Source organism: Halorubrum distributum JCM 10118, assembly GCF_000337335.1.
Classification (GTDB): Archaea; Halobacteriota; Halobacteria; order Halobacteriales; family Haloferacaceae; genus Halorubrum; species Halorubrum distributum.
Window position 1 is genome coordinate 56,099 of the sequence record NZ_AOJN01000055.1, and the last position, 54,593, is coordinate 110,691.

At 70.2% G+C, this 54,593-nt stretch carries 60 protein-coding genes (2 of these 60 running past the window's edge); 28 read left to right on the forward strand and 32 right to left on the reverse strand.

Features of this window, described 5'->3' with window-relative positions:
• Positions 1–195: the 3' portion of a short-chain fatty acid transporter gene (locus tag C466_RS12420; RefSeq protein WP_080505955.1), read on the forward strand. 1,275 nt of this gene lie to the left of the window's left edge; 195 of the gene's 1,470 nt are visible here — the last part of the coding sequence; its start codon lies beyond the left edge, outside the window; its stop codon occupies positions 193–195.
• Between the two features lie 24 nt (positions 196–219).
• On the opposite strand, the gene C466_RS12425 is transcribed toward C466_RS12420, so the two are convergent.
• Entirely contained in the window at positions 220–579 is a 360-nt protein-coding gene (locus tag C466_RS12425) for a 2Fe-2S iron-sulfur cluster-binding protein (RefSeq protein WP_004595632.1), read from the reverse strand.
• Between the two features lie 133 nt (positions 580–712).
• Between C466_RS12425 and C466_RS12430 the strand changes: the two genes are divergently transcribed.
• From C466_RS12430 to mvaD, 3 genes are all read left to right on the forward strand, one after another.
• Positions 713–955 (forward strand): antitoxin VapB family protein, encoded by a 243-nt coding sequence (locus C466_RS12430; RefSeq protein WP_004595631.1) that lies wholly within the window; start codon positions 713–715, stop codon positions 953–955.
• Positions 952–1,344: a PIN domain-containing protein gene (locus C466_RS12435; protein WP_004595630.1), complete on the forward strand. Its 393-nt coding sequence runs from the start codon at positions 952–954 to the stop codon at positions 1,342–1,344. The genes C466_RS12430 and C466_RS12435 overlap by 4 nt, the downstream gene beginning before the upstream one ends.
• A 73-nt stretch (positions 1,345–1,417) precedes the next feature.
• Positions 1,418–2,416: a phosphomevalonate decarboxylase MvaD gene (gene mvaD, locus C466_RS12440; RefSeq protein WP_004595629.1), complete on the forward strand. Its 999-nt coding sequence runs from the start codon at positions 1,418–1,420 to the stop codon at positions 2,414–2,416.
• 377 nt (positions 2,417–2,793) lie between these two features.
• Here mvaD and C466_RS12445 read toward each other — a convergent pair whose 3' ends face one another.
• From C466_RS12445 to C466_RS12475, 7 genes are all read right to left on the reverse strand, one after another.
• Positions 2,794–4,350, reverse strand: a complete 1,557-nt coding sequence (locus tag C466_RS12445) for a cryptochrome/photolyase family protein (protein ID WP_004595628.1) — start codon at positions 4,348–4,350, stop codon at positions 2,794–2,796.
• Between the two features lie 69 nt (positions 4,351–4,419).
• Positions 4,420–4,866, reverse strand: coding sequence for a phosphate-starvation-inducible PsiE family protein (locus C466_RS12450; RefSeq protein ID WP_004595627.1), 447 nt, complete (start codon positions 4,864–4,866; stop codon positions 4,420–4,422).
• A 48-nt stretch (positions 4,867–4,914) separates the two neighbouring features.
• Entirely contained in the window at positions 4,915–7,374 is a 2,460-nt protein-coding gene (locus C466_RS12455; protein ID WP_004595626.1) for a DEAD/DEAH box helicase, read from the reverse strand.
• 87 nt (positions 7,375–7,461) lie between these two features.
• Complete coding sequence (locus C466_RS12460; RefSeq protein ID WP_004595625.1) at positions 7,462–8,127, reverse strand: GNAT family N-acetyltransferase; 666 nt, start codon at positions 8,125–8,127, stop codon at positions 7,462–7,464.
• A 104-nt stretch (positions 8,128–8,231) separates the two neighbouring features.
• Complete coding sequence (locus C466_RS12465) at positions 8,232–9,020, reverse strand: mechanosensitive ion channel domain-containing protein (protein ID WP_004595624.1); 789 nt, start codon at positions 9,018–9,020, stop codon at positions 8,232–8,234.
• A 3-nt stretch (positions 9,021–9,023) separates the two neighbouring features.
• On the reverse strand, positions 9,024–9,833 hold the full coding sequence (gene dacZ / locus C466_RS12470; protein WP_004595623.1) for a diadenylate cyclase DacZ: 810 nt from the start codon (positions 9,831–9,833) through the stop codon (positions 9,024–9,026).
• A 169-nt stretch (positions 9,834–10,002) separates the two neighbouring features.
• A complete protein-coding gene (locus C466_RS12475; RefSeq protein ID WP_080505954.1) occupies positions 10,003–11,628 on the reverse strand; it encodes a GMC family oxidoreductase in 1,626 nt (541 codons plus the stop codon).
• A 131-nt stretch (positions 11,629–11,759) separates the two neighbouring features.
• On the opposite strand from C466_RS12475, the gene C466_RS12480 reads away from it, so the two are divergent.
• The 4 genes from C466_RS12480 to C466_RS12495 all read left to right on the forward strand — a co-directional run bounded on the left by C466_RS12480 (position 11,760) and on the right by C466_RS12495 (position 15,678).
• Complete coding sequence (locus tag C466_RS12480) at positions 11,760–12,380, forward strand: class I SAM-dependent methyltransferase (protein WP_004595621.1); 621 nt, start codon at positions 11,760–11,762, stop codon at positions 12,378–12,380.
• A gap of 85 nt (positions 12,381–12,465) precedes the next feature.
• Complete coding sequence (locus C466_RS12485) at positions 12,466–13,578, forward strand: aldo/keto reductase (RefSeq protein WP_004595620.1); 1,113 nt, start codon at positions 12,466–12,468, stop codon at positions 13,576–13,578.
• A 91-nt stretch (positions 13,579–13,669) separates the two neighbouring features.
• A complete protein-coding gene (locus tag C466_RS12490; RefSeq protein ID WP_004595619.1) occupies positions 13,670–14,326 on the forward strand; it encodes a hypothetical protein in 657 nt (218 codons plus the stop codon).
• Positions 14,326–15,678, forward strand: a complete 1,353-nt coding sequence (locus tag C466_RS12495) for a hypothetical protein (protein ID WP_004595618.1) — start codon at positions 14,326–14,328, stop codon at positions 15,676–15,678. Before C466_RS12490 ends, C466_RS12495 begins: the two co-directional genes overlap by 1 nt.
• A gap of 71 nt (positions 15,679–15,749) precedes the next feature.
• Here the strand turns inward: C466_RS12495 and C466_RS17020 are convergent, their stop codons facing one another.
• Positions 15,750–15,920 carry an HVO_0758 family zinc finger protein gene (locus tag C466_RS17020; protein ID WP_004595617.1) on the reverse strand — a complete coding sequence of 57 codons (171 nt, stop codon included), beginning with the start codon at positions 15,918–15,920 and terminating at the stop codon, positions 15,750–15,752.
• A gap of 173 nt (positions 15,921–16,093) precedes the next feature.
• Between C466_RS17020 and C466_RS12500 the strand changes: the two genes are divergently transcribed.
• From C466_RS12500 to C466_RS12510, 3 genes are all read left to right on the forward strand, one after another.
• Positions 16,094–17,278: an MFS transporter gene (locus C466_RS12500; RefSeq protein WP_049908334.1), complete on the forward strand. Its 1,185-nt coding sequence runs from the start codon at positions 16,094–16,096 to the stop codon at positions 17,276–17,278.
• Between the two features lie 121 nt (positions 17,279–17,399).
• The gene (locus tag C466_RS12505; protein WP_004595615.1) at positions 17,400–18,584 is read left to right on the forward strand and encodes a glycosyltransferase family protein; all 1,185 of its coding nucleotides are present in this window, start codon (positions 17,400–17,402) and stop codon (positions 18,582–18,584) included.
• A gap of 1 nt (position 18,585) precedes the next feature.
• Positions 18,586–19,140, forward strand: a complete 555-nt coding sequence (locus tag C466_RS12510; protein ID WP_004595614.1) for a DUF7109 family protein — start codon at positions 18,586–18,588, stop codon at positions 19,138–19,140.
• 18 nt (positions 19,141–19,158) lie between these two features.
• Here the strand turns inward: C466_RS12510 and C466_RS12515 are convergent, their stop codons facing one another.
• The 3 genes from C466_RS12515 to C466_RS12525 all read right to left on the reverse strand — a co-directional run bounded on the left by C466_RS12515 (position 19,159) and on the right by C466_RS12525 (position 21,669).
• The gene (locus C466_RS12515; protein ID WP_004599824.1) at positions 19,159–19,611 is read right to left on the reverse strand and encodes a DUF5804 family protein; all 453 of its coding nucleotides are present in this window, start codon (positions 19,609–19,611) and stop codon (positions 19,159–19,161) included.
• A gap of 45 nt (positions 19,612–19,656) precedes the next feature.
• On the reverse strand, positions 19,657–20,385 hold the full coding sequence (locus tag C466_RS12520) for an SDR family NAD(P)-dependent oxidoreductase (RefSeq protein ID WP_004595612.1): 729 nt from the start codon (positions 20,383–20,385) through the stop codon (positions 19,657–19,659).
• Positions 20,386–20,466: 81 nt separating this feature from the next.
• Entirely contained in the window at positions 20,467–21,669 is a 1,203-nt protein-coding gene (locus tag C466_RS12525; RefSeq protein WP_004595611.1) for a methionine adenosyltransferase, read from the reverse strand.
• Between the two features lie 178 nt (positions 21,670–21,847).
• On the opposite strand from C466_RS12525, the gene C466_RS12530 reads away from it, so the two are divergent.
• A complete protein-coding gene (locus C466_RS12530; protein ID WP_004595610.1) occupies positions 21,848–22,864 on the forward strand; it encodes a hypothetical protein in 1,017 nt (338 codons plus the stop codon).
• 24 nt (positions 22,865–22,888) lie between these two features.
• Here C466_RS12530 and C466_RS12535 read toward each other — a convergent pair whose 3' ends face one another.
• From C466_RS12535 to C466_RS12550, 4 genes are all read right to left on the reverse strand, one after another.
• Positions 22,889–24,010 carry a pyridoxal phosphate-dependent aminotransferase gene (locus tag C466_RS12535; protein WP_004595609.1) on the reverse strand — a complete coding sequence of 374 codons (1,122 nt, stop codon included), beginning with the start codon at positions 24,008–24,010 and terminating at the stop codon, positions 22,889–22,891.
• A 35-nt stretch (positions 24,011–24,045) separates the two neighbouring features.
• On the reverse strand, positions 24,046–25,062 hold the full coding sequence (locus C466_RS12540) for a transcriptional regulator TbsP domain-containing protein (RefSeq protein WP_004595608.1): 1,017 nt from the start codon (positions 25,060–25,062) through the stop codon (positions 24,046–24,048).
• Between the two features lie 83 nt (positions 25,063–25,145).
• Positions 25,146–25,886: a tRNA (adenine-N1)-methyltransferase gene (locus C466_RS12545; protein ID WP_004595607.1), complete on the reverse strand. Its 741-nt coding sequence runs from the start codon at positions 25,884–25,886 to the stop codon at positions 25,146–25,148.
• The gene (locus tag C466_RS12550) at positions 25,883–26,299 is read right to left on the reverse strand and encodes a nascent polypeptide-associated complex protein (RefSeq protein WP_004595606.1); all 417 of its coding nucleotides are present in this window, start codon (positions 26,297–26,299) and stop codon (positions 25,883–25,885) included. Before C466_RS12550 ends, C466_RS12545 begins: the two co-directional genes overlap by 4 nt.
• A 166-nt stretch (positions 26,300–26,465) precedes the next feature.
• Here C466_RS12550 and C466_RS12555 point away from each other — a divergent pair, with 166 nt between their 5' ends.
• Entirely contained in the window at positions 26,466–27,251 is a 786-nt protein-coding gene (locus C466_RS12555) for a creatininase family protein (protein ID WP_004595605.1), read from the forward strand.
• Here C466_RS12555 and C466_RS12560 read toward each other — a convergent pair.
• The 3 genes from C466_RS12560 to C466_RS12570 all read right to left on the reverse strand — a co-directional run bounded on the left by C466_RS12560 (position 27,248) and on the right by C466_RS12570 (position 30,273).
• Positions 27,248–27,958, reverse strand: coding sequence for a 6-hydroxymethylpterin diphosphokinase MptE-like protein (locus C466_RS12560; RefSeq protein ID WP_004595604.1), 711 nt, complete (start codon positions 27,956–27,958; stop codon positions 27,248–27,250). The two genes, C466_RS12555 and C466_RS12560, sit on opposite strands and share 4 nt — an antisense overlap.
• A gap of 162 nt (positions 27,959–28,120) precedes the next feature.
• Complete coding sequence (folP, locus tag C466_RS12565; protein ID WP_004595603.1) at positions 28,121–29,368, reverse strand: dihydropteroate synthase; 1,248 nt, start codon at positions 29,366–29,368, stop codon at positions 28,121–28,123.
• 380 nt (positions 29,369–29,748) lie between these two features.
• The gene (locus tag C466_RS12570) at positions 29,749–30,273 is read right to left on the reverse strand and encodes a DUF192 domain-containing protein (protein WP_004595602.1); all 525 of its coding nucleotides are present in this window, start codon (positions 30,271–30,273) and stop codon (positions 29,749–29,751) included.
• A 113-nt stretch (positions 30,274–30,386) separates the two neighbouring features.
• Between C466_RS12570 and C466_RS12575 the strand changes: the two genes are divergently transcribed.
• Genes C466_RS12575 through C466_RS12590 form a run of 4 tightly spaced genes read left to right on the forward strand, consistent with a single transcriptional unit; the run spans position 30,387 to position 32,917 of the window.
• Positions 30,387–30,977, forward strand: coding sequence for a hypothetical protein (locus tag C466_RS12575; RefSeq protein ID WP_004595601.1), 591 nt, complete (start codon positions 30,387–30,389; stop codon positions 30,975–30,977).
• Complete coding sequence (locus C466_RS12580) at positions 30,974–31,819, forward strand: RNA methyltransferase (RefSeq protein WP_004595600.1); 846 nt, start codon at positions 30,974–30,976, stop codon at positions 31,817–31,819. The genes C466_RS12575 and C466_RS12580 overlap by 4 nt, the downstream gene beginning before the upstream one ends.
• 2 nt (positions 31,820–31,821) lie before the next feature.
• Positions 31,822–32,511 (forward strand): AzlC family ABC transporter permease, encoded by a 690-nt coding sequence (locus C466_RS12585; RefSeq protein ID WP_004595599.1) that lies wholly within the window; start codon positions 31,822–31,824, stop codon positions 32,509–32,511.
• A gap of 49 nt (positions 32,512–32,560) precedes the next feature.
• Complete coding sequence (locus C466_RS12590; RefSeq protein ID WP_004595598.1) at positions 32,561–32,917, forward strand: AzlD domain-containing protein; 357 nt, start codon at positions 32,561–32,563, stop codon at positions 32,915–32,917.
• A 34-nt stretch (positions 32,918–32,951) separates the two neighbouring features.
• On the opposite strand, the gene C466_RS12595 is transcribed toward C466_RS12590, so the two are convergent.
• The 3 genes from C466_RS12595 to C466_RS12605 all read right to left on the reverse strand — a co-directional run bounded on the left by C466_RS12595 (position 32,952) and on the right by C466_RS12605 (position 35,702).
• Entirely contained in the window at positions 32,952–33,320 is a 369-nt protein-coding gene (locus C466_RS12595) for a hypothetical protein (RefSeq protein ID WP_004595597.1), read from the reverse strand.
• 55 nt (positions 33,321–33,375) lie between these two features.
• Entirely contained in the window at positions 33,376–33,708 is a 333-nt protein-coding gene (locus C466_RS12600; RefSeq protein WP_004595596.1) for a hypothetical protein, read from the reverse strand.
• A gap of 62 nt (positions 33,709–33,770) precedes the next feature.
• Positions 33,771–35,702: an aldehyde ferredoxin oxidoreductase family protein gene (locus C466_RS12605; protein ID WP_004595595.1), complete on the reverse strand. Its 1,932-nt coding sequence runs from the start codon at positions 35,700–35,702 to the stop codon at positions 33,771–33,773.
• A 278-nt stretch (positions 35,703–35,980) separates the two neighbouring features.
• Here C466_RS12605 and C466_RS12610 point away from each other — a divergent pair, with 278 nt between their 5' ends.
• The gene (locus tag C466_RS12610) at positions 35,981–36,454 is read left to right on the forward strand and encodes a hypothetical protein (RefSeq protein ID WP_004595594.1); all 474 of its coding nucleotides are present in this window, start codon (positions 35,981–35,983) and stop codon (positions 36,452–36,454) included.
• Positions 36,455–36,508: 54 nt separating this feature from the next.
• Here the strand turns inward: C466_RS12610 and C466_RS12615 are convergent, their stop codons facing one another.
• On the reverse strand, positions 36,509–38,395 hold the full coding sequence (locus C466_RS12615; protein WP_004595593.1) for a bifunctional metallophosphatase/5'-nucleotidase: 1,887 nt from the start codon (positions 38,393–38,395) through the stop codon (positions 36,509–36,511).
• Between the two features lie 245 nt (positions 38,396–38,640).
• Here C466_RS12615 and C466_RS12620 point away from each other — a divergent pair, with 245 nt between their 5' ends.
• Positions 38,641–39,735: an archaeosine biosynthesis radical SAM protein RaSEA gene (locus C466_RS12620; protein ID WP_004595592.1), complete on the forward strand. Its 1,095-nt coding sequence runs from the start codon at positions 38,641–38,643 to the stop codon at positions 39,733–39,735.
• Between the two features lie 219 nt (positions 39,736–39,954).
• The gene (locus C466_RS12625) at positions 39,955–40,158 is read left to right on the forward strand and encodes a hypothetical protein (RefSeq protein WP_004595591.1); all 204 of its coding nucleotides are present in this window, start codon (positions 39,955–39,957) and stop codon (positions 40,156–40,158) included.
• On the opposite strand, the gene C466_RS12630 is transcribed toward C466_RS12625, so the two are convergent.
• The gene (locus tag C466_RS12630) at positions 40,159–40,908 is read right to left on the reverse strand and encodes a 5-formyltetrahydrofolate cyclo-ligase (protein ID WP_004595590.1); all 750 of its coding nucleotides are present in this window, start codon (positions 40,906–40,908) and stop codon (positions 40,159–40,161) included.
• A gap of 145 nt (positions 40,909–41,053) precedes the next feature.
• Here C466_RS12630 and C466_RS12635 point away from each other — a divergent pair, with 145 nt between their 5' ends.
• Both C466_RS12635 and engB read left to right on the forward strand, forming a co-directional pair.
• Positions 41,054–41,755, forward strand: a complete 702-nt coding sequence (locus C466_RS12635; RefSeq protein ID WP_004595589.1) for a DUF4013 domain-containing protein — start codon at positions 41,054–41,056, stop codon at positions 41,753–41,755.
• A 51-nt stretch (positions 41,756–41,806) separates the two neighbouring features.
• A complete protein-coding gene (gene engB / locus C466_RS12640; RefSeq protein WP_004595588.1) occupies positions 41,807–42,427 on the forward strand; it encodes a GTP-binding protein EngB in 621 nt (206 codons plus the stop codon).
• Between the two features lie 514 nt (positions 42,428–42,941).
• Here the strand turns inward: engB and C466_RS12645 are convergent.
• Both C466_RS12645 and C466_RS16180 read right to left on the reverse strand, forming a co-directional pair.
• Positions 42,942–44,810, reverse strand: coding sequence for an acetyl-CoA carboxylase biotin carboxylase subunit (locus C466_RS12645; RefSeq protein WP_004597636.1), 1,869 nt, complete (start codon positions 44,808–44,810; stop codon positions 42,942–42,944).
• A gap of 71 nt (positions 44,811–44,881) precedes the next feature.
• The gene (locus tag C466_RS16180; protein WP_004597638.1) at positions 44,882–46,114 is read right to left on the reverse strand and encodes an RNA-guided endonuclease InsQ/TnpB family protein; all 1,233 of its coding nucleotides are present in this window, start codon (positions 46,112–46,114) and stop codon (positions 44,882–44,884) included.
• A 394-nt stretch (positions 46,115–46,508) separates the two neighbouring features.
• Here C466_RS16180 and C466_RS12660 point away from each other — a divergent pair, with 394 nt between their 5' ends.
• Entirely contained in the window at positions 46,509–46,757 is a 249-nt protein-coding gene (locus C466_RS12660) for a hypothetical protein (protein WP_004597643.1), read from the forward strand.
• Positions 46,758–46,990: 233 nt separating this feature from the next.
• Here C466_RS12660 and C466_RS12665 read toward each other — a convergent pair whose 3' ends face one another.
• A complete protein-coding gene (locus C466_RS12665; RefSeq protein ID WP_004597645.1) occupies positions 46,991–47,296 on the reverse strand; it encodes a hypothetical protein in 306 nt (101 codons plus the stop codon).
• Entirely contained in the window at positions 47,296–48,840 is a 1,545-nt protein-coding gene (locus tag C466_RS12670; RefSeq protein ID WP_004597647.1) for an acyl-CoA carboxylase subunit beta, read from the reverse strand. Before C466_RS12670 ends, C466_RS12665 begins: the two co-directional genes overlap by 1 nt.
• Before the next feature lie 319 nt (positions 48,841–49,159).
• Between C466_RS12670 and C466_RS12675 the strand changes: the two genes are divergently transcribed.
• From C466_RS12675 to C466_RS12695, 5 genes are all read left to right on the forward strand, one after another.
• Positions 49,160–49,798 (forward strand): 50S ribosomal protein L1, encoded by a 639-nt coding sequence (locus C466_RS12675; RefSeq protein WP_004597651.1) that lies wholly within the window; start codon positions 49,160–49,162, stop codon positions 49,796–49,798.
• A complete protein-coding gene (locus C466_RS12680; RefSeq protein ID WP_004597653.1) occupies positions 49,795–50,841 on the forward strand; it encodes a 50S ribosomal protein L10 in 1,047 nt (348 codons plus the stop codon). The genes C466_RS12675 and C466_RS12680 overlap by 4 nt, the downstream gene beginning before the upstream one ends.
• A 16-nt stretch (positions 50,842–50,857) precedes the next feature.
• Entirely contained in the window at positions 50,858–51,205 is a 348-nt protein-coding gene (rpl12p, locus tag C466_RS12685; protein WP_004597655.1) for a 50S ribosomal protein P1, read from the forward strand.
• 123 nt (positions 51,206–51,328) lie between these two features.
• Entirely contained in the window at positions 51,329–51,520 is a 192-nt protein-coding gene (locus C466_RS12690; protein ID WP_004597656.1) for a hypothetical protein, read from the forward strand.
• 61 nt (positions 51,521–51,581) lie between these two features.
• Complete coding sequence (locus tag C466_RS12695; protein WP_004597657.1) at positions 51,582–51,797, forward strand: DUF7472 family protein; 216 nt, start codon at positions 51,582–51,584, stop codon at positions 51,795–51,797.
• A 55-nt stretch (positions 51,798–51,852) separates the two neighbouring features.
• On the opposite strand, the gene C466_RS12700 is transcribed toward C466_RS12695, so the two are convergent.
• The 4 genes from C466_RS12700 to C466_RS12715 form a co-directional block, all read right to left on the reverse strand.
• A complete protein-coding gene (locus C466_RS12700) occupies positions 51,853–53,049 on the reverse strand; it encodes a DNA primase large subunit (RefSeq protein WP_004597659.1) in 1,197 nt (398 codons plus the stop codon).
• A gap of 83 nt (positions 53,050–53,132) precedes the next feature.
• Positions 53,133–53,783 carry an HVO_2922 family protein gene (locus C466_RS12705; protein WP_004599827.1) on the reverse strand — a complete coding sequence of 217 codons (651 nt, stop codon included), beginning with the start codon at positions 53,781–53,783 and terminating at the stop codon, positions 53,133–53,135.
• 70 nt (positions 53,784–53,853) lie between these two features.
• Positions 53,854–54,519 (reverse strand): protein sorting system archaetidylserine decarboxylase, encoded by a 666-nt coding sequence (locus C466_RS12710; RefSeq protein ID WP_004597663.1) that lies wholly within the window; start codon positions 54,517–54,519, stop codon positions 53,854–53,856.
• Positions 54,516–54,593 carry the end of an AAA family ATPase gene (locus C466_RS12715; protein WP_004597665.1) on the reverse strand. Its footprint extends 972 nt past the window's final position, so only the last 78 of its 1,050 coding nucleotides appear in the window; the start codon falls outside the window, past its right edge; the stop codon is at positions 54,516–54,518. The genes C466_RS12710 and C466_RS12715 overlap by 4 nt, the downstream gene beginning before the upstream one ends.

Consider the following 54,593-nt stretch of genomic DNA (forward strand, 5'->3'; position numbering starts at 1 on the left):
GGCGTGCCCTACGGGCAGGCCACCATCGCGTACGCGGTCGGCGACGCGCACACGAACCTGCTGAACCCGTTCTGGGCGCTCCCGCTGCTCGCGATCACGAACGTCAGGGCGCGCGAGATGTTCGGCTACGCCATCGCGATGCTGATCGCGCTGATCCCGTTCCTCGCGGTCGCGCTGTACGCGGTGCCGTACTGAGCCGTTGAAAAGGGGCCTCTCTTTTCAGTCGTCGTCCGCGGCTGCGCCGTCTGCGCCGCCCGCGCCGTCGCCGTCCTCGGCGGCGGTCGCCGCGTCGTCCTCGATGCTCGGCGGGTACTTCCCCCGGTCGAGCTTCAGGTCGGACTGCGGGCGCGCCATACAGGTGAGCGCGAACTCCTCGGCCTCCTCGTCGGTGAGGCCGCGGGCCGCGGGCTGGGTCACCTCGCCCTCGACGATCTCGGCGGAGCAGGCGAGACACATCCCGACGCGGCAGGAGTACTCCTGGGCGATCCCCTCGTCGAAACAGGAACTGAGGATCGTCTCCGTGTCGGCCACCTCGATCGTCTCGCCGGTGCCGACGAACTCGACGGTGTACTCGGTCATGGCGCCGAGTACCCGCCGACCGGTCAAAAAGGGTTCCCTCCGTTCCGTCGTCGTCGCGGGGACGGAAGCCGGACGAAGCGAGGAGAGGTCGTTGCTGAAATTTATAAATATACACACGCAACTGTGTACTGTAATGTCGACGAAAACGATCTCGCTCGACGAGGAAGCCTACGAGCGGCTCAAATCGCACAAGCGGGAGGGAGAGTCGTTTTCCGACGTGGTCAAGCGGATCGCCGGCGAGCGATCGTGGACCGAGGTCGCCGGGATCCTTTCAGAGGACGAAGCCGACGAACTCGAATCTCTCGTCGAGGAGGGGCGGTCCCGGTCTCGCGATCGGCGTGAGCGCCTCGATTCGGACGTTCAGAGCGACGGATGATCGAGGACACGACGTTCGTCATCGACGTTCTACACGACGATCGGGACGCAGTCCGATACCTCGATCTCATCGAACGGGAGAATCGTCCCGAGAAGATTTCCTCGATAACGGTACTCGAACTGTACGAAGCGGTCCCACAGTTGAACGCCCCCGAAGACCGCCGTCAAGCGATTCTCGACGTGCTCGACACACGCCACGCGGTCGTCGCCGACGAGACCGTGATGCGAAAAGCCGGAAAGATCTCCGGCTCGCTTCGCGCACAAGGCCGAGAGATCGATAGAGAAGACTGTATCATTGGAGCGACGGCGCTGTTGAACGACGAACCGGTTGTGACCCGCAATCGCGATCACTTCGAGCGCATCGACGGCCTTGACGTCGAGACGTACTGAGCGCCCGCCGGCGGGCATCGTTTCCTTCCCACCTATCGCAACGACTAATCCCCCGCCGGACGCTTCCCGAGGTATGACAGGCAAGGCCACCGCGCGAGCCCACCCGATCCAGGGGCTCGTCAAGTACCACGGGATGCGCGACGAGCAACTGCGGCTCCCGTATCACGACAGCATCAGCCTCTGTACCGCCCCGACCGCGACGACGACGACCGTCGAGTGGCAGCCGGACGCGAGCGAGGACACCTACGTCATCGGCGGCGAGGAAGTGGACGGGCGCGCGGCCGAGCGCATCGACATGGTCGTCGACCACGTCCGCGAGCTGGCGGGCGTCGACGCCGCGGTGCGGCTGGAGAGCGAGAACTCGTTCCCGTCGAACATCGGCTTCGGCTCCTCGTCGTCCGGGTTCGCGGCGGCCGCGCTCGCCCTCGTGGAGGCCGCCGGCCTCGATATGTCGCTCCCGGAGGTCTCCACCGTCGCCCGCCGCGGCTCCTCCTCGGCAGCGCGCTCGGTCACCGGCGCGTACTCGCGGCTCGACGCCGGCCTCAACGACGAGGACTGCCGCTCCTACCGCCTCGACACCGGCGTGAGCGAGGACGGGTTCGACCCCGAGGAGGACCTCCGGATCGTCGCCGCGCACGTCCCCGCTTATAAAGAGACGGAGGAGGCGCACCGCGAGGCCGCGGCCAGCCACATGATGCAGGCGCGGACCGCGCACGTCCAGGACCAGCTGGTCGAGATGACCGACGCCCTCCGCGCGGGCGACTTCGACCGGATCTTCGAGACCGCCGAGCACGACTCGCTGTCGCTGACGGCCACGACGATGACCGGCCCCGCGGGCTGGGTGTACTGGCAGCCCGAGACGATCGCGGTGTTCAACGCGGTCCGCGAGCTCCGGGAGTCGGGCGTCCCCGTCTACTTCTCGACGGACACGGGCGCCTCGGTGTACGTGAACACGCTCGCCGACCACGCCGACGAGGTCGAGAGCCGGATCGCCGAGATCGGCATCGACACGGACGTCTGGGAGGTCGGCGGCCCGGCGCGCGTCCTCGACGAGAGCGAGGCGCTGTTTTAAATAACGCCTTTTTAAATAAGAACCGCCGTGCGGTGGCGCGCGCCTGCGAGCGGCCGATAGGCCGCGAGGAGCGCGTGCGAGGGAGTCGACCGCCCGGAGCAACGCGGAGGGCGGTCGACGAGGCTGGGGAGGCTCGAGGCTGCGGTGCGGTTCGGGGTGGGACTCAAAGGGGCAGCCGTGAGGCGGCCGCAGGCGACGTAAGCACTGGAGGGAGCGAGCGAAGCGAGCGACTGAAGCGCGCAGCGAGCGTGCGGCCGCCTCACGGCTGGGGCTTTGATGGTGTTCACCGTCGATCCGGAATCAACTGTTTATAAGCGAACGGCTCGGGCTTTGGCGGTGGTCGCCGTCACAGCGACTCTGAATCCATCGTCACCGGCTTATTCCTCCGGGTCTTCGCCGCGCGCTCGCTTGTACATCGCTAACGCTTCCTCCCGCCGTTCGGAGTGGTCGACGATCGGCGCGGGGTACTCCGGCGCGGCGTTCGCGCGCTGCGTGGGCGACAGCTCGTGCCACTCGTGGATCAGGTCGGCGTCGAGTCCCCGGAGCTCGGGCACGTATTTCTTTATATACTCCGCGTCGGGGTCGTAGCGCTCCCCCTGCGTCATCGGGTTGAAGATGCGGAAGTAGGGCTGCGCGTCGGTCCCGGTGGAGGCCGCCCACTGCCACCCGCCGTTGTCGTTGGCGGTGTCGTGGTCGGCCAGGTGCTCCCGGAAGTGGTCGTACCCGTGCCGCCAGTCGGCGAGGAGGTCCTTCGTGAGGAACGAGGCGACGATCATCCGCACGCGGTTGTGCATGAACGCCTCCTCGCGCAGCTGCCGCATCCCAGCGTCGACGATGGGGTACCCCGTCTCGCCGCGCTTCCACGCCGCGATCTCCTCGGGGTCGTCGCGCCACTCGATCCCCTCCTCGTACGCCTTGTAGTTCGCCGTCACCACCTCGGGGTTGTGGAAGAGGACCTGCGTGTAGAACTCCCGCCACGCCAGCTGCTGTTGGAACTCCTCGACCTGCTCGGGGGCGTCGTCGGGGCGCGCGTCGGATTTCGCTTCGGCCATCGCTGCCTCCGTGGCCGCGTACGCCTCCCGGACGCCGATCTCGCCGTACTTCAAAAAGGCCGACAGTCGAGAGGTCGCCTCCTCGGCGGGGTAGTCGCGCTCGGCCTCGTAGGCGAACACCGCCTCGTCGAGGAACTCGTCGAGGCGCTCGCGGGCCGCGGCGGTCCCGGCGGGGCCGATCTCCGCGTCAGGCTCCGCGAAACCGAGGTCTGCGGGCGTCGGGAGGTCGCCGACTGCGAGGCCGTTCGGACCGGCGTCGGCGGTGACCCTTCCGGCGTCGGCGTCCCCGCCGTCGGCGACCGCGTCCGACGCGTCGCCCCAGTCGACCGCGTCGACCGCGTCCGCGAGCCCGTCGGCGTCGACGAGGTCCTCGCCGGCCGGCGCCGGCGCCGGGTCGTCCTTCGCGCGGTCGGTCCACTTCTTCCAGTAGTAGCTGTAGACGGAGTACGGGTCGCCGGCGTTCGTCCGGATCGCGTCGGGCTCGTGGAGGACCGCGTCGTGGTGCGCCTCGCGCGCCACGTCGACCGCGTCGAGCGCGCGCCTGACGGCCGCGTCTCGCTCGCGGGCGAGTCCGGAGTAGTCGCGGTTCCAGACGACGCGCTCGGCGTCGAGCGCGTCCGCGAGACGGGGGAGGAGCGACTCGGGGTCGCCGCGCGCGACGAGCAGGTCGCTCCCGCGCTCGCGGTAGTCGTCGCGGAGCGCGGCCAGCCCGTCGAGCAGGCGGCGCACCCGCACGTCGCTCGCGTGGTCGAGGACGTCCGGATCGAAGACGAAGACGGGCGCGGCGGGGCCGCGGTCCGCGTCGTCTCCGGCCCCCGTCGCGGCCGCGAGCCCGACGTTGTCGGCGACTCTGAGGTCCCGTCGGTGCCAGAACAGCTCCATGGGATCGACACGTGCGCGTCCACCGTGAAACCACCGGGATCGCAGGTCGAGCGCGGCTCGGTGTTCCGGTCAGAGCTCCAGCCGCCCCGGAACGTTCACGCGGTCCAGCATGAAGTACCCGAGCGTGAGCGTGAGGATCAACACGCCGAGCGCCGCGGCCGCGAGCAGCGCCTCGTTGCCCCCGCCGTAGTCCTCCAGCCGGAAGCTGATCACACGTCGGGAGACGGCGATGATCGCGGCGCTCACGACGATCCGGAGGACGGGCTTGCCGCGCGCGTACGCCACGAGCGTTCGGTGGACCTCGACGATGATCAGGAGAAGGAGGACGCTGTCGAGCAGCTCGACCACCTCGGCCGGATCGGTGAAGTTACCGGCGACGAGGAGGCGGTACAGCGAGACGAACAGGTCGAACACGCCGATGAGAAAGAGCAGGAGGAGGAAGTACGCCGCGCCGAGGACGAGCCACTCCATCGCCCGGGCCGCGGGATCCGCGGCGTCGTCGAGCTCGAACTCCATCGTCGGATCTCTCGGCGCCCGGCAGCAAGGGGCTTTGGGTGGACCCAGTCAGGGGCCCGCTTCGGCCCCGGTCAGCGATTCGAGCAGGCGGACGGCGGGCGCCTTCGCCAAGGGGTCGTTCCCGTTGCCGCAGTGCGGCGACTGGACGCAGGCGGGGCAGCCGCCCTCGCAGTCGCAGGTGTCGATGAGCCGCGCCGTCCGCGTCATCAGCTCCTCGATCCGCCGGTGGCCGCGGCGGGTGAGTCCGACGCCGCCGGGGTAGCCGTCGTAGACGAACACCGCCGGCCCCTCGGTGTGCGGGTGGTGCGGCGTCGAGATGCCGCCGACGTCGGCGCGGTCGCACAGCAGGTGGAACGGGAACAGCGAGATGATCCCGTGTTCGGCCGCGTGGATGCCGCCGTTGAACGCGTACTCGCCGCCCGGGATCGGTTCCCCGTCGTCGGCGGTGTCGTCAACGGCCGACTCGCCATTCGGCGGCTCGCCGCCGTCGGCGCTGACCTCGGGGTCACCCGAGCCGTCGCCGTCGACCACGTCGCCGAGGCGCCGCATCTCGCGTTCGATGTCCCCCGGGACGGGGAAGTACAGCGACTTCGTGCGCAGCGTCGTCTCGGGGAGGTCGAGCGTCGACTCGCCCAGCGACTCCCCGGTCGCGGCGTCCTTCCGGACGAACCCCGTGATCCGCTCGGTCACCGTAACGTCCGCGAAGCGGATGGGGACGTCTTCGCGCGCCGAGAGCGCGCGCTCGTCGAGGTCCTCGTTCACGACGATGTCCTTGTCGGAGCGCACCTGCGTGTAGTAGTCCGCCCACGACTGCTGGAGCTCGGCGACGTCGCGGTCGAGGTCCAGCTCGACCACCTCGTAGGTGCGGCCCTGCTGGTGGTAGATGGCGCCGGGGTGGGCGTCGCGGAGCGCGTCGGCGAAGCCGAGCGTCGCGACCGTCTCGCCGCTCGACCGCTCGATCAGCGAGATCTCGCGCTCCTCGGCGGTGCGCAGGTTCACGGACTGCTGCGGACTGGAGCCGCCCGCGTGAACCCACCGCGTGCCCGCGGCCGCCTCCCGCCGGTTCAGCACGCCCTCGTCGGTGAGGTCCGCCACGACGCCCGGGAAGGAGTCGCCGAAGAAGCGCTCGTCCTCGGGCGAGAGCCAGTTCTCGTCGGCCGCGCAGGCGACGTGGCCGGGCATGAGCTGGCCGTTCTCCGGGTCGCAGATGGCGTCCTCGGGCGGCGCGTCGAAGAAGTCGCTCGGGTTGCGCATCAGGTACTGGTCGAGCTGGTCCTCGCCGCCGACCATCACCACGAGTGCGGGGTCCTCCCCGCGGCCGGCGCGGCCCGCGCGCTGGTGGGCCGACATCCGGGTTCCGGGGTAGCCGTCAAGCACCACCGCGTCGAGCCCGCCCACGTCGACGCCGAGTTCGAGGGCGCTCGTCGACCAGACGCCGCGCAGGTCGCCGGCGTGGAGGTCGGCCTCGATCTCGCGGCGCCGGTCGTCGGTGAGCGCGGCCTGGTAGGCCCCCACCTTTCCGGCGAGGTCGCGCTCGCCCCGCTCGCGGAGGTCGCTCGCGCTGTCGGTCGCGTACTGCTCCGCGGTCTGTCGCGCCCGCGTGAACGCCAGCGTCTGCTGGCCCGCCGTGACGAGATCGACGAACAGCCGCTTGCTCTCCGTGTGGCTCGACTTGCGACGGCCGCTGCCGCGCTCCTGCCAGTCGTCGTCGTACTCTGGCGGGTTCCACAGCACCCAGTCGCGCGGCCCCCGACCCGACGTGTCCTCGTCGACGAGGGCGATCCCGTCGGGGTCGCGGCCGGTGACTGTCGCGACGTGGTCGACGGGGTTGTTGATCGTCGCCGAACAGCAGACGAACTGCGGGGCGGAGCCGAACCGCTCGCAGGTCCGCGCGAGCCGTCGAAGCGTCAGGGCGACCTGCGAGCCGAACACGCCGCGGTAGCTGTGGACCTCGTCGATCACGACGTACTCCAGCGACGAGAAGAACCAGTCCCAGAGGCGCCCCGCGTACGGCAGCAGCGCGTAGTGGAGCATGTCCGGGTTCGAGAGGAGGACGGTCGGCCGGCGGTCGCGCACGTCCCGCTTCTCCGACTGCGACAGCCGCCCGGTGTAGGAGTCGACCGAGACCCGGCTGCCGAAGCCGAGGTCGCCGGCCAACCCCGACAGCGACTCCTCTTGGTCGGCGATCAGCGCGTTCTGCGGCCCGATGTACAGTGTCCGTCCGCCGTGATCCATCGCCGCCTCGAACGCGGGGACGGTGTACGCGAGCGACTTGCCGCTCGCCGTCTCGGTCGCGAGCACGGCGTCGTCGCCGTCGCGGACCGCCTCGATCGCGTCGGCCTGGTGGCGGTAGAGCCGGTCGATCCCGCGCTCCGCGAGCGCGTCGGCGAGCCGCGGTTCGAGGTCGACGTCGGCGAACTCCGGCTCGCGGGCCGGGATCCGCCGGTGGTCGGCGATCTGTCCCTCGTAGAAGGGGCGGTCCCGCAGCCACTCGATGGCGTCGTCCACGGTTACGGGACCCTGGGGTCGGCGGGGCCTAACGGTTGCGGTGGCGAGGGGGCCCTCCTCGTGAGGGGCGTCGCGCGCCTCACCGGTTCAGTCGTCCGCGGGCGAGCGCGAGGCCCCGCCGTCGCCCGGCGAGGGGTCGACCGCCGGCTCCGCGGGGCCCTCGCGGGCGAGCGGCGGCCAGCGGACCTCGGTCGCGATCGGCTGGTCGAGGTCGACCCGCATCCGGAGGTCGCCGCGCCGCTCGACGACTTCGAAGCCGACCGTGCGGTAGACGCTCCGGGCGGGGCGGTTCCCGGTCTCGACGTGGAGTTCGATCCCGTCGCGGCCGGCGGCCGCGGCGTTCGCGATCACGTGCCGGCACAGCTCCGTGCCGACGCCGCGGTCCTGCGCGTCGGGGTGGACGAAGACGGCGAGTTCGGGGGTGTCGGCGTCGGTCGGCGTGTACATTGCGTGGCCGAACAGCTCGCCATTCCGCTCGGCGACGACGTTGTTCCCTTCCGACAGCATCGACTGGATCCAGTCGACGCGCCGTCGCCGACTCACCGGCGGGAGCCCCTGCGCGCGATGCGGACGGCCGAAGTCCTCGTACATCTCGGCGAGGAACGGCTCATCGGCGTCGGTCGCGGGCCGGATCGTCCAGCGCGCGCCCTCCTTGTCGACGAAGCGCGGACACCGCGGCGGGCAGTGCGGCGTCCCCTCGCACTCGCTCCCGTCCCAGCCGTCGCAAGCGGCGCTCGCGGTATCGGGGGTCATGTATCGACGTTGGCGTCGGGTCGTGTTATAGGGTGACAACGACTTTCACAGCGTGAGAATCGGTAACGGAGTCGGCGTCGGCCGCAACGTGGTCGGATCGGGGGCTACTCCCGGATCAGCACGATCCCTTCGCGGAACACCGCGTGGTTCGGGACGACGTGTTCCTCGCCGTCCGTCTCGATGTGGGTGACGAAGAGGTCGACCTCCTGAACGACGCCGCGCTCGCCGGCGACCCGCACCTCGTCGCCGATGCCGTACGGCTGCCGGAGAAGCAGGAAGACGCCGGCCGCGGCCGAGGCGACCAAGTCCTTCGTCGCGAGCGCGGCGAACAGCACGAGCGCGAACGCGTACGCCGCGAGCAGCACGATGAGCGCGAGCGTCTGGACGCCGACCTGGCCGAGCGCGATGAGCGTCGCGACGTACACGACGCTGTACTTCACGAGCGTCGGGAGCACGCCGAGTTCGGGGAGCTTGATCCCCCGGAGGCGCTCGGCGACGAGCAGTTCGGCCTTGTCGCCGACGACGATTCCGACGATGAACACGACCACGGCGACGAACAGCCGCGGGAGGAACGCGGCGACGCCCGACCAGAACTGTTCGAGGTAGTTCACGTCCGCGACGGTGAGCGCGACGATGACGGTGACGGCGAGGATGAAGTAGCTCGACAGCTTGGCCAAGATTCGCACCGTGGAGGTGTCGAACTCGCGGGCCGTCCGCTCGAAGGCGGTCCCCTCGATCACCTCGGGGACGCCGGCGCGCCGGAGCAGCCGGCGGTTGATCACGCCGGTGAGGTACGCCAACACGAGCCCGAACGCGAGCACCGCGAGCGCCAGCCAGATCCGGTACGGCACGTTCACGAGGAAGTCGGGAACGGCGACCTGAGCCGCGGACATGGGTCAGTACTCCTCCGGATCGATCTCCAAGACGAGTTCCCCGGCCTTGAACGCCCGGACGAGTCCGTCGGACTCGGAGAGGACGATTGAGGTCGAGTTCGTGTCGCGGGTGATCGCCGCGCCGGACATGTGGCGCGCGCCGAGCCCCTTCGGGATGTCGACCCCCTCGGCGGCGGGCTCGAGGTAGCGGTACGCCGAGACGATCTTCCCGGAGTCGGAGACGACGAAGGCGCCGTCGAGCCGCGAGAACTCCTTGAGCATGACGTTCACGATCGGGTCGCCGACGTGAACGTGGCTCTTCTCGAAGGGGTTGTACGACAGCGGCCGCGACTTGTTCATCACCTTCCCCGCGTCGCCGACGACGAACAGCGCGCCCACCGGCTTCCCCTTCTGCCCCTTCTGTCCGAGCTCGATCGCGACCTCGAACACGTCGCGGATCACGCTCGGCTCCGCCCGCGAGTTGGCGAACAGGTCGTAGATCCCGGTGTGGACCCCCTCGTCCACTGTCGCCCGGATCACCGCGTCCGAGCCGCCGTCGAACACCGAGGCGACGCACGCGACCTCGTCGCCCTCGGCGAGGAGCCCCTCGTCCATCGCGCCCTCGATGCCGAACCGGATCCGGTCTTTGACGTTGTCGAACGGGAGGGGAAGCTCGACGAACGTCTCCGCGTCGACGTCGTTGTCGGGCGCGACGACGACGACCTCGACCTCGGCGTCCGCGAATCGCTCGTAGAAGGAACTCGTCGGGGAGAACAGCAGCGCGGCGTCCACGTCCGCGACGAGGTCCGCCAGGTGGTCGGTGAGCGAGGCCATTATCACCCGTGACTCCCGGACCCCGTATAGTCGTTGCGTCGTGCGAGCGTCTGACGCCCGGCCTGGATCGACGTATGGACACCGTCAGGAGGCGCGAGACGGAGTCAGTTGATTCCGAACCGAGAGAGGCCGGGGCAGGCCTATCAGTACTGAAACGGGGCGAGCCGGCTCAGTCGCCGGCGGCCGAGAGCGGTCCCTCGGCAGTCGCCGGCCGATCCTCGCGGATCAGGTCCGCCGCCCGCTCGGCGATCGCGATCGTCGGTGCGTTCGTGTTCCCGCCGACGAGCGTGGGCATCACGCTCGCGTCGACGACGCGGAGCCCCTCGACCCCGCGGACGCGGAGCTCGTCGTCCACCACCGCCGCCGGGTCGTCGCCCATCTTACACGTCCCGACGGGGTGGTACACGGTGTGACACTCCTCGCGGACGTGTCGAGCGATCTCCTCGTCGGTCTCGACGTCCCCGCCGGGCCAAAGCTCGCGGCCGAGGTACTCCGAGAGGGCGTCCTGGTCGGCGATCTCGCGGGCGCGCTTGACGCCCTCGACGAGGGTTTCGAGGTCCGCACGTTCGTCGAGGTAGTTCGGATCGATGGCGGGCGCCTCGAACGGGTCGGTCGAGCTGAGCCTGACGCGGCCGCGGCTCTCCGGTCGGAGCTGCGTCGCGCCGATCGACAGCCCCCGCCCCTCCTCGGGGTTCGCGAGCCCGTGTTCCATGAAGTAGGAGGGCGCGAAGTGGAACTGGAGGTCCGGCCGGGGCTCGTCCGGGTCGGTGCGAACGAAGCCGCCGGCCTCGCCGACGTTGGAGGTGAGCTTCCCGCGCTTGCGGACGAACCAGTTGAACAGGTCCCGGAGGCTCCCGGCGTCGTCCAGCGTGCTGACGTCGTCGTCGGTCTCGTAGACGGTGAACGCGAACAGGTGGTCCTGGAGGTTCCGGCCGACGCCGGGCGAGGCCGCCTCCACGTCGATCCCGTGGTCCGCGAGGTGGTCGGGGTCGCCGATCCCCGAGAGCATGAGGATCTGCGGGGAGTTGACGGCGCCGGCGCTGACGAGGACCTCCTCGGTCGCGTCGACGGACCGGGCCTCCCCGTCCCGACTGTACTCCACCCCCGTCGCGCGACCGTCCTCGATCGTCACCTCGGTCACCTGCGCGCCGGTCTCGGCGGTGAGGTTCGGGCGATCGAGCGCCGGCTTGAGGTACGCGTCGGCCGCGCTGTGACGTTTCCCGTTCTTCTGGGTGACGTGGTAGAGACCGACGCCGGCCTGCTCGGCCCCGTTGAAGTCGTCGTTGCGGTCGTACCCGGCCTGCGCGGCCGCGCGGACGAACGCCTCGGAAGCGGGCCGCGGCGACGACTGGTCGGTGACGTTGAGCGGCCCCTCGTCGCCGTGGTAAGACGAGTCAGTCGGCTCGAAGGTCTCCGCGCGCCTGAAGTACTCCAGCATCGAGTCGTACCCCCACCCGTCGTTGCCCAGTTCGGCCCAGCCGTCGTAGTCCGAGGGGTGGCCCCGGACGTAGATCATCGCGTTGGTCGAGGAACATCCCCCGAGCGTCTTGCCGCGGGGCCAGTAGAGTTCCCGGCCGGCGCAGCCGTCCTGCGGCTCGGTGTAGTACTCCCAGTCCGCGTCGGTCTTGAACAGCTCCGGGAACGCCGCCGGGATCCGCATGTTCCGGTCGTCGTCGGGCGTGCCCGCCTCCAAGAGCAGGACGCTCGTCTCCCCGTCCGCGGTGAGTCGGTTCGCGAGGACGCAGCCCGCAGACCCGGCGCCGACCACGATATAATCGTATTCATCGCTTGTCATAGACAATCATGAGGTAGTGTAGCAATTAACTGTACTCATCCGTCGAAACACGAGAGGACACGCGGATCGACGCGCTCCGCCGGCGGGACGCCGTTCGACGACGTTTTCCCTCTCTGCCCGCGTTGGCACACGTGGAACCAGATTCCGTCCGAGAGTCGTGGGCAAACCGGGCGGGCGAATACTCGCCGGCGTACTACGCGCACTACGGACCGAACGAGACGAGCGAGCTGATCCGCGAGGCCCTCGACGCTCACCTCGACCGCGACGCGGCCGTCCTCGAACTGGGATGCGGCTCGGGCCGGCACCTCGAACACCTCGCCGCCCACGGGTTCGAGGACCTCTCCGGGGTCGACATCAACGCGGAGGCGTTCGAGACGATGCGAGACGCCTACCCCGAACTCGCCGCGGACGGGACGTTCTACTGCGGCGCGATCGAGGACCTCGTGGAGGAGTTCGACGACGGCGCGTTCGACGCGGTGTACTCGGTCGAGACGCTGCAACACCTCCATCCGGACGTCGAGTCGGCCTTCGCGGAGATCGCGCGGATCACCGACGACGTCCTCGTCACGGCCGAGATCGAGGACCCGACGCGCGAGTCGGCGGCGGCGGACCCGGACGTGAACTACGTCGACGACGAGACGCCGCTGTACTACCGGGACTGGGGCGAGATATTCACCTCGCTGGGTCTCGTCGAGGTCGACGTCGTCCGCGGTGACAGGGACACGACGCGGACCTTCCGCGTCTCCGACTGAACGGCGCCCTCGACGAGGTCAGTCCCGTCAGCGGCGAGCCGCCCTCCCGCGCGACTTTTACCCGCGAGCCGACTACCCCGACCACATGGCGACTCGCGAGGCCCTCTGGGGGTACCGGAACCGGTTCGGCGACGCCTTCGGGCGCACCTACTTCCGTCGCTTCGGACCGGGCGTCGTCTCCAGCGTCGGGATCGGGACGTACCTCGGCGAGCCGACACCCGAAGTCGACGACGCCTCGCGCGAGTCGATCGGACTGGCGCTCCGGTCGGGGGTGAACCACGTCGACACCGCCGCAAACTACCGCTGCGGCCGCGCCGAGCGCGTCGTCGGCGAGGCGCTCCGGGACGCCCCCGTCGACCGCGAGTCCGTGGTCGTCGCGACGAAGGGGGGCTTCCTCCCGTTCGACGGCGAGCGCCCGGCCGACCCGAGCGCGTACGTCCGCGAGCGGTTCGTCGAACCCGGGATCGTCGACCCCGACTACCTTGCGAACGGCGCGCACGCGATGACGCCGGCGTACCTGGAGTGGTCGCTGGACCGCTCGCTCGACCGGCTCGACCTCGATTCGGTCGACTGCTTCTACGTCCACAACCCCGAGACGCAGCTCGCCGCCCGGTCGCGAGACGAGGTGTACGACCAGATCGGCGCGGCCTTCGAGGCCCTCGAACGCCGGCGTGCGGCCGGAGATATCGGGGCGTACGGCGTCGCCACGTGGAGCGCGTTCCGGGTCCCGGCCGAGGCCGACGACCACCTCTCGCTCGGCGAGGTGCTCTCGCGGGCCGAGGCCGCCGGCGAGGCGGTCGGCCCCGACGACGACCACGGGTTCGCGGCGATACAGCTCCCCTTCAACGTCGCGATGGCGGACGCGTTCACGCGGCGGAACCAGCCCGCGCCGCCGGGCGCCGGCGCCGACGGCCCCGTCTCGACCCTCGAATTCGCCCACGAGGCCGGGCTCTCGGTGGTGACGAGCGCGAGCGTCGGACAGGGGGACCTGACCGTCGAGGGCGCGGTTCCCGCCGACGTCGACGCGACGCTCGCGGGGGAGACGCCGGCCCAGCGCGCGCTCAACTTCGCGCGGAGCGCGCCGGGGGTCACCTCGTCGCTCGTCGGGACGACCGACCCCGACCACGTCCGCGAGAACGTCGCGGCCGGCACCTTCGACCCGCTCGGCGCGTCGGCGTTCGACGCCGTCTTCGAGTGAGCCGGACGACGGCCGCGACGCCGCGGAGCCGGCACCAGCGGCCGGACCGGCGGCCACAAGACGTTTGTCGGGACCCGTCGAAACCCGTCACATGGCCCCCACGCGACGAGCCCTCCTCGGGAGCGCCGCTCTCGGCGTCGTCGGCGCGCTCGCGGGCTGTTCTGGCGCGAGCGACTCGGAAGCGGAGTCCGCCCGACCGCAGACGAGAGGCACGGAGACGGACCCGACGGTGGTAAAGCCGCGGAACCCGGCCGGCGAGAGCGTCCTCCTCGACGGGAGCGAGGCGACCGACGAGAACGAGCCAGCCCGGATCGGCCGCGAACTCGTCACGAGCGCGGACCGAGCTGACGAGCTGTTGGTCGCCGAGGGCGTCTCCGACGCGGACCGCGAGCGGGTCCGGTCGTTCCTCGACGAGACGGACTACGACGCGGAGACGGTGTACGTCTCTCCGGCCGGTATCCTGTCCTGCCAGCGGCTGGAGATCCACTCGGTCTCGTGGCAGCCCGGGCGCGTCGAGTACGAGTACTGCCGCGAGCTAAGGCCGCCCGATAAGGCGTGCGAGGCCGGCACCAGGGTCACGCTGGCCCTGATCTTCCGGCTTCCCGCGGTGCTCGACGACCGGCTCCGGGGGTCCGGCTCCAGCGGACGGTCGCCGTGTCGGACGACGGACACCGAGTACGCGGTGATCGACGGGAACGCGACCGTGACCGGGAACGCCACGGCCGCCGACGAGTGGGGTGACTTCTGATGCCGCGACGGCTCACCCGGCGCGACGTGCTCGCGGCCGCCGGCGCCGTCGCGCTCGGCTCGCTCGCCGGGTGCTCCGGCAGGGGGAGCGGGCCGCGGTTCTGGGACGACCCGCCGTCGCTCGACGTCGAGGGCGTCCCGCGCGAGTTCGACCGGCCCGTCCCCGACCCGCCGCGGATCGTCCCCGTCGACGTCGAGCCCGCGGTCGCGGCGGCGTTCGCCGACCGGGTCGACCGGCTTCTCTCCTCGATTCCGGAGCCGCTGACCGGGGGGACGCTCCCGAACGGCGCGATCCGCGAGCAGATCGAGACGGAGCGGGCGGGGGCCCGCGAGGCGCTCCCGGAGTCCGACGAGGCGCTCCCGCCGTTGGAGGCGGCGGAGCGGTACGCTACCGCGCGGGACCGCGCCGCGACCGCCGCCGGCACGTGGGCGGCCGTGACCGTCGAGGGCGACCCGGCGGCGGTGACCGCCGGCATCGGGACGGTTCGGAACCGGGCGTTCGAGACGCTGGAGGAGCTGCCTGGCCCGGCGGCCGACCCAGTGGCGGGCGCCGCCGTCTACGGCCCGATCGAGCGCTGGTACGACGAGGCACGGCGACGGACGCTGGTCGGCAGCGGCCCGGCCGACCAGGCGAACCCGCTCCGGACCGGGGACGCGGCCGGCGAGGTCGAGCGCGTCCAGTCGCTGGTCGAGTCGGGGCGGTACCTCCGGGACCGGTACGCGGCGTCGCTCGCCGACCCGGAAGCGGTCGCCGAGCCGCTGCGTCGCGAGATGAACCGGCTCGGCCGCGCGGTGGGCGACCGGCTCCGCGAGCTCCACGGGGAGGGCGTCGAGGACCTCCGACAGAACCCGGGCACGGATGCGTTCGTCGACGACCGGGCGGTCGCGCGCGGCGCGCCGAGCGCCGCCCTGCTGTCGAGCGCCGTCTACCGGAGCTTCGACGACATGTGGTTCGACCCGGTCGCGTTCGACGACTACGAGCCCGACGACCCGGCGACCGGGCTGACGCGGACCGCGCTCGCGTGGACGCGGCTCCGGGCGCTCGGCGACGTCGCCGACCGGGTCGAGGCGGGCGAGACGATGTTCCCCGACGACGCGGCCGCGGTCGGCGCGGCGCGGACCGCGGCGGTCGAGTCGGCGGCGGCGCTCGCGGGGAGCGAGAACCCGCTGGCCCGGTGGCTGGCGACGCAGTTCCTCCCGCTGTTCGCGGAGCCGGAGGGGGCGCTCGCGGCGGGCGACCGGAACGCGCGGTCGACGGTCGAGGCGTACACCCGGTACCGGTGGATCGAGACCGTCACGGGCGAGGCGCGGACGGTGGCGGCGTCGGTCGAGGACTCGTTCGAGGCGAATTGAGCGCGGCCGACCAGCGACGAATCGACCGCGACGGGAGAGAGGAGAGAGGGCGACGACGGGGGGTGACGGCGTCAGCGAAGCTCCTTGAACCGCGCGCCGCACTCCGGACAGATGCGGACCGAGAACACCTCGTCGGGGTCGTTCTCCTTTTTCAACACCTGCTCGCAGTCGGCGCAGTTCAGCCGCTCGTAGGTGTCCTTCATCAGGTCGCCGTCGCGGAGCCCCTTACGCGTGGATTTCATACCCGGGGTTTGTCGCCGGGGCGCATAAAAACCCTGTACGACATCGGTCTGACGAGTTCACCGAAAGCGAGGCCGAGAAGGGCGAGATGGGCGTCGACGGCGGCGAGCGGAGTGTCGAGTCACTGCCAGACCGCTTTCGCAACGCTTGTGTCCGGGCGCGCGGAATCGCCGCCGTGTCACGGACCAGGCTGTTCGGATCGCTTTGCGCGCTGGTCTTCCTCGTCAACTTCGCTCGCGTCGTGTTCGCCCCCCTCGTGGGCGAGTTCATCGACGCGTTCGGGATCCGCGAGGGGACCGCCGGGCTCATCGTCACGCTCGCGTGGCTCGGCTCGGCCGCCCCGCGGCTCCCCGCCGGCTGGGCGCTCACGCGCTTCACGCGGCGCAGCGTGATCGTCGTCTCCGGCGCGATGCTGACCGCCGGCGCGCTCGGCGTCGCCCTCGCGCCGAGCGTGCTCGCGCTGATGGTCGCCGCCTTCGCGATCGGCCTGGCCTCCGGCGTCTACTTCGTCGCCGCGAACCCGTTCATCTCGGAGCTGTTCCCGCAGCGCGTCGGGCGCGTGATGGGCGTCCACGGCATGGCCAGCCAGCTCTCCGCCGTCATCGCCGCGCCCGCGGTCACCGTCGCGCTCTGGTACGACTGGCGGTACGCCTTCTACGCGCTGGCGCTCGCGGCGGCGGCCAGCACGGTCCTCTTCGTCGCGCTCGCGAAGCGGACCGACCTCCCGGACGCCGGCGCGGGCGACACCGACTTCCTCGCGGCCGCCCGCCGGGAGTGGAAGCTGATCCTCGCGGGCGTCGTGCTGATGGGGCTCACGAGCTTCGTCTGGCAGGGGCTGTTCAACTTCTACGAGCTGTACATGATCGACAAGGGGCTGCCGCCGGCGACCGCGCGGAACCTCCTGACCGTGATCTTCGCCGCCGGCGTCCCCGCATTCCTCGTCTCAGGCGACCTCGCGGACCGGCTCCCGCACGTGCCGTACCTGCTCGGCATCGTCACGGCGTTCGTCGGCGGGGTCGTCCTCGTCGTCGTCGCGGAGGGGTTGGCGGCGGTGATCGCCGCGAGCGTCGTCGTCGGCTTCGCCATTCACATGCTGTTCCCGGCGGGCGACACGTACCTGTTGGCGTCGCTACCTGACGAGTCGCGCGCGTCGGCCTACGCGATGTTCTCGGCCGGAATGATGTCCACGCAGGCGGCCGGCTCGTGGGTCGTCGGGGAGGCCATCGAGGCGGGCGCGGGGTACGACGCCGTCTTCCTCGCGCTCGCGGGCGGCTTAGTGGTCCTCGTCGCCGCGTACGCGGCCCTGTACCGCCTCGGGCGCGTCCCCGGCGGTGCGGCGGGGGCGACGCGGGCGGCGTAACGCGGAGACGGCGACGGACCCGGGGAGCGTTGGATCCGGGAAGCGAGGACTCGCGAAGGGAGCCCCGATCCGGTTGGTGGTACCGCACCTGTTTTGGGCGTCGCTCCCGTGTGATCGGTAAATGGAGTACGTTCAGGAGCGCGTGACGACCCTCCACGCGTTGACCGACCACCGGCCCGACGCCCCCACGGACCGCGCGGCGGTCGTCGTGCCGATGACCGAGCGCGAGTACGGGACGCTCGCGGCCGAGCGCGTGCTCTCGACGCTGGAGACGGTCGACCCGGCCCGCGTGATCGTGCCGCTGCGGGCCGCCGCCGACCGCGCCGGCCCGTTCGCGGAGTGGCTGGACGGGTTCGACCTCGACGTCGAGACGCTGTGGTGCGACGGCCCCCGACTCGCCTCGCTGCTGGAGGCGCGGGGGCTCGACGGCGAGCGCGGCAAGGGGCGCGACGTGTGGCTCGCCCTCGGCCGCGCGCTCGATGAGGAGTTCGTCGTCGTCCACGATGCGGACACGAAGACGTACTCGCCGGCGTTCGTCAACCGACTCTTGTTCCCGCTGGGACAGAGGTACCGGTTCTCGAAGGGGTACTACGCCCGCGTCGAGGACGGCTCGCTGTACGGGCGGCTGTTCAGGCTGTTCTTCCGGCCGCTCGTCCGCGCGCTCGGGGACGCGGCGCCTGACCGAACGCCCGACGTCTTAGAGTACCTCTCCGCGTTCCGCTACGCGCTCGCCGGCGAGTTCGCGGCGACGAGCGACCTCGTCTCCCGGCTCCGCGTCCAGCGCGGCTGGGGGCTGGAGGTCGGGACGCTCGGCGAGGCGTTTGGCCACGCCGGCTTCGCGGACAGCGCGCAGGTCGACCTGGGCCGGTACGAGCACGACCACCGCTCCGTCGAGGGGCCGACCGGCCTCGCCGACATGAGCCGGGCGGTCGGCGATGCGACGCTGCGGGCGGTCGAAGACGCCGGCGTCGACGTCGACTACGACGGCCTCGCCGAGCGGTACCGCGAGGCCGCCGAGACGCTAGTCGACGGCTACGCGACCGACGCGGCGTTCAACGGGCTCTCGTACGACGCGGACGACGAGCGCTCGCAGGTGGCGACGTACGCCGAGGCGCTCGGCGAACCCGGCCCCGACACGCGGCTCCCGGCGTGGGAGGACGCTCCGGTCGACCCCGACGAGGTCCACGAGGCGGCGCGCGAGGACCTCGACGCGGTCCGCGGAGACGGGGCGACCGGCAGCGTCGACGCCGTCGGCGCCCGGCCGACCGACGACGGACAGGCGGAGCCCGCCCCGGGGGAGGACTGAGATGGCGGACGGAAGCGGGCCGAGCGTCGCCGCGCGCGACGACCTCGCCGGCGTCGTCGACCTGTTCGAGTGGCTCACCCGCGCCGAACTCTCGAACGCGCTCTCGGAGCTGGCGTTCAAACAGCGGGCCGAGGTCGACGAGGACGCCATCGACGCCGCCATCGACCTCGCGGTCGCCGAGTACGCGCTCGTGCCGGCGCCGAGCGGGGCGCTCACCGGTGACGCGCCCGCCGACGACGGTGCCGCAGCGGACGGCGAGGCGGACCCCACCGCGGAATCGACCGCCCTCGCGGTCGGGCCGGCCGCGTTCCCGACGCTCCCGGAGGGGGCGGAAGACCTCCCCCACATCCTCGACGTGCCCGAGCGGGGCGTCGACCGCGAGCCGCTCGCGGACGCGGTGCTCGACCGGCTCCGCGAGGAGGCGGTCGAGGCGATAAACGGAGGCGACGACGACCGCTTGGAGACGCTCGCGGACGTGACCTACGACGTGGAGGCGTGGGCGCCGGTCGACGTCGACCCGATCCGGACGCGGATCCTCGCGGAAGTCGACGAGTGACGGAGCGGGACCCCGCCCCTATCCGGAGAACTCCGACTCGCTCACGCGGACGACGACGGTCTCGTCGACGTCGCGGAGGTCGTACTCAGGCGTCTCGCCCTGTCGCCGTCGGACGAAGAGTGGCTCGACCGGCCGGCCGTCGACGAGCCCGAACACCTTCAGGCGCTGGTCGGTCTCCTCGGGTGGCACGTCGCCGTCGCGGACCTCGCGGGCGAGGTCCCGGGAGAGCCACTCGTCGGTCGCGACGGACGGCTCCAAGACGAGCGCCTCCTCGACGAAGCGGACGAGGTACCAGTCGAGGTCGTTGAGGAGGGAGACGGCGGCGCCGAGGCTCACGGTGTCGACGGCGACGCTGTTCTCGAACGGCTCCTCGATGTCGTAGGTCGCGAGCGCGTCGCGAGCCGTCTCGCGGGAGAGCAGCTCGTAGGAGAGCTCCACGTCGGGGTCGCCGAGGAGACACACCCGCGTCACACCTCGGCGGTCACGGGGAGCGGTGAAATCGGTTGCGGTCGGTGACTACCAAGAGACCCGCTCGCGGTCCTTCCAGAGGTGTCCCGCGGGGCTCCCGGGCGCGAACCGCGCCAGCCAGACCGGCGTTTCGGCGCCCTTCGACGGCGGTCGCGGCGCCCCGTCGCCGCCCATGTCGGTCCGGACCCACCCGGGCGAGACGGCGTTCGCGATCAGGCCCCGATCGCCGTACTCGCCGTGTAAGTAGGCCGTCAGCCCGCCGACGCCGACCTTCGAGAGCCGGTAGGCCGGGTAGTCGCCGTCCATCTGTCCGTCGGTGAACCGCCCGAGTCCCGACGAGAGGGTCACGACGCGACCGCCGGGCCCGTCCAGGAGGAGCGGCAGCGCGTGCTTGGTCAGGACGACCGGACCGCGGAGGTTCACGGCCATCGTGCGGTCGAAGTCCGCGGTGTCCATCTCGTGGAGGGGGCCGGACCGAGCGAACACGCCCGCGTTGTTCACGAGGACGTCGAGCGAGCCCTGCTCGCGTTCGATTCGGTCGACCGCGGCGCGGACCTCCTCGTCGTCGGTCACGTCCAACCGGACCGCGTGCTGGTCCGTCGCGGTCACGTCGTCGGGGTCGCGCGCCCCGGCGTAGACGGTCGCGCCCAGGTCGGCGAGCTCCGCGGCGATTTCGGCGCCGATACCGCGCGTCGCGCCCGTGACGAGTGCCACGTCGTCGGTTAGGTCGGACTTGGGGTCGACATCCCTCGGGGTGTCAGCCGAAGTGTCTGCCATGCCGATCGGTACGGCGTCTCGGCAGTAGAAACCCGGGGGCGGTCCTCCTCGAACCGGCTGGCCGTTCCGACTATTCTGCGCTCAGAACGTCGAGACGTCGCCCTCGATGACGCTGCGGGTCACGTCCGTCACGTCAGCGAGCTCGCGGTCGACGATGGCGAGGACGTCTTCCTCGATGTCGCCCAGCGCCACGTCGTCCTCGGTGACGATCTGCGCGTCCGCGACGTGCGGCTCGTCGATCGGGCGGCCGATCTGCGAGAGCAGGCGGACCTGGAGGTCGCGGATGCCGTCGACCTCGCTCGTGACGGACTCGGCGACGCGGGTCGAGAGGAGGTTGTATATCTTCCCGATGTGGTTGACGGGGTTCTTCCCGGAGGTCGCCTCCATCGACATCGGGCGGTTCGGAGTGATGAGCCCGTTCGCGCGGTTGCCGCGGCCGACCGAGCCGTCGTCGCCCTGCTCGGCGGAGGTGCCGGTGACGGTGAGGTAGACGGAGCCCTCGTCGTAGTCGTCGGCGGTGTTGACGTCGACGTGGACCTCGCGGTCGGTGTACTCGCGGGCCAGGTCGTCCACGTACTCGCGGACGGACGCGACCGCGTCGTCGTACTCGTCGAGGCCGTCGACGTACGCGTCGACCATCGCGGCGGCGACGGTGATGTCGATCCGGTCGCCCTCGCGTTTGCCCATGATCTTCACGTCGGGGCCGAGCTCGGGATGGTCGTCGTGGTACGTGGTGTTGAGCGCGCGCTCGGCCTCGTACACGATGGTCTCCGTCTCGGTGAGCGGGGCGTGACCGACGCCGAAGGAGGTGTCGTTGGCCATCGGGACCTCCTGGGTCTCCTCGCCGAAGACGTCCTGGAGGTCGCCGGAGCCCTCGCCGAGTTTCACGTCGACGACGACGTCAGTGCCGTACTCCAGCTCCGGGATCGCCTCGGAGAGGTAGTCGCGGGCGGCCGCGAGCGCGGTTGAGTCGACGGGGAGCTGCTCGCCGTCGTACTCCTTCGTGGCGCGGCCGACGATGAGGATGTAGATGGGCTCGACGACCTCGCCGCCGCCGAACGCGGGGGCCGCGCGGCCGGCGACCAGCTGCGTCTCGTCGGTGTTGTAGTGGAGCACCTTGCCGACGCGGTCCAAGTAGAGCTGCGAGAGCGCCCGCGAGACGGACTCCGCGACCCCGTCGCAGATAGAGTCGGGGTGACCGATCCCCTTTCGCTCGACGATCTCGACCTCCTGGTCCTCGACCGCCTGCCGGTCGAGGCGGCTGACCTGTATGTTCCGGTCCATTACCGCCGGATACTCCGCGGGCGACGGTATAACTTGCGGAAACTCTTCGCCGACATCGAATAACCAAGGGTAATTCAAACCCCGTCGGCGGACCCGCTTCGTCGGCGTCGGCCCCGGTGACTCAAGCCAGCGTTTGCGTCTCGGCAATACCTTTCAGTCGCCTGTCTGTACGGACCGTATGGACCAACTCGCACCCTCTCGCCGTCGACTCCTCGCCGGCGCGCTCGCGGGCGGAATCGGCGCCGCCGCCGGCTGTCTCGGAACCGGAAGCGACGGCGACGCGGGCGACGGCGGCGGACCGGAGCTCAGGCTCTCGCTCTCGCGGGTCGACGGGTCGCTGCGCGACCGCTACGTTCGCAGCCGCGACGACCCGCCCGAGGAGTGGGACGAGGCGGCCCTCGACGCGGTTCTGGCCGGCGAGTCGTACGCGACCCAGCACCGGAGACCGTTCTTCGCGGGCCCCGACGACCCGGCGTACGTCCTCCGTGACGGCACCTACTACGAGCTCGGTTCCGTCGTCGTCGACGAGGTCGCCGAGACCTATCCGGTCCTCCGCCTCTTCGAGGTCGACGGCGAGGGATCCGGGAGCGACGACGGCGGGGAGTCGGCGGCCGACGCCGGCGACGAGGGGGACCTGCCGCAGGCCGACCAGCGTGCGGTCCACATCGCCCACTTTGCGGCCCGGGCCCGCGGGGACGTGGGGGGCTACCCCGTGGGGCTGGTCCAGCGGGGCGGCTACGCGTACCGTAACGGGACCGCCCGCGCGGAGAGCGCGCTGCTCGCCGCCGACGGCCCTGACCGCGTCACTTACAGAGACACCACCTACCGGGTCGAAATCGAGCGAGAGCGGTTCCACGAGGCGGTGTACCGGCCGATCGCGGAGGCGGTCGCCGAGAGCCCGGAGCGGATGGAGACGATCCTCCGGGCGACGTTCGTCGGACCCAGAATCGGGCGGGACGAGCTCTCCGACGAGGCCGACCGAATTCTCCGACGGGCGGCCGGGAACGAGTACGCCGAGACGCACCCGTACTCCGACGCGTACGTCGAGTTGCTCCGCGCCATCGACGCGCGGCCCTTCATCGACGGGAACGTTCGGAAGGACGCCGGCGTCCGCGAGAGCGAGGAGGATATGATCCGGTACGGGGGCGAGTACTACGAGCGCTATCTCCGGATTTTGGACGAAGAGGAGAACTGAGGCACCAGGCGTTTCGAGCCCGCGTCAGCGGACCGCCTCGTACGCTTCGCCCATCACGTCGAGCGCCTCGCGGAGCTCGTCCTCGTCGGTCGCGTACGAGATCCGCGCGTGGCCGGCGCCGCCCTCGCCGAACGCCTCGCCGGGGACGACGACGACGCCGCGATCGAGACACTCGTCGACGAACCCCTCCGGGACGCGCGGCATCGCGTAGAACGCTCCCTGCGGCGTCGGGCAGTCGATGCCGATGTCGTCGAAGCCGTCCAGCAGGATGTCGCGGCGGCGCTCGAAGGAGGCGGTCATCTCGTCGACGACGTCGCGGTCGCCGCGCAGCGCGGCCTCGGCGGCGTACTGCGCCGGCGCCGAGGCGCACGCCTGCGCGTACTGGTGGACGCGCAGCATGCGCTCGACGCGCTCCTCGGCGCCGTACACCCAGCCGAGCCGCCAGCCGGTCATCGAGAACAGCTTCGAGGCGGAGTTGACGACGACGACGTTGTCCGTCTCGGCGAACTCGATCGGCGAGCGGTGCTCGCCGTCGAACACCGTGTACTCGTACACCTCGTCCGAGATACAGAGGACGTCGTGCTCGTCGGCGATGCGCGCGAACTCGCGCACGTCTTCCTCGGAGGAGACCGCCCCGGTCGGGTTGCCCGGCGAGTTCACGACGAACGCCGCGGTGTCGTCGGTGATCGCGTCCTCGATGGCGGCCGGGTCGACGGTAAGGTCGTCGCGGAGCGGGACGGGGACCGGCTCGCCGCCGGTCAGCTTCGTCAGCGCGTCGTAGGAGACGAATCCCGGGTCCGGGATCAACACCTCGTCGCCGGCGTCAACGTGGGCCTCGAGGGCGACGTGAAGCGCCTCGCTGCCGCCCGCGGTCGCGATGACGTTCCCGGGGTCGAGGTCGATCCCCTGGTCGGCGCGATGCTTCTCAGCGATGGCCTCCCGGAGCGACCGGGTTCCCTTGTTCTCGGTGTAGGCGTCGGCCTTCCCGGACTCGATGGCGTCGACCGCGGCCCGCCGGGCGTGGTCCGGCGTCGGGAAGTCGGGCTGGCCGAGCCCGAGGTTGATCGCGTCGTCGCCGGCCGCCTCGAACACCTCGCGGATCCCGCTTATCGAGATCCGCTCGACCCTGTCGGAGAACGTCGTCATACCTGTGAGGGAGCGCCGCCGCGAGTTAGTTCTTGTCACCACCGACGCCGCTCCCAGACCGGCCGCCGCCCCTCGCGGCTCGCGTCGTCTCGGATCCGCCCGTCGGCGTCGGTCGGCAGCGCGAACCGCCCACGGAGGACGCTCGGCACCTCCTCGGCGCGGGCGCGCAACAGCGCGTCGTCGACCGCGCGGAGGCGGAGCATCGGCCGCCCCGGCCCCATCGGCACCTTGATCGACTCGATCAGCTCCCGACCGACGAGGGCCTGCCGATCGCCGGTGAACTCCTGTGCCGGGGCGATCCCGACGCCGTCGGTCCCGACCCACGTCCGCAGATCCCGGAAGAGGTGGTCGTGTCGCGCCGCGAGCGCGACGAGGAGCGTCCGGTCCGACACCTCCGTCGTGCGGCCGAACTCGCCGGGGTCGAGCGACGCCAGCAGGGCCGCCAGGTCGTCCGCGAACCGGTCGTCGAGGACCTCGCGCGCGTCGGCGAGCAGCCGAGTCCGCGAGGGCATCTCGACGGGCGCCGCCGACGCCGCGTCGAACCGCGACTCGGCGGTCGCGCGGGCGCCGTCGACCGCCTCCGCATCCGTGTCGGTCGCCTCCGGATCGGTATCCGTCGCCGTCGTCGCGAGCGTCCGGTCCCCGCAGGGGCCGACGACGGCGTCGACGCGCTCGGGGCTCGCGAACAGCGTCCCGCCCGTCCCGTGCCCGAGCGGCTCGCCGGTCCGGATCCGGATTTCGCCGTTCTCGACCGCCTCGGCGACCGCGGTGCCGAGGACGAGCGCCCGTGAGAGCGCGTCGACGACGCCGGGGCGGCACGCGATCCGCCACGGCGGGCCCGAGGAGCGCTCGCGAGCGGCGAGCACCGCGGGGAGCAGCCGGATCGGCACGCCGACCGCGACGACGGCCGACCGCCCCGCCAGCGCTGTCTCGACCGCATCGGCGAGCGCGTCGGCGGGACGCGGGAGGACGTCCGCGACCTCGGAGGCCTCGCCGAAGCCGTCGCTCGCGCCGTCGGCGTCGGTCCCGATACCGACGTCGTCCGCGGTCACACCGATCGGTGACTGCCGCGATCCGAAAGAGCGTTGCGGCGGTCTCGGCAGCCGTTTCGGGAAAATCGGTAGCGGCGCCGAACTCAGGGCGCCCGCGCGAACACGAGGTACCCCGTGTGGCCCACGCCGGCGGTGGAGGGGCGCGAGCCGCGGTCGGAGAAGTCCATCTCGCGCTGGATCGTCTCCAGCGTCTCGACCTCGTCGAATCCGGCGTCGCGGGCCGCGAGGGCGGCCTCGCGGGTCCCCTCGACGAACGGGGAGTAGACGGCGAGGCGGCCGCCGGGCGCGAGCAGATCGTCCGCGCGCTCGACCACGGCCGGCGCGTCGCCGGTGTCGAGCGTCAGGGCGTCGAACGGCTCGCCCTCCGCGAGCGCGTCGAGCTCCTCGGTGAGGTCGCCGGTCCGGACCTCGACGCGGTCGGCGACGCCCGCGGTCCGCATGTTGTCGCGGGCGACCTCGGCGAACTCGGCGTCGACCTCGTAGGTGGTCACGTCGGCGCCGGCCCGGCCGAGGTACGCGGCGAGGATGCCCGTGCCGGTGCCGGCGTCGAGGACGCGGTCGCCGCCGGACGCGCCGGTGTGACCCATCACGAGCCCCACGTCGCGCGGCATCATCGGCGCGCCGGTGCGTTCGAGGTGGTTGAACAGGTCGGGGCCGCGGAGCGCGCGGACCTCGAAGACGGTGCCGAGGTGGGTCTCGACCTCGTCGCCGGCCGCGACATCCTCGGGGACCTCGATCACGCCGAGGTCGGTGCCGAACTCCTCGCCGGGCTCCAGCAGGTACTCGCGGTCCTCGTGGACGAGCAGGTACGCGGCGTCCGTCACTGCAGGTCCGAGATCGCTCGCGCGGGCTCGCCGTTGGCCGCCTCCAGCGCCTCGCGGGCGGCCTCCTTCGAGACGCCCGCCTGCTGGGCGACCAGTTTCACGTCCTCCTCCGGGATGCCGTCGTCGCCGTCGTCGCTCGCGTCGTCGAGCGCGGGGTCGTCCGCGTCGCCGCCCTCGACCGCGGCAGCGCCGCCGGCGCCCGCGTCGGCCACCTCGTCGGGGGAGCCGACGATCTGGTAGGTCTCCTGGCCCTGGGCGTCCATCTTGGTCACCTGGGCGCCGTCGAAGACGAGGTCGTCGCCGTCGGCCGTCTCGATGACGACCCGCTCGGCGTCGAGTTCCTCGACGTCGATCCCCATCTGTTTCATCATCTGTTTCATCTTCCGCGGGTTCATGCCGCCGCCTCCGAACATGGTCCTCGGTTCGGCCGGACGACACAAAAAGGGTGTCGACACGGGGCGCAGGGCCGGCGCGGCGACGAGGCGCGGCGCGCTCGATCCCGGCGGCGCTCGCCCACCCGATCCCGGCGAGCCCGACCGAGACGACGGGGTTGATACGTGTCGCGCGCGAGGCGGAGGTATGTACTTCGCGGACCACACCTGGCCGGAGTTGGGCGACGCGCTGTCCCCCGGTTCCGTCGCGCTCGTCCCGCTCGGCTCGACCGAACAGCACGGCCCGCACCTCCCGCTCGCGACCGATCACCTGATCGCCGAGGGGCTCGCGACGGCGGCCGCCGAGCGGTCGGACGCGTTCCGAACGCCGACGATCAACGTCGGCGTCAGCCCGCACCACCGGCAGTTCCCGGGGACGATGTGGGTCGACCCGCCCGAGTTCCGCGACTACGTGGAGTCGTTCTCGCGGAACCTCGCGTACCACGGCATCGACCGCGTGGTGTTCGTCAACGCCCACGGCGGCAACGTCCAGCACCTCCGGGAGGTCGGCCGCCGCCTCCACGAGGACGAGGTCGCCTACGCCGTCGAGTGGATGTGGGACGAGTCGATCCCGGAGCTGGTCGACGACCTCTTCGAGCGCAACGGCCCCCACGCCGGGCCGAAGGAGACCGCGATGATCACCCACCTCGCGCCCGACCTCGTCCGCGAGGACCGGCTCGAAGACGCCCGCGACGGCGGCCTCGTCGACCTCGAGAGCGCCGACACGATGGTCCACGGCGCGCGGACGTTCTACGACGCGGTCGAGAACTCCGCGAACGGCGCGTTCGGCGACCCGACCGACGTGACTCCGGAGAAGAGCGAGCGGCTGTTCGAGGCCGCCGCGGACCAGCTCGTCCAGCTGGCGGAGTGGATCGGCGAGCGCGACGAGGCGGAGCTGTTCCCGGAACCCCGGGTCGAGCGGGAGTCGACTTAGTCGTCGAACCGGTCACCGAGGGCTTCTCGAAGCGCGGCGTCGACCGCCTCGCGCCGACCGTCGAGGACCGCGAACGCCTCGCCGCGGCGGCGTTCGAGCCAGCGCAGCAGGCGGGCGGCCCAATCGAGCTTTCGGGCCTTCATCGGGTCGACATCGGGGTCGTCGAAGTTCCACCCGGGGAAGATTAGTTCGCCGGCCCCGACGTGGTCGGCGAGGAACGCGGCGCGGTCACCGTCGGTGAACCCGCCGGTGTTCCGGACCGGGCCGACGGGGGCCGCCTGCGTCGTCGCCAGCGTCCACTCGTCGGCGAACCGGGGGAGCCAGTCGCGGACCGTCGGAATGTTGTCACCGTGGGCGTGGGCGACGACGGGCACGCCCTCGCGAGTCAGCTCCGCTGCTGTCTCCGGGTTCTTGTCGAGGTCGGTCACCATACAGTCGACGGCGACGCCGCGGTCGGCGAGGACGTCGGCGGCGGTCGAGGCCGCGACGACGACGTCGGCGTCGCGGGCGAGCGAGACCTCGTCGGCGAGACAGGGCGCCGCGCCCGCGACGGCGACCGTCGCGCCCGACCAGTCGCCGAGCCGGTTGAGCGGGAACGGCGTCGCGAGGTCGGCGGCGACGTCGCGGGCGCGCTCGTCGGCCGCGCGGTCGAACCCGAAGTCGGCGAGGATCGCCTCGTAGACGGGCTCGAAGGCGTCGAAGTTCACGGGCGGACCACGCTCCGGGAACCCGTCGCGCCGGGCGCAGAACGGCGCCGCCGCTCGCCGGGCGAATTATGGTATGGACCGGAGTGGCACAGAGTACCCCTACCCGCGTGCCCCTCCGGCGTCCGGTCGATCGGTTGTCTACACGAGGGCATAAACTTTCTCTTAACTCACGTGGTGGTCGATACCCGCGAGCGCGGCGTCGAGCGGGTCGGAAACGTCAGATACGGCCTCTCGGACCGACTCGATCGCGGCGGGCGTCCCGATCAGGAGTCCGCGGCGGTCTCCGCCGGGTTCCTCCCCTCCGGTGCCGCCGTCGGTCGCCGACGGGGGCGACGGCGACGCAGCGCGGTTCGGATCGCCCAGCGCGAACGCGGCGCCGCTCGCGTCGCCGCCGACCGTCGCGGCGCGCAGGGCGCCGACCGCCGCGTCGCCGAGGCCGGAGAGCTCGTAGGTGCGGACGACCGCGTTGCCGGCCGCGTCGCGGTCGCCCTGCGTCGCTTCCGCCGCGCCGATCCGGTCGAGGTGCCGTTCGGCCTCGCGGACCGTCGTCACGTCGAGCTCCTCGACGGCGACGGCGCCCGAGTCGCCGCCGGAGTGGCGGTCGCGGGCGAACTCGGCGCCGACGAGCGCGGCGTCGCGCGTCTCCGCCACGTCGTGGGTGCGGATCACGTGGGCGCCGCGCTCGACCGCCATCGACGTGGCGGCGAGCGAGACCGGGAGCGCCTCTTCGGTGCTGCGGCCGGCGATGGTCTTGAGGAAGCTCTTGCGGTTGATCGAGACGAGCAGGGGGCGGCCGTAGCCGCGGAACTCGCGCAGGCGGTGGAACGTCTCCCGGTCGTCGTCGTGGGTCTTCGCCGCGGACCAGCCGCCGAACGCGGGGTCGAGGATGGTCTTGTCGGTGAAGCCGTTCATCGAGAGCGCCTCGTAGATGTCGTCCACGTCCTCGATCGCGCCCGGGCGTTTGAGGTCCGGCGGCGAGGCCATCTTCGAGACGGCGACGTCGTGCTCGCGGCAGACGCGGGGCATCTCCGGGTCCGCGAACCCGCAGATGTCGTTGACCATGTCGAAGCCGCGCGAGAGCGCCTCGTCGGCGACCTCGTGGTAGCGCGTCTCGATCGACCAGACGGCGTCGCCCGAGGTGGATTCGAGGGTCTCGATCGCGGTGTCGAGCCGATCGAGCTCCTGTTCGGCGGAGAGCACGTCGAGGTCCTTGTTGGCCGATTCGAGGCCCACGTCGACGATGTCGGCGCCCTCGCCGATCAGTTCCTCGTCGACGTACGCGGCGGCCTCGCCGGGGTCGTCGTACACGCTGGGGTCGTACGGCGACTCCTCGGAGACGTTGAGCACGCCCATAATCCGGGGCGGGTGGTCGTCGCCGATTCCCAGCCCCGCAGCGTCCACGTTTCGCATACGATTACCACGGGCGCGAGCGACATAAACGGGGCGAGTACCCGACGCGCTCGCCGGGGAACGAGTCGCATATCTATTTATAAATGAACGCGGCGGTGGCGCGTGCCGACGAGCGCCCGACAGGGCGCGAGTCGCACGCGCGAGGGAGTCGGGCGCTCCGAGGGCGACCGAAGGGAGCCCGAAGGACGCGCCCGACGAGGCTGGGGAGGTGTGAGGTGCGGTTACTGTGCGGTCGGGCGGGACTCAAAGGGGCAGTCACCGGCGGCGAAGCCGCCGGTTGCCCGTGGCGCGTAGCGCCTCGCGGCTGGGGCTTTGGCGGTGTTCGCCGTCGATCCGTCACCAACCGTTTATAAACAGGCGGACAGCCACCTGAGCTCTATTTATAAATCGAACCGGAGCGAGTCGCCGACTTCGACGCCGTGGCGGTCGGTCCACTCGTAGGGGACCTCGAGCACGTACTGGCCGGATCCGTCATACTGTTGCTCCTCGCCGTCCTCGTTCGGTCCCGGTTCGGGCGCGTTGTGGATCCGGACGATCTCCCGGTCGCCGTCGACGAAGACGATGTCGATGCCGAAGCTCATCCGACGCATCACGTACGTCAGGCTCCCTCGGGGGGCGTCGTAGACGAACAGCATCCCGCCGTCCTCGGGCAGCGCCTCGGCGTCGCTGAGCCCGAGGAGACGCTCGTCGCCGTCCTCCGCGATCGCCGCGGTCACCGAGCCCCGCTCCTCGCCCTCGGGACTCTCGACGGTCACGGTCGTCGTCTCGTAGTCGGCGTACGTCCCAGACGGCCACTCGATGTCGGCGCCGCCGGTCCCGTCGCCCGTGTCGCCGCCCCCGAGACAGCCCGCCGCGGCACCCGCGGTCGCGACGGCAGCCAGTCCGAGCAGCCGACGGCGTCTCATGCTCGCACCGAGGCGGTTCGTGGATTTAAAAGACCGGCTCCTCGCGTGACGTCGCGGCCGTCCTCGTGCCGGGAAGGACGCGCTTTTATCGCCGCCGGAGCGTAGCCTACGACATGGCGAAAGTGAGCATCGGCCTCCGCGGATGGCGCTTCGAGGAGGACGAGATATTCACCGACGACGAGGAACTGAAGCCCCTCGACGAGATTCCGGAGGATCCCCGGGAGCGACTCGTGCGGCTCGTCAGCCTCGTCGAGGAGCCCTGCGACGTCTGTTACCTCGACTACGGCGAGGAGGAGATCAACCGCTGTAACCAGGCGGAGATCGTGTACGGCGAGCCGGAGGGCGAGGTGCTCCTCTGTCCCGAACACGAGCCGGATCTGCTCTACTGGTTCCGCGAGGAAGGCGGCAGCGAGTACAAGGGGTCGGTCGAGTTCGCCGACCGCTTCCACGAGTGGGTCGCCGCCGGCAACGAGGCCCCCGAGGGGTACGCCGCCGTCGAGCACGTCGAGGAGGACCCGGCCGGGCTCCCGGACCTCCCCGACCAGCAGGAGGTCCAAGAGCGGCTCGAAGCCGACTTCGAGGGCGAGCGGATCGACATCCTCGAACTCGCCGGCCAGGAGGAGCGCGACGGCGAGGAGATCACCGAAGCGGAGCTCGCGGACTCCGACCTCGACCTCTCGGCCGACTACCCGTCGGACCGATGAACGGCGGCGAAGCGGACGGCACGGCGGAGACCGACGCGGCCGAGGGTCGGACCGAGGACGCCGCGAGCGGGCGGCAAAAGCCCGTGGTCGTCGTCGTCGAGCCCGAGACGCCGGGCAACGTCGGCACCATCGCGCGAGCGATGAAGAACTTTGGGCTCTCCGACCTCAAGCTCGTGGATCCCCCCGAACTGGAGGAGGACGGCGAGGCGTACGGCTTCGCCGGTCACGCGCGCGAAGACGTGCTCCCGAACGCCGAGGAGGTCACCTTCGACGAGGTCGTCGCGAACTACCACACGGTCGGCACCACCGCGATCACCGGCGAGGACGACCGCAGCCACGAGCGCTTTCCGTTCAAGACGCCCGCCGAACTCCGCGAGTCGCTGAAGACGGTGGACGCGCCCACCGCCATCGTCTTCGGCCGTGAGGGACGCGGGCTCAACAACGAGGAGCTCTCGCGGCTCGACGAGGTGTGTTCGATCCCGGCCGACGACGACTACCCCGTCCTGAACCTCGGGCAGGCCGCGACCGTGCTCCTCTACGAGCTCCGCGACCTCACCGTCGACGAGACGCAGCTGCCCGACACCGAGGTGACTCGCGCCCCGGAGGCCGACGTCGAACGCTTCCACGAGTTCTTCGACGAGTTCCTCGCGGCGACGGGCCAGCGCGACCACGTCCGCGAGAAGAACGCGCTGCTGATGCGTCGGCTGCTCGGCCGCGCGCACCCGACGGAACGCGAGGTCCACTCGCTGCTCGGCACCTTCCGGAAGGCGAACGCGAAGCTGGAGCACGCCGACCACCTCGCGGCGAAGTACGACGAGCCGCCGTATCCGACGGAGCAGTAACCGTGCGCGGCCCCGCCCTCGACGAGGATCTGCTGGCCGGCGTGCGCGACGTGTCGCCGCTACTGCTCGGCGTCGCGCCGTTCGCGCTCGTCGCCGGTATCGCGACGGTCGACGCCGGGCTCGGGCTGGCCGAGGCGGTCGGGATGTCAGTGATCGTGTTCGCGGGCGCCTCCCAGCTCGCCGCGCTGGAACTGCTCGGCGAGAACGCGCCGCTCGCGGTCGTCGTCGGCACGGCCGTCGTGATCAACCTCCGAATGCTGATGTACTCGGCCTCCATCGCGCCGCACTTCGCGGAGTACGGGCGCAGACTCCGCGCGGGGCTCGCGTACCTGCTCACCGACCAGGCGTACGCGCTCTCCGTCGCCGAGTTCGACGAGAACCCGGACCGCAGCCGGTGGCGCTACTACCTCGGCGCGGCCGCGTCGCTGTGGATCGTCTGGCAGGTCGGGACGGTCGCGGGCGTCGTTCTCGGCGCCGGCGTCCCCGACGCGTGGGGGCTCACCTTCGCGGTGCCGCTCGTGTTCCTCGCGCTCCTCGTCCCCGCGATGAAGGACCGGCCCACCACCGTCGCGGGCGGCGCGGGCGGCGCGGTCGCCGTCGTCGCCGCCGTGCTCCCGCTCAACCTCGGACTGCTCGTCGGCGCGCTGTGCGGGATCGCGGCCGGCCTGGTGACGGAGGTGACGGCGTCGTGACGGACGGCCCGCCCCCGGCGGCCGTCCCCGACGCGGGGGTGACGGCGTCGTGACCGACGCGCTCGCCGCGCTGGTCGCCTCGCCGCGCGCCTGGGTCGCCATCGTCGTCATCGGCGTCCTCACCTACGGGATCCGGCTCTCCTTCATCCACCTGTTCGGCCGGATCGACGGGGTCCCGACGCGCCTCCAGCGGCCACTTCGGTACGTCCCGCCGGCCGTCCTCGCGGCGCTCGTCCTCCCCGATCTGGTGACGCTCGGGCCGTCCGTCACCGCGACCCTCCTCGACGAGCGGCTGATCGCGGGCGCCGTCGCCGGCGCGGTCGCGTGGCGGACGGAGAACGTGTTCGCGACCATCGCGACCGGAATGGTCACGCTGTGGCTGTTCCGGTTCGTCGTGTTCGCCTGAGCGGAGCGAGGTGCGCGGCGCTCGGGGCGTCCAGTCAGTCGAACCGGTCCGGCCGTCGCCTCGCCAGCGCGAAGGCGACGACGCCGACGAGGAGGGCCACGGCGAGCGCGCGCTCGACGCTCACGACCCCGCGGACCGACGAGATCGCGTACGAGGCGGCCGCGAGGGCGACGACGGCGTAGCCGGCCGCGGCGACGCCGAGCAGCGCGGGGCGAGCGCCCGGATTCTTCCAGAGGCGGAGCCACGTCGCCGCCGCGGACGCGGCGCCGACGAGGATCCCGACCGGGAGCCCGACGAGCGCGGAGAACTCGATCGAGGCCGCGAGCAGTCCCGTGACGCCGGCGGCCGCGAGGAGGAACGCGGTCACGCCGACGCCGAGGGTCGCGACGAGTCGCCAGTTCATACTCCCGAGTCGCTGCGAGGGGGCTTAAACGGATCCGGCGGCCGGAGCGGCTTCGTCAGCGCTCCCGTTCGGTCGCGCGCTCCGCGGGAGCCTCGCGCGAGTCTGAAGCGTCGCGGTCGGCGGGGCGGTCGAACCGGGAGCGGTCCTCGGCCTCGCGCTCGCGGGCGGCGGCGATCCGCTGGGCACCGTCGGCCAGCGAGTCGAGCGCCGCGAGCAGGCGGTACGAGAGGTACGGACCGACCGAGAGCACGAGGACGACCCAGACGCCGAACAGGATCTGACCGACGATCACGAGGGAGTAGACGAACACGAACAGGCTCAGGGCCGCGAGAACGGCGCCGACCGGCGTGCGGAGGGCTTCGGAGGGCGAAAGCGGGTCGTGCGACATGGCCGGTGCTTCCGACGCGAGACACTTAAAAATAAACGGAGAGCCGTCGGCCGGAGAGGCCCTCAGTCGTCGGCCGGAGCCGCGGAGTCGCCGGCGGAGACGCCGGTGCCGGGCCCGATGTCGATGCCGAGCGCCTCGAGCTTCTCGTCGGGGACGACGCCGTCGACCCAGTCGCGGGTCTCGTAGTACTCGGCCTTCAGCTGGTCGAGTTCGACGAGCTCGCCCTCGCTGGCGCCCGTGCCGGGGATGGCGTCCGGGTGCCCCTCGATGAACCGGTTCGGCAGCGTGTCGTCCGCGCCGTCGAAGCCGGCGAGGTTGTTGAAGTAGCGCTCGAGGTTGTACACGCGCTCGCCGGCCTCGAACAGCTCGTCCTCCGAGAGGTCGCGACCGGTCATGCCGTTGTACTGGAGCACGTACTCCTCGATCCCCTCCGCGAACGCGCTGAACTTGCAGATGTCGAACGAGTCCGACACCGCGTGTAGGTCCTGGAAGGTGGCGGTGAGCTCGCCTTTGCCCTCCCACTCGTACGGGTCGACCTTCTCCGGGATGCCGAGGATCTCGGCGGCCGGCGTGTACCCGCGCAGGTGGCAGGCGCCGCGGTTGGAGGTCGCGTACGCGATCCCCATGCCCTTCATACAGCGCGGGTCGTAGGCGGCCATCGTCTGGCCCTTCACCGAGAGCTTGTTGCCGTGCGCGTCCTTCGCGTCGGCGACGCGCTCGGGGCCCTCCGCGAGGAGGTCGCCGAGGTCGCTGGAGCGGTGGCCGATCTCCTCGATGAGGTCGATCATCGTCTCGGAGTCGCCCCAGTCGAGGTGGCCGACGCCCTCGAGTTTGCCCTCCTCGCTCATCTCCATCGCCATCGCCATCATGTTGCCGGCCTCGATGGTGTCGATGCCGAGGTCGTTACACCGGTCGAGCATGACCGCGATCTCGTCGCGGTCGTCGTGCCCGGAGTTCGGGCCGAGCGCCCACGCGGACTCGTACTCGTACGACTCCATGCGGACGTTCAGGTCCTCGCCCTTGTGGGTCACGTCGACCTCGACCTCCTTCTTGCACGCCACCGGACAGGAGTGACACGTCGGCTCGTCGACGAGGATGTTCTCGCGGACGTTCTCGCCGGAGACGCGCTCGGCCTGAACGTCGACGCCGTCGGTCTCGCTGTACGCCTCCGTCGAGGTGTGTTTCGCGTTCTTCGTCGGGAGGCCGTCCATCTCCTCGGTCGCGTTCATCAGGACGTTCGTCCCGTACATCGAGAGCCCGCCCTCGTTGGGCGCGGTGACGTCGGACTCGCGGATGACCTCCATCGCCTGCTGGTAGCCCTCCTGGAACGTCTCCGGGTCGGCGGGCTTGGGCATGTCGGTGCCCGATTTCACCACGACCGCCTTCACGTTCTTCGAGCCCATCACGGCGCCGGTACCGCCGCGGCCCGAGGCGCGGTCGTCCTCGTTGATGACGCAGCCGTAGCGTACCTCGTTCTCGCCGCCCTGGCCGATCGCCATCACGGAGACGTCGCGGCCGACCTTCCCGTCGACCTCCTCGCCGAGCTGGTCGATGGTGTCGTGGACGCCCTGTCCCCAGAGGTGGGAGGCGTCGCGTACCTCGACGTCGCCGTCCTCGACGAACAGGTAAACCGGCTCGTCGCTCGCGCCGTCGAGCAGGATGCCGTCGAGCCCGGCCCACTTGAGCCGCGCGCCGGACCAGCCGCCGTGGTGCGAGTCGGTGACGGTCCCCGTCAGCGGGGACTTCGTCACCAGGGCGATCCGACCGCTCATCACGGTCTGGGTGCCCGTGAGCGGACCCGTCATGAACGCCAGTCGGTTCTCCGGTCCGAGCGGGTCCACGTCGGGACCCTTGTCGAAGACGTACTTGACGCCGAGCCCGCGCGCGCCGATGTACTTCTCCGCGTCGTCGTCGTCGATCCCGCGGTAGCTGACCTCGCCACCGCCGAGATCGACCTGTGCCACACGGTCTCTGTAGCCGCCCATTTCAGTCATGTAATGCTCGTTCATTATAGAGGGACCACAGCGTGTTAGTTGTTCACCTCTGAACGCAACTGGTACCGGTTACTAAACGGGGCGTGTCGTCGGCTCGATGTTTATAACCAGGGCGCCCGTTCGACGCGGAAATACTCGGAGACAGCGGCGGGGTGTGAACGGCTCACAGCGCCCGGCAGCGGCGTGGTGTGAACGACCGGTTTCGGTCGGTATCGCGGGTCAGCCGCCGAATCTCTCGAAGTCGCAGCCCATAATTGGCGGCGAGACGAAGCGCGACCGTGACCGACCGAGACGGGCGGCCGCGGGCGCCCGGGCGCGGTCCGGGGCCGACCGGCCGCGACCGCACGAGGGCCCTCGGGTTCGCGGTTGTCGTGTTCGTCGGATCGATGGTGCCGGTTCCGTCGTCGTCCGGCGGGGGCAGCGACGCGCTTGGCGGCGCGCTCGGCGCTCTCCTCGACGCCCTCCCCGCCGGGATCGGTCTCACCGATCCGTTTCACCTCGTCGGCTACGCCGTGCTCGCCGCCCTGCTCGTTCCGGTGACTCGGGAGTTCCGATTTGGCCCGCTCCTCGCGGCGGCCGTCGCGGTCGCGTTCGGGTTCGGGATCGAACTCGTCCAAGCCCCGATCCCGTGGCGCTCGTTCGCGTGGGGCGACGCCGCCGTCAACGCGGGCGGCGCGGTGATCGGAGCGGCGGTCGCGGTCGTTCGCGGCCGCGGGCCGGCGTCGGCGAGCGATCGCGAGGTCGAGCGTTGACCCCTCCGGCGTCGGCGAGCCGGGAGTGTCGCCGAACCGGGCGCGTCGCCGGCGTCAGCGTCCCGGCGGACCGGCGCGACCGCGACCGCGGCGCCGCACGGTCGCCGTCACGTCGGCGTTCAGCCGCGAACGCTCGAAGTAGATCTGCTCGTACTCGCTGGACTCGTACTCGGCGTAGAGGTTCAGCGGGACCTCGTCGCCGTCGTCGGCGCCCTCGATAGTGTCCGCCAAGCCGCCGTCGTCGACCCGGACGACGAGAGTCTCGTCCTCCTCGTCGAAGACGACCTTCTCCGCGTCGAGGTGCTCACCGTCGGTCGTCCACACGGCGACGGTGTCCTCGGCGACCGACTCGACGTCGTCGGGCGCGTCGAACTGCGCGACCACCTTGCCGTTCCCGTCGACGGTGACGGCGGCGTCGGGGAGGTCGCGGTCGACGCGCTGCATGCGTCCCTCGACGGTCGGGGCGATGGTATCTTTCTCCTCTAAGTAGTTCACGACCGTCGTCGCCTGGAGTTCGCCGGTGTCCTCGACGGGCTTGTCGTCGAGCGGGTAGCCGCTCCCGCCGTTCGCGATGTAGCTGTTGACGGCCACCTCGTAGGTCTCGTCGGGGTCGAGCGGCTCGCCGCCGACGTACACGTCGCGGACCAGTTCGTCGGCGTCCTCGTGGGGGACCCACTCGAAGCGCACGCCGCTGGTCTGCTGGGAGATCTCCTCGCCGAAGTTCTGTCCGGTCTCGCTCTCCAGCGTGACGACCTGGCTCTCCAGCGTCTCGACGAGCTCCTCGCCCGTGAGCTCGAGCGAGACGACCGTGTTCGGGAACGGAAGCGTGTTGAAGATGTCTCCGCCGGTGATCTCGCCGGGGCCGTACACCGAGTCGGAGCGGATTCCGCCGGCGTTCGTGATCGCGACGTCGGCGTCGACGCGCTCGCGCATCGCGTCGGTGACCACGTTTCCGTAGTTCGTCTCGCGGTGGTAATTCGACCCGAACGTGGCGTCGAGCGGCGTCTCCGTCTCCACCACCGGCGAGTCGAGGCTCACCTCTCCGCGGTACTCGGCGATGATGTCGGACGCGGTGGGGTTCTTCTCGATGTCCTCGGTGACCTCGATCAGCTGCCCGTCGAACGCGGTGACCTCGCCGCCTTCGATCGTCAGTTCGATCTCGCTGAGGTAGAGCGCGCGCGCTCGCGCCTCCGAGACGATCGACCCGTCGACCGCCTCGGGCGGATAGAACTGCTCGTCGTCGCCGACGACGACCACGTCGATGTCGTCGTCCGTGTCGGCCTCGGCGAGGGCCTCGGCGTCGCCGATGCCGGTGTGCGCGAGCGCGACGACGACGTCGACGCCCTCCTCATCCTTGAGTCGCTTCGCCTCCGCGGGGCCGGTTTCGGTGTAGTCTTCGAGGGTGATGCCCTCCGCCTCGAAGTCGATGTTCGTCTTCCCGTACGTCGCGCCGTCGTCGACGAGCCCGATGATCCCGACGCTGACGCCGCCGCGCTCGACGATATTGGTGGATTCCGTGCCGTCGAACGCCTCGCCCGTCTCGCTGTCGACGAGGTTCGTGGCGAGCCACGGGAACTCGGAATCGGCCGTCACCTCCGAGATTGGGTCGAGCCCGTAGTCGAACTCGTGGTTCCCGATCACGTCGGCGTCCGGTCCGACCTCGTTGAGCACGTCCACCGGCGCGCGCCACTGCGAGATCGGGCTGAGCGCGTGCGGTCCCACCTCGTCGCCGCCGCCGACCACGACGACCGGGCCGTCGGCCGCCGCCCGGCGCTGTTCGATGAGCGTCACCAGCCGCGGGAAGTTCTTGTCCTCCGCTGCGGCAGTCTGGATGTCATTGTAGGACAGAAGGGTCAGCGTCGTCGACCCGTCGCCGTCAGCGGCCGTCGCCGACCCGGAAACGAGCGACCCGCCGAGTACGATTCCACCCGCTCGCAGCACGTCACGCCGTCCGTAGTCACGGTCCCGTGACATCGATTTCTTCCACTTAGCGGCGTTTATAAAATCTTTCTATAAACTGGTATATATTTATCATGACAGGACCTCTTGGGAAGGGTTCTCGAACGATCGGCCGGGACCGCGACCAGAGGCGATGACGAGGCGGTAATCCGAGACGACGGGCCGGCGGTATCGGTACGTCCCCCGATGACGACACCGCTTTACGCGCTCGCCCGCTTCCCCCGACAATGAGCAAGCCGAGCCCCGACGCGTACGAGCAGGGGCGCGGAATGGACGCGCACAACGCCGTGATGCGCGACATCCGCGCCGAGCGCTCGGAGACGTACGACCCGACGGAGCCCACCCGCGTCTGGATCGACGAGGACAACACGCCCGACGGCGTGGTGAACTCCCTCACGATCATCCTAAACACCGGCGGCTGCCGGTGGGCCCGCGCCGGCGGCTGCACGATGTGCGGCTACGTCGCCGAGTCCGTCGAAGGCGGCAGCGTCGCCCACGAGGACCTCATGACGCAGATCGACGCGTGCCTCGACCACGAGTCGGAGGAGGCGGACGAGCCGGCCGAGCTGATCAAGATCTACACCTCCGGCTCCTTCCTCGACGAGCGCGAGGTGCCGGCGGAGACCCGGCGAGCGATCGCCGAGACGTTCGCGGACCGGGACCGGATCGTCGTCGAGTCGCTGCCGGACTTCGTCGACCGCGAGAAGATCGCCGACTTCGCGGACCACGGCATCGCGACCGACGTGGCCGTCGGGCTGGAGACCGCGACGGACCGCGTCCGCCACGACTGCGTGAACAAGTACTTCGACTTCGCCGACTTCGAGGACGCCTGCGCCGAGGCGGCCGCGGCCGACGGCGAGTTCGCCGCCGACGTGGGGATCAAGGCCTACCTCCTGCTGAAGCCGCCCTTCCTCGCGGAGCCGGAGGCGGCCGCCGACATGATCGACTCGATCCGGCGCTGCGCCGACGTCGACGGCTGTCACACCGTCTCGATGAACCCGACCAACGTCCAGCGGTACACGATGGTCGACGAGCTGTTCTTCGAGGGCGGGTACCGCCCGCCGTGGCTCTGGTCGGTCGCGCACGTGCTGGAGGAGACCGCCGACGTCGACGCCATCGTCGTCTCCGACCCGGTCGGCCACGGCTCCGACCGCGGGGCGCACAACTGCGGCGAGTGCGACGACCGCGTCCAGACCGCGATCAAGGACTTCGACAAGCGGCAGGACCCGAGCGTCTTCGACCAGGTGTCCTGCGAGTGCGAGGCCACCTGGGAGTACGTGATGGCCGAAGAGACGAGCTACAACATGCCGCTCGCGCGGTAGTTCGAGGAACGGGCGGACGCCTCGCCGGGCGGTCAGATCGGGGCGAGCGAAGGGATACCGCCGAACGATGGTGACGTTTTCCGATCAGTATTTTTCTGAGTTGGAGAATGATCGATCTATTATCCCCGATAACGCGTGACAGTCGCGTTTGGTAATCCCGATCATACTGAACGATCAGGTCGAAAAAGACCCTTATAGCTTCGGGCCCTGTACCCTAGCATGAACGCAGACGCCAGCGGTTCCCCGCCCTCCCGCGGGAAGTCGGTCCTCTTCTGCCCGGAGTGTCGCTTCGAGAGCGCCCTGTCGGACGGATGGCTCATCGTCAGCGACGGCGACGAGCGCACCGTCGTCTGTCCGAAGTGCGGCCACGTCGCCGACAACCGAACCGAGCGGTCCGCCCCGACGCCGCAGCACGCGGACTGATCACTTCTCTTCCGGCGCCCGTTCCGCGAGGACGGGGATTTCCGACAGCTTCTCGGCGCCGAGCGCGTCCCAGTCGACCCCGTCCGGACGCGGGTACGGCGTGTCGGTCCGGACCGTCCGCTCCGGCGTCACGACGAGGTCGAGCGGAACGTCGTGCGCGTCGGGAGCGGGGAGGTCAGCGTCCGCGCCGGCCGCCGACTCGGGCCCGTCGAGGACGGAAAGCTCGTGGACGGTCGTCGCGACCGTCGTGTCCGCATCGACCGCGCCGAGCTCGCGGAGGACGGCCCACTCCAGGTCGCTGTACCCCTCTCCCTTGCCGATCCGGGCGCCGTCGGTCGTGACCCCGACCGAGCCGGCGGCGATCAGGTCGACGTGGTCGACGTCTTCGGGAGCGGTCGGGGTCCCGTACTCGCCGATTCCGGAGACGGTCGTCGCGTCGTCGATCTCCGCGGGCGGAATCTCGGCGGGGTCGAGCCGGAGGAACGGGTCCGGGTCGCGGAGCCGCGGCTGCGCGACGTAGACGGTCTTGCCGGCGCGCAGCGCGGCCCGGCGGACGGGGAGCTGCGGCGCGTCGGGGTTGGCCTTGAGCGTCGCGGCCGACTCCCACGCCTCGGTTTCCGCGAGCCGCTCCGCCGCGGCGTCGGCGCCGGCGAAGTTGGGGATCCGGTCGTGGGGCGGGAACGGGAACCGCGCCTGGTCGCCTGCGTCGAAGGCGTCCCACACCGCCTCGCGGACGGCCTGTTTGTCCATATCGGAATGAGCGGGGCGGGCGACAAGTAGTCGGCGGAAAGCGGGTTCAGTGCGACCGCGTTCTTGTCCGCTGCCAGACACGGCCGGTGTCACACCGGCGACAGTGTCGGTGTTTTTATATATCAGATCGGTGTTCCGTTCGGACATGATCGAAGACGGACTGTCGTATCCCGCGCGTGGCGACTGGGTCGGACGGATCATCATCGGCGGCGTGCTGGGGCTGCTCTCGGTGTTCGTTATCCCGGCGTTCGCGATCTTCGGCTACCTCGTCCGAGTGCTGGAGCGGACCGTGGCGGGCGACGACGTGCCCCCGGCGTTCGACGACTGGGGAGACCTGCTGGCGAAGGGCGTCGTCGCGACGGTCATCGCACTCGTGTACTCGATCGTCCCGGTCGTCGTGTACGGGATCGTCATCTCGGCGGTCGCCGGAGTCGGGTCGGGCATCGGCGGCGACGTGGGCGCGCTGCTCGGAGTCACCGGCGCGCTGCTCGCGCTGGCGTTCGTCCCCGTGCTGCTGTTCATTTACTACGCGGTTCCCGCGGCGCTCACGGCGTACGCGGCCCGCGGCGAAGTGCGGGCGGCCTTCGACCCGGAGATCCTCAAGCCGACGCTGTTCAGCGTCGAGTACCTCCTCGCCGTGCTGATGCCGCTTCTGATCTCGACCGGCGTGTTCGTCGTTTCGGTGGTGCTCATCCTGACCGTCGTCGGCGCGGTGTTCGTCCCGTTCGTCCAGTTCTACAGTCAGGTCGCCGTCTTCCGGATGTTCGGCACCGCGTTCGCGGACCAGAGCGACTACATCGAGGCCGGGTCGGGCGGGCCCGACGACGGGACGACCGTCCCCGCCTGACGACGACGCCGCGACGCGCCTTTTAACCCGTTCAGGCGCGCACGGTCGGGTATGTTCGAAGACCGGCCGGACCGCGACGCCGAGGTCGTCCTCGTGGGGCGCTCGAACGTCGGCAAGTCCACGCTGATGCGCGAGCTGACGGGCCACGACTTCTCGACCGGCGGCAAGCCGGGCGTCACCCGCCAGCCGAACCACTTCGACTGGGCCAGCGAGAGTTTCATGTTCACGGACCTCCCCGGATTCGGGTTCATGTCCGGCGTCGAGGACGAGCACCGCGAGCAGATCAAGACGAACATCGTGCGCTACTTGGAGGAGAACGCCGACTCGATCCTCGCGGGCGTCGTCGTGATGGACGGCAAGGCCGCCGTCGACATCATCGACCGCCACGCGGAGCGCGGGAACATTCCGCACGACGTGGAGATGTTCGGGTTCTTGGAGGACGTGGGCGTCGAGCCCATCGTCGCCGTCAACAAGACCGACAAGATCGACGACATCGACGAGCGGCTCGACGCGATCTGTGACCGACTGGGGCTGTACCCGCCGTGGCAGCAGTGGTCCGACCGCGTGGCGCCCATCTGCGCGAAGCGCGGCGATATCGAGGCGCTGGAGGAGTGCCTCCGGACGCGCTTCCACGACCACAACCGCGACGACCTGCTGAAGTTCGTTTCGTAAGTAGTCGTGTTTGCTGTTGTGGTCGATTGGTCCGTGGATTCGGCTGTCTATTTATAAGTGATCGCGTTCGGATCGATCGGGAACACCGCCAAAGCCCCAGCCGCGAAGACGCCGTACGCTCGCTGCGCTCCTCACTCGGTCGCTACCGCTCCCTCGTTGCGGTGCTTACGTCGCCTACGGCGTCTTCGCGGCTGCCCCTTTGAGTCCCGCCCAACCGCACAGCAGCCTCACGCCTCCCCAGCCTCGCGGTTCGCGCTCTCCGAGCGCTCACCGCGTCCCTCGCGGGCCGGCTCGCGGCCTTCGCTTCGCTCCGGCCGCTCGCAGGCGCGCCACCGCCTGCCACTTATAAACTATCGTCGCTACGTCTGTACTGATCGTGACCAGTCGGAGAATATTACTTCCTGAGGCTCTCAACGGAGCCAACAGTGTTCAGGTAAGCGACTGAGACGTCGAAGCTGCGTCCAGCAACGCCGTCGGTCACTTATAAACGATCACGTCCGGAGAACGCGTGATCTTACTCCAAGACGATCAGCACGTCGCCCATGTCGACGCTGTCGCCCTCGCCGACGCGGACGCTCGCGACGGTGCCGCCGCGCTCGGCGACCACGTCGTTCTCCATCTTCATCGCTTCGAGGACGCAGACCACGTCGCCGGCGGCGACCTCGTCGCCCTCGCTCACGTCGACCGAGAGGATCGTCCCCTGCATCTCCGCGTCGATGGCCTCGCCGCCCTCCGCGACGTCGACGCTCGAATCGTCGCCTCCGTCGTCGGATTTCGCTTGGGGCGGACGCTGCTGGCCGCCGCTTCCGCCTCCGCCGCCCTCCGGCACCGGGATCGCGGGCGCGCCGCGCTCCTCCAACTCGACGTCGAAGCGCTTCCCGTTCACCTCGACGGTGAACTCGCGTTCGGTGACCTCCTCGTCGTCGTCGCCCGCGGACGCCGACTCCGACCCCCACTTCTCCTGCGCCTCGGCGACCAGCTCGCGGTCGAGCTCCTCGTCGAGGTACTTCGTCGTGTGCGTCCCGTCGACGAACCGCTCGTCGTCGAGCATGAGCCGGTGGAAGGGGACGATAGTGACGACGCCCTCCAGGTCGTACTCCGCGAGCGCGCGCTTCGAGCGCGCGAGGCACTCCTCGCGGTCCGGGGCCCAGACGATCAGCTTCGCGATCATCGAGTCGTAGTCGGTGACCAAGTCGTCGCCCTGCCGGAGCGCGTCGTCGACGCGCACGCCGATCCCGCCCGGCGGGTCGTACGTGTCCAGCGACCCCTCGTTGGCGGGCTGGAAGTCGTTCGCGGCGTTCTCGGCGTTGATCCGGAACTCGATCGCGTGGCCCTCCAGCGCCACGTCGCCCTGCGAGACGGACAGGCCCTCGCCGCTGGCGACCCGGAGCTGCTCCTTGACGATGTCGATCCCCGTCAGCTCCTCCGTGACGGTGTGTTCGACCTGGATCCGGGTGTTCACTTCGAGGAAGTAGAAGTTCGTCTCCGGACCGAGCGGCTCCGAGGGGTCGCGGTCGGGGTCCTCCTCGACGAGGAACTCGACCGTCCCGGCGTTGGTGTAGTCCGCGGCGGCGACGCCCCGGCGGGCCGCCTCGCCGATCTTCTCGCGCAGCTCGTCGGAGAGCGCCGGGGAGGGCCCCTCCTCGATCACCTTCTGGTGGCGGCGCTGGAGCGAGCAGTCTCGCTCGCCGAGGTGGACGACGTCGCTCTCGCTCACCGAGCCGTCCGGGTCGTCCGCGACGATCTGGACCTCGACGTGGCGGGGGGTCTGGAGGTACCGTTCGAGGTACACCGAGTCGTTCGAGAAGTACGCCTCGCCCTCGCGTTTGGCGGATTCGAGCGCTTCTTCGGCGTCCTCCGCGCTCTCGACGACCTTCATCCCGCGGCCGCCGCCGCCGCCCTCGGCCTTGATCGCGACCGGGTAGCCGTACTCGTCGCCGAACTCCGTGACGGCCTCGACGTCGGTGACCGGCTCCGTCGTCCCGGGGACGATCGGCACGTCGGCGTCGTCCATCACGCGCCGGGCGTGCGTCTTCTCGCCGAGGCGCTCCATCGCGTCGCTCTCGGGGCCGACCCACGTGATCCCGTCGGCGGCCTCGACGCGGGCCGCGAAGTCGGCGTTCTCCGCGAGGAACCCGTACCCGGGGTGGATCGCGTCCGCGCCGGCCGAGCGCGCCGCCTCGACGACGGCCTCGCCGTCAAGGTACGAGTCGGCCGCGCGGGCGGGCCCCACGTTGTACGCCTCGTCCGCGTACCGGACGTGGCCGCCGTGCTTGTCGGCGTCGCTGTAGACGGCGACGGTGTCGACGCCGAGCTCCTCACAGGCGCGCATCACGCGGACCGCGATCTCGCCGCGGTTCGCCACGAGAACCTTATCGAACATTCCTGTCGGTTCTTCCACCAACTGCTACCAAACTCTGTCGGTCCGTGCCGGGACGAGTGAACTACCCCATCCTACTCGCTTACCGCTGACGCGGTTCGCTCCTTGAGGGTGGGGCTTCCTGTTTCCACGACGCGCTTTGCAGACACCGAAGTGGTGTCCGTAGGGAGCGCAGTCTCCACAGGCGGTGATTCGGAGTGTCCCACTCCTACTTTGTCGAGTCCGCGAGAAAGAATGTTCCACGACGCATTCGCGTCTCTGTCCGCCACAAACCCACATGATGGGCACGAATGCTCACGCACCCACAGCGGTTTGTCCGTCTCTGTCCCGCATGACGCGCATTCTTTCGTCGTTCCACCGGGGTCTACGGCAACGAAGTGCGTCCCCTCACGCTCACATTTGTATTCGAGCATTCGCAGGAACGTTCCCCACGAGGCCCCGGCACGGTTCCGAGAGTTGCCCGGTAGTTCGATTAGTCCCTTCGCGTCCAAGTCCTCGACGGCCACCAAGTCGTACTCTCGGGCGTAGTAGTTCGACAATTTGTGGAGGAAATCTCGACGCTTGCGTTTCAGGTCGGCGTGGCGTCGAGCGACCATCTCGCGCTGATCCTCCCAATTATTAGAGCCGCGTTCCTTCCGCGAGAGGTTGCGTTGAGCGCGTTCCAACCGCTCACGCTCGTCGGAGAAGTCTGGCGACTCGACAGCAGTGCCGTCCGTGTCGTGAGCGTACTTGACAATACCTACGTCAATACCCACCACATCCCTAGGATTCTCCGGTTTCTCTGACGTAGCTTCGTCCACGTCGATACCGAACGTGGCGTACCACTCGCCCGTGGGCTCTCGTTTGACTGTGACCTGCTTAATGGTCGCGTTCTCGGGGATGTCTCGGTGGAGGTGAATCGGGATCTCGCCGATTTTGCTCAACCGCAAGACAGGCCGACCACTCGTATTCTTGAGTTCGAAGCCGGACTGGTTGTAGGTGAGCGACCGATACTCCTGAGGCGGTTTCCACTTGAGCATCCCCACGGCGCGTCCGTTCTCCTTCTGCGCACGGAGCGTAGAGAGGTTGTCGTAGACACGCTTGACGACCATTTGGAGGACTTTCGAGTGAACGTCATTCAGGTCATCCCACCACGATTTGAGGTCGGGGAGTTGTCCCTGTACCTTGTAACGTGCTGGAATCTCGTCTGTCTCGTTGAGTTTGTAGAGGACGTGGTTGTAGAGTTGCCTACAAGTATCGACGTGGTGTAGAAGCGTCTCGGTAAGGGCTTCCGGTGGGTTAAGTCGATACTTGTAGCCGTAGTACATCTATGACTCTCGTTCCTCGATGAGTTCGTCCAGTTTCTCTTGGACGAATGAGGAGAGGCTCAGNGAGGCTCAGGTGATTGTCCTGAATCCACTCCTCTTGATCGTCACGGATGGAAATGGTCTTTCGCGTTGCCATATCATAACTTACGTAATTTACATACAAGTAGTTTGCGGGGGTGAGGGCTGCGGGCCAGTCGTCGCGGAATATTTGTGAGACGATAACAGCGTGGACGAATCATTTTGCGATTCGTTAACACTCTAGAGATCTCCAATTTCTGGAGACGCTGTATTCCCTCTATACTACGCGACTCGGTCTTCGGCCTGCGTTGTTCGTTGAGAAAGCGGGCTTAGCGCCTGAAAACAATTAAAAGGACTGCGGGCGCCACGATCAGGTATGCTCGACGCGGGAAACCCGTACGTGTTGCCGTCGGTGCTGGTCGGCGCCGCCGTCTACCTCGGCCTCACGGTCGCGACCGACGCGTCGCTTCCGATCCGGGTCGGCGCGCTCCTCGTCCTCGTGGGCGTCGTCCCGGTCGTCCTCAACCGACTGCTCGGCGACCGGGGCGGACCGACCCTCGACGACGGCGACGAGTCGGCCGCCGCGACCGCGGGTGAGGACGCCGGCGACGAGGGGACGCGCTGAGCGACCGCGGGAGAGACTACCACAGGCATATATATCAGCGGACGTATCACCGAACGCGCCCTGAGGCAGGGCCGGGTCGACGGCGTAACGGTTCGACGCCGCGCCGTCGGGGGAATGTACGCGGCCGGACGCCCCCGCGTCCGGCGGTTCGGTTCGACGTGTCGACGACGCGACCAGCGACTGGTCGAAGCGGCCGATCTCCGGACAGAGTACGAGAGCGGCGCGCCCGCGCCTCAGAACCGGTCGCTGCGACCGGCCGCGGTCCACGGGTCCGCGGGCGCGTCGGCGGGGACGCGCACCCGGCGGCGGTGGAGACGGTCGATCCGACCGGCGAGCGCCCAGCGGTCCTCCTCGCGCCCCTCGTCCCCGTCGCTCGCGGCGGCCGCGGCGGCGAGTTCGCCGTCCCGGAGGTGCGCGGCGACTGCGGCAGCGATGGCGGCCGCCTCGTCGTCGCGGGCGTCGTCCGGGATCGAGAGGCCGGCGATCGGGGGAGCTCCGTCGGCGCCCTCCTCGCCGACCGGCTCGTCGTCGGCCGCCATCAGATCGGGATGTTGCCGTGTTTCTTCGCGGGCTGGTCCGTGCTCTTCCCCTTCAGCATCTTCAGGTCCTCGATCAGGCGGGCGCGGGTCTCGGTCGGCTCGATGACGTCGTCGACGAAGCCGCGGTCGGCGGCGGTGTAGGGGTTCGCGAACTCCTCGCGGTACTCGTCGATGAGCTCCTGTCTGCGCGCGTCGGGGTCGTCGGCCTCGGCCAGCTCCTCGCGGTAGAGGACGTTGACCGCGCCCTTCGGCCCCATCACCGCGATCTCCGAGGTGGGCCACGCGTAGTTGACGTCGCCGCCGATGTGCTTCGAGGACATCACGCAGTAGGCGCCGCCGTACGCCTTCCGGGTGATGACGGTCAGGAGGGGAACGGTCGCCTCCGAGAAGGCGTACAGGAGCTTCGCGCCGTGGCGGATGATCCCGTTGTGCTCCTGGTCGGTGCCGGGCATGAATCCGGGGACGTCCTCGAAGGTGAGGATCGGGATGTTGAACGCGTCACAGAAGCGGACGAAGCGCGCGCCCTTCTGGCTCGCCTCGATGTCGAGCGTGCCGGCGTTCACGCGGGGGTTGTTGGCGACGACCCCGATAGAGTGGCCGTCGAGGCGGGCGAAGCCGACGACGATGTTCTTCGCGAAGTTCTCGTGCACCTCGAAGAAGGAGCCCTCGTCGGCCACGCTGCCGATCACGTCCTTCATGTCGTACGGCTTCCGGGGGGCGTCCGGGACTATCTCCGCGAGCTCGTCGTCCGCCCGCTCGGGGTCGTCCCACGGCTCGACGCGCGGCGGGTCCTCCACGTTGTTCGCGGGGAGGTACGACAGCAGCCGCGCGATGTTGTCGAGCGCCTCCTCCTCGCTCTCCTCCGCGAAGTGCGCGACGCCGGAGGTCGAGGAGTGGGTGACCGCGCCGCCCAGCTCCTCGAAGCTCACCTCCTCGCCGGTGACCGTCTCGATGACGTCCGGCCCGGTGATGAACATGTGCGAGGTGTCTTTCACCATGAACGTGAAGTCCGTGATGGCGGGCGAGTACACCGCGCCGCCCGCGCACGGCCCCATGATCGCCGAGATCTGGGGGATCACGCCCGAGGCCTCCGTGTTGCGCCGGAAGATCTCCGCGAAGCCGCCGAGCGAGGCGACCCCCTCCTGGATCCGGGCGCCCGCGGAGTCGTTGAGGCCGACGACGGGCGCGCCCACGTCCATCGCCTTGTCCATCACCTTACACACCTTCTCGGCGAACACCTCGCCGAGCGACCCGCCGAAGACGGTGAAGTCGTGCGCGAACACGAACGTCTTCCGGCCGTTCACCTCGCCGTAGCCGGTCACCACGCCGTCGCCCGGGATCTGCTTCTCCTCCATCCCGAACGTGTGGTTGCGGTGGGTGCGGAACCGGTCGAACTCGTGGAAGGTCCCGTCGTCGAGGAAGTAGTCGATCCGCTCGCGGGCGGTCATCTTCCCCTTGTCGTGTTGCGACTGGATCCGGTCTTCGCCTCCGCCCTTCGCCGCCCGCTCGCGGCGCTCCCGGAGGTCCTCGATACGGTCGTCCATCGTCACGCCGGACCACCCTGAGTCATTACCTCGTCGGTCGGACAGCGGCGTCAAAAGGGTTCCCCTATCCGACGTTTTGGCGTTCGACGCGCGTCGAATGGCGGGCCGGGGAGGCGACGGCGGAGCGACGGGACCGCGGTGGCGACGCGGAGGGGAACCGCGCTCGACCCCGCGACCGCCGCGGAGCGGCCCTGCCTCCGGTTCACACGGCGACCGGCGGTTCGACGCTTTTAAACCTCCGATGGACCACTCTCCGATGAGACAGGCTTCGCCTGTTTCACTGACCCGTAGGAGCGACCTGCGTACTACGGAGGTGAAAATGGCAGACACAATACAAGAGGCCGTAACCCTCGCACTCGACGATGCGCCCGAGCGGAACTTCCGCGAGACCGTGGACATCGCGATCAACCTGCGAGACCTCGACCTCAACGATCCGTCGAACCGTATCGACGAGTCCGTCGTGCTGCCGGCTGGAACGGGGCAGGAGACACAGATCGTCGTCTTCGCGGAGGGCGAAACCGCCGTCCGCGCAGAGGAGGTCGCTGACGAAGTACTCGACAGCGACGACCTCGAAGACCTCGGAGACGACGACGACCGCGCAAAGGACCTGGCCGACGAGACCGACTTCTTCGTCGCGGAGGCCAACCTGATGCAGGACATCGGTCGGTACCTCGGTACCGTCCTCGGTCCGCGCGGGAAGATGCCTACCCCACTGCAGCCGGACGACGACATCGTCGAGACCGTCAACCGGATGAAGAACACGGTGCAGCTCCGGTCGCGCGACCGGCGCACGTTCCACACCCGCGTCGGCGCCGAGGACATGGGCGCCGACGCGATCTCGGACAACATCGACGTCATCATCCGGCGGCTCGAAGCAGACCTCGAGAAGGGCCCGCTCAACATCGACGGGATCTACGTGAAGACCACGATGGGTCCCGCGAAGGAGGTGCCCGTATGAGCTCGGTCCGCAAAACCGAGACGATTCCGGAGTGGAAACGGGAGGAGGTCGCCGAACTCGTCGAGTTCATCGACTCCTACCAGTCCGTCGGGATCGTCGGCGTGGCCGGCATCCCGAGCCGGCAGCTCCAGGCCATGCGCCGGGAGCTCCACGGCTCGGCGGCCGTCCGCATGAGCCGCAACACGCTCACGAACCGGGCGCTCGAGGAGGTCGACGACGGCGTCGAGGCGCTGACGGAGTACGTCAGCGGCCAGGTGGCGCTCGTCGGCACCAACGACAACCCGTTCGGCCTCTTCAAGCAGCTCGAAGCCTCGAAGACCCCCGCCCCGATCAACGCGGGCGAGGTGGCCCCCAACGACATCGTGATCCCCGAGGGCGACACCGGCGTCGACCCGGGGCCGTTCGTCGGCGAGCTCCAGACCGTGGGCGCGTCCGCCCGCATCATGGACGGCTCGATCAAGGTGACCGAGGACTCGACCGTGCTGGAGGAGGGCGAGGTCGTCGACGACGACCTCGCGAACGTCCTCGTTGAGCTCGGCATCGAGCCCAAGGAGGTCGGCCTCGACCTGCGCGCCGTCTACTCCGAGGGCGTGCTGTTCGAGCCCGACGAGCTCGAACTCGACGTCGACGAGTACCGCGAGGACATCCGGTCCGCCGCGGCCGCCGCGCGCAACCTCTCCGTCAACGCCGCGTACCCGACGGCCGCCACCGCCGGCACCCTTCTCGCGAAGGCGTCCGGCGAGGCGAAGTCCGTCGGCCTGTTCGCGGAGATCGAGAGCCCGGACGTCGTGCCCGACCTGATCGGGAAGGCCGACGCCCAACTGCGCGCGCTCGCGACCCAGATCGACGACGAGGAGGCGCTCCCCGAGGAGCTCCAGGGCGTCGAGGCCGCGCCGGCACCGGAGCCGGCGGCCGACGACGCCGACGAGGAGGAGGAACAGGCGGACGAAGACACGGAAGACGCCGAGGAGACCGACACCGACGACGACGCCGACGACGACGGCGACGACGGCGGAGAGGGACTCGGCGCGATGTTCGGATAACACGAGGTACACACCAATGGAATACGTTTACGCTGCGCTCATCCTGAACGAGACTGGCGAAGAGATCAACGAAGACAACGTCACCGGCGTGCTGGAAGCCGCCGGCGTCGACGTCGAGGAGTCCCGCGTCAAGGCGCTCGTCGCCGCGCTGGAGGACGTCGACATCGAGGAGGCCATCGAGACGGCCGCCGCGGCCCCGGCCGCCGGCGCGTCCGCCGGTGGCTCCGCGGACGCCGACGCGTCCGCCGACGAGGCGGACGCCGACGACGACGATGACGACGACGAGGCCGAGGCCGCCGACGAGGCGGACGACGACGAGGAAGAGGGCGACGGCGGCGAAGGGCTCGGCGAGCTCTTCGGCTGAGCCGGCGCGCGACTCCCCGACGCCGACAGCGTCGACCGACCACCGATTTTTCGCGACGCGTCAGTATCCGGAATGATAACGCCGTCAGCGATTTTATATGACGATCGCGGAAACGGAGAGTCGATGAAGATCGTCGACGGCGACAAGGCGGAGTGCGACCGGTGCGAGTCGGTGTTCCCGCTCGCGGACGTCTCCCTGTTGGAGAAGGAGACCAACCGCAACTACGAGCGGGTGCTGTGCGAGGAGTGTCTGAAGATCGTCGGCGTGCCGCGGGGGTACACCCTGCGGCGGGACATCACGCACCTCGCGACGTGAGCGCCCCGCGGGCGGGACGCCCATCGAAGTCCTTTTTTAGCGGCGACGGGAAGCCGCACTCATGGAAATCGACGCGGAGCTCCGTCGGCAGATCACGGTCTCGCTGGCGGCGGCCGCGGTGTTCATCGTCGGGCTGATCGCCATCGGGGTCACCTTCGGCGGGTCGACGGTCCTTCCGGAGGCGGGAGCGATCGCGCTCGTCGCGCTGTTGGCCGGGTTCGTCCTCCTGATGGCCGGCGTCGGAACGTACCTGATGCGCGCGAAAGACGAGTCGTAGCCCCCCGGACCGTCACCGCTCTTTTCGGCCGCTTTCCGTGTCCGACCTGCGGCGTTTACGCTTCGTCCGCCCCGTCAGCCTCGCGTCCGACGCCTGAGTCTTCGTCCGCCCCGTCAGCCTCGCGTCCGTCCCGCCAGTCGGTCACGTCGTCGGCGGCGGCCACCCGCTTCTCGTAGTACGAGAGGGGGTCGGCAGCCACCTGCATGTGGTCGTCCTCGTTGTGGCAGATCCCGTAGTTCGCGAGCGTCTCGCAGGTCGGCGGGGGGTACTGGGTCCCCCGGTCGTCTGTCAGGAACTCGGTCTGGTAGCGGATCCCCTCGGCGTCGAGGCTCGTGTCCGCGCAGAAGGCGACGACCTCGTCGGGCGTCATGCCGATGCCGACGAGGAACGCCATCAGCGCGAACGACTCCGCCGCGGAGAGCGCGGCGTCGCGCTCCGCCTTCTCGATCAGGTTCGTCATACACGGCGGGAACAGCGCGGGGGCGACGACGTCCGGCGGCTCGGCGTACGTCCGCTCGGAGAGCAGCCGCCGGAGGTCGGCGACGCGGGACTCCAGCGCCGCGGCGATCTCCTCGTCCGCGCCCAGCTCGAAGGGGAGCCCCTCGGCGACCCGCGCCTCGACGGCGGCCTCGAGCGCCGCGAGCAGCTCCTCGCGGGAGACGCGCACCGCGCCGTCGGCGAGCGCGCGGTTGACGAGCCGCCACGAGTCGCCCCACTCGGGCGAGGTGAGCCGGAGGTACGGGCCGACGTCGATCCGGTAGTGGTCGGGGTCGCGGCCGGCACCGGTGGCGCCGGTTCCGGCACCGCGGACGCCGGCCGGCGCGGTGGCGTCCGGGCGCACGGCGTCCGCGAGGTCGAACTCCGCGAGCAGGTCGTCGAGCCCGACGGTCGCGGACGACACCGACCGCAGCTCGTCGTCGGTCTCCAGGTCGCGGCGGACCCGCTCCATGGCGGTCGCCGCCTCCGCAGCGGCGTACTTCTCGATGGCGGGGTCGGAGTCGAGCAGCGAGACGAGGATCCGCGCGATGGGGTACGAGAGCAGCTCCGCCTGCGTGTCGGACGCGGACTCGCCGGGGAACTCGCCGCTCTCGGCGGCGACGGTCCCTTCGAGGAGGGCGCGCTCGACGCGCTCGCGGGCGCGCTCGACCGCCGGGGCGTCGGCCGCGACGAGCTCCGGCAGCGACACCGCGGCCTCGGCGACCGCCTCGCGGGCGCTCGCGAAGAACGGGTACTTGGCGTCGAGCGCGTCCATGTCGGCCCGAGGTAGTGAGGGCCGGCGAATAAGCGGTGCGGTCCGCGGTCGGTCGGCACGGCAGGGGACCCGGCCGGCGGCGGCTACTCGTCCGTCTCCTCGACGGCCGCGCCCGGCGCGTTCGACTTGACGCTCCGGAGCCCCTGTTTCGCCTTCTGCTTGGAGGCGTACCCCTGGCCGCCGTCGGCGATGACGTTGCCGTTGTCGTGGCGGAGCCGCCAGCGGTACTCGTCCGCGCTGTCGCGGAACAGCTCGAACGTCGCGTCGCTGCCGCCCTCGTCGGGGGCCTCCTCGTCGCGCGAGACGTCGACAACGTGCGCGCCCGGCGCGTTCCGCTGGACGCTCTCGATCCCCGAGCGGGCGTCGCGCTTGTCGGCGTACCCCTCGCCGCCGTCGGCGACGATGTTGCCGTTGTCGTGACGGAGCCGCCAGCGGTACTGGTCGGCGCTGTCGGCGTACAGCTCGAACGTCGCCTTGCTCGCGGCCGCGTCCTCGTCGACCGCGGCCGCCTCGTCGGGCCACTCCATCTCGACCTCGAAGTGGACGGTCCCGTCCGCGCGCTCCAGTTCGACCTCGACGTCGCCGGTCGCCCCCGGATCGACCGTCACCGTTCCCTCCTCGTCGACCGGCACCGGCTCCCCCCGTCCGAGCGCCCTGGCGATCCGCCGAAGGTACGTGGCTAACCCCTGTCGGGTCCGCGACCGGCTCGACTCGTGGATGGTGTCGTCTGACATACAGGGAAGCAGTCTGCGCCGCGAAACAAAAGCGTATGCCCGAACCGAGGGCACGACCGCGGAGCCGCCGCTACGCGTCGGCGTCCGGCCGCTCCGAGTCGTCGCCCGGCCGCTCCGCGACGATCGTCTCGCCCGCGCGCACGCTGTCGCCCTCGGCGACGAGCAGGTCGTCGCGGCCTACGTCCGCGGGCAACACCACGTCGGCGCGCGAGCCGAACGAGACGTGGCCGACGCGGTCGCCGCGCTCGACGCGGTCGCCGGCCTCGACGGACGGGTGGATCCGCCGGGCGAACCAGCCCGCGATGACGAGCAGCTCGTACTCGCCGAAGTCGATCGCGACCTGCTCGTTGCGGTCCGACTCCTTGTCGAACGCCGGGCGGTTCGCGCCGGGGCGGTGGCGGACCTCGCGGACCTCGCCCGCGAGCGGCGCGCGGTTGACGTGGACGTCGGTGACGTTCATGAACACGCCGACGCGGAGCCGCGAGCCCTCCTCGCGCACCACGGAGACGGTGCCATCGGCCGGAGAGACGACCGCCTCCTCGCCCGTCGGCGGGTCGCGCTCGGGGTCGCGGTGGAACCAAAGGACCCCGAGCGCGAGCGCGACGAGCGCGGCGCCGACCGGCGGGACGAACGGCAGCGCGACGGCGCCCGCGAGCGCCGGGACGAGCGCCAAGTCCCACGCGGCGTCGACCACCGGGAACGGGAGGAGCCGCGAGAGCGGCGGCGCGCGGCTCACGGCGCCACCTCCGCGTCCCGCAGTTCGGGCGAGAGCTCGGTCCGGCCCGCCGCCCACGCCGCGAGCAGGTGGAC

Excerpts from the sequence above, each read along its gene's own strand:
- C466_RS12425 (WP_004595632.1), bottom strand. The coding sequence starts at position 579 with ATGACCGAGTACACCGTCGAGTTCGTCGGCACCGGCGAGACGATCGAG.
- C466_RS12430 (WP_004595631.1), top strand. The coding sequence starts at position 713 with ATGTCGACGAAAACGATCTCGCTCGACGAGGAAGCCTACGAGCGGCTC.
- C466_RS12435 (WP_004595630.1), top strand. The coding sequence starts at position 952 with ATGATCGAGGACACGACGTTCGTCATCGACGTTCTACACGACGATCGG.
- mvaD (WP_004595629.1), top strand. The coding sequence starts at position 1,418 with ATGACAGGCAAGGCCACCGCGCGAGCCCACCCGATCCAGGGGCTCGTC.
- C466_RS12445 (WP_004595628.1), bottom strand. The coding sequence starts at position 4,350 with ATGGAGCTGTTCTGGCACCGACGGGACCTCAGAGTCGCCGACAACGTC.
- C466_RS12450 (WP_004595627.1), bottom strand. The coding sequence starts at position 4,866 with ATGGAGTTCGAGCTCGACGACGCCGCGGATCCCGCGGCCCGGGCGATG.
- C466_RS12460 (WP_004595625.1), bottom strand. The coding sequence starts at position 8,127 with ATGACCCCCGATACCGCGAGCGCCGCTTGCGACGGCTGGGACGGGAGC.
- C466_RS12465 (WP_004595624.1), bottom strand. The coding sequence starts at position 9,020 with ATGTCCGCGGCTCAGGTCGCCGTTCCCGACTTCCTCGTGAACGTGCCG.
- dacZ (WP_004595623.1), bottom strand. The coding sequence starts at position 9,833 with ATGGCCTCGCTCACCGACCACCTGGCGGACCTCGTCGCGGACGTGGAC.
- C466_RS12475 (WP_080505954.1), bottom strand. The coding sequence starts at position 11,628 with ATGACAAGCGATGAATACGATTATATCGTGGTCGGCGCCGGGTCTGCG.
- C466_RS12485 (WP_004595620.1), top strand. The coding sequence starts at position 12,466 with ATGGCGACTCGCGAGGCCCTCTGGGGGTACCGGAACCGGTTCGGCGAC.
- C466_RS12490 (WP_004595619.1), top strand. The coding sequence starts at position 13,670 with ATGGCCCCCACGCGACGAGCCCTCCTCGGGAGCGCCGCTCTCGGCGTC.
- C466_RS12495 (WP_004595618.1), top strand. The coding sequence starts at position 14,326 with ATGCCGCGACGGCTCACCCGGCGCGACGTGCTCGCGGCCGCCGGCGCC.
- C466_RS17020 (WP_004595617.1), bottom strand. The coding sequence starts at position 15,920 with ATGAAATCCACGCGTAAGGGGCTCCGCGACGGCGACCTGATGAAGGAC.
- C466_RS12505 (WP_004595615.1), top strand. The coding sequence starts at position 17,400 with ATGGAGTACGTTCAGGAGCGCGTGACGACCCTCCACGCGTTGACCGAC.
- C466_RS12510 (WP_004595614.1), top strand. The coding sequence starts at position 18,586 with ATGGCGGACGGAAGCGGGCCGAGCGTCGCCGCGCGCGACGACCTCGCC.
- C466_RS12520 (WP_004595612.1), bottom strand. The coding sequence starts at position 20,385 with ATGGCAGACACTTCGGCTGACACCCCGAGGGATGTCGACCCCAAGTCC.
- C466_RS12525 (WP_004595611.1), bottom strand. The coding sequence starts at position 21,669 with ATGGACCGGAACATACAGGTCAGCCGCCTCGACCGGCAGGCGGTCGAG.
- C466_RS12530 (WP_004595610.1), top strand. The coding sequence starts at position 21,848 with ATGGACCAACTCGCACCCTCTCGCCGTCGACTCCTCGCCGGCGCGCTC.
- C466_RS12535 (WP_004595609.1), bottom strand. The coding sequence starts at position 24,010 with ATGACGACGTTCTCCGACAGGGTCGAGCGGATCTCGATAAGCGGGATC.
- C466_RS12550 (WP_004595606.1), bottom strand. The coding sequence starts at position 26,299 with ATGTTCGGAGGCGGCGGCATGAACCCGCGGAAGATGAAACAGATGATG.
- C466_RS12555 (WP_004595605.1), top strand. The coding sequence starts at position 26,466 with ATGTACTTCGCGGACCACACCTGGCCGGAGTTGGGCGACGCGCTGTCC.
- folP (WP_004595603.1), bottom strand. The coding sequence starts at position 29,368 with ATGCGAAACGTGGACGCTGCGGGGCTGGGAATCGGCGACGACCACCCG.
- C466_RS12570 (WP_004595602.1), bottom strand. The coding sequence starts at position 30,273 with ATGAGACGCCGTCGGCTGCTCGGACTGGCTGCCGTCGCGACCGCGGGT.
- C466_RS12575 (WP_004595601.1), top strand. The coding sequence starts at position 30,387 with ATGGCGAAAGTGAGCATCGGCCTCCGCGGATGGCGCTTCGAGGAGGAC.
- C466_RS12580 (WP_004595600.1), top strand. The coding sequence starts at position 30,974 with ATGAACGGCGGCGAAGCGGACGGCACGGCGGAGACCGACGCGGCCGAG.
- C466_RS12595 (WP_004595597.1), bottom strand. The coding sequence starts at position 33,320 with ATGAACTGGCGACTCGTCGCGACCCTCGGCGTCGGCGTGACCGCGTTC.
- C466_RS12600 (WP_004595596.1), bottom strand. The coding sequence starts at position 33,708 with ATGTCGCACGACCCGCTTTCGCCCTCCGAAGCCCTCCGCACGCCGGTC.
- C466_RS12605 (WP_004595595.1), bottom strand. The coding sequence starts at position 35,702 with ATGACTGAAATGGGCGGCTACAGAGACCGTGTGGCACAGGTCGATCTC.
- C466_RS12620 (WP_004595592.1), top strand. The coding sequence starts at position 38,641 with ATGAGCAAGCCGAGCCCCGACGCGTACGAGCAGGGGCGCGGAATGGAC.
- C466_RS12625 (WP_004595591.1), top strand. The coding sequence starts at position 39,955 with ATGAACGCAGACGCCAGCGGTTCCCCGCCCTCCCGCGGGAAGTCGGTC.
- C466_RS12630 (WP_004595590.1), bottom strand. The coding sequence starts at position 40,908 with ATGGACAAACAGGCCGTCCGCGAGGCGGTGTGGGACGCCTTCGACGCA.
- C466_RS12635 (WP_004595589.1), top strand. The coding sequence starts at position 41,054 with ATGATCGAAGACGGACTGTCGTATCCCGCGCGTGGCGACTGGGTCGGA.
- engB (WP_004595588.1), top strand. The coding sequence starts at position 41,807 with ATGTTCGAAGACCGGCCGGACCGCGACGCCGAGGTCGTCCTCGTGGGG.
- C466_RS12645 (WP_004597636.1), bottom strand. The coding sequence starts at position 44,810 with ATGTTCGATAAGGTTCTCGTGGCGAACCGCGGCGAGATCGCGGTCCGC.
- C466_RS16180 (WP_004597638.1), bottom strand. The coding sequence starts at position 46,114 with ATGTACTACGGCTACAAGTATCGACTTAACCCACCGGAAGCCCTTACC.
- C466_RS12660 (WP_004597643.1), top strand. The coding sequence starts at position 46,509 with ATGCTCGACGCGGGAAACCCGTACGTGTTGCCGTCGGTGCTGGTCGGC.
- C466_RS12665 (WP_004597645.1), bottom strand. The coding sequence starts at position 47,296 with ATGGCGGCCGACGACGAGCCGGTCGGCGAGGAGGGCGCCGACGGAGCT.
- C466_RS12670 (WP_004597647.1), bottom strand. The coding sequence starts at position 48,840 with ATGGACGACCGTATCGAGGACCTCCGGGAGCGCCGCGAGCGGGCGGCG.
- C466_RS12675 (WP_004597651.1), top strand. The coding sequence starts at position 49,160 with ATGGCAGACACAATACAAGAGGCCGTAACCCTCGCACTCGACGATGCG.
- C466_RS12680 (WP_004597653.1), top strand. The coding sequence starts at position 49,795 with ATGAGCTCGGTCCGCAAAACCGAGACGATTCCGGAGTGGAAACGGGAG.
- rpl12p (WP_004597655.1), top strand. The coding sequence starts at position 50,858 with ATGGAATACGTTTACGCTGCGCTCATCCTGAACGAGACTGGCGAAGAG.
- C466_RS12690 (WP_004597656.1), top strand. The coding sequence starts at position 51,329 with ATGAAGATCGTCGACGGCGACAAGGCGGAGTGCGACCGGTGCGAGTCG.
- C466_RS12695 (WP_004597657.1), top strand. The coding sequence starts at position 51,582 with ATGGAAATCGACGCGGAGCTCCGTCGGCAGATCACGGTCTCGCTGGCG.
- C466_RS12700 (WP_004597659.1), bottom strand. The coding sequence starts at position 53,049 with ATGGACGCGCTCGACGCCAAGTACCCGTTCTTCGCGAGCGCCCGCGAG.
- C466_RS12705 (WP_004599827.1), bottom strand. The coding sequence starts at position 53,783 with ATGTCAGACGACACCATCCACGAGTCGAGCCGGTCGCGGACCCGACAG.